Below are 52186 nucleotides of genomic sequence, written 5' to 3'. Positions count from 1 at the left end.
CCCGCCCCGGGGGCGTGGCGGGGGGGCGCCCCCCCGCGGGGGCCCCGCCGGGGGGGGGGGCGGGGGGCCGCCGCCCGCCCCCCCCCCCCCCGCACCGCTCCGGCGTCCGACCGGGGCGTCCGGGTGGGGCGTCAGTCCCAGGAGAGCCCGCCGCCGGTCTGGTACTCGATGACCCGGGTCTCGAAGAAGTTCTTCTCCTTGCCCAGGTCCATGACCTCGCTCATCCACGGGAACGGGTTGTCCACCGCGGGGTAGACGGGGGTGAGGCCCAGCTGGCCGCAGCGGCGGTTGGTGATGAAGTGCATGTACTGCTCGCACAGCTCGGCGTTGAGGCCGAGGAGCCCGCGCGGCATCGTCGAGCGGCCGTAGGCGACCTCGAGCTCGCACGCCTCGGTGAGCATCTGCCGCACCTCGGCCTGGAACTCCTCGCTCCACAGGTGAGGGTTCTCGGCCTTGATCTGGTTGATCGTGTCGATGCCGAAGTTCAGGTGGATCGACTCGTCGCGCAGGATGTACTGGTACTGCTCGGCGATGCCGACCATCTTGTTGCGCCGGCCGAGCGAGAGGATCTGCGCGAAGCCGGTGTAGAACCACATGCCCTCGAAGATGACGTAGAAGGCCACGAGGTCGCGCAGGAACTGGGTGTCGGCCTCCGGCGTCCCCGTGCGGAAGTCCGGGTCCTCCAGCGCCTGGGTGTACTGCAGCGCCCAGGCGTCCTTGTCGGCGATGGACGGCACCTCGCGGTACATGTTGAAGAGCTCGCCCTCGTCCAGGCCGAGGCTCTCGCAGATGTACTGGAAGGTGTGCGTGTGCACGGCCTCCTCGAAGGACTGCCGCAGCAGGTACTGGCGGCACTCCGGGTTGGTGAGGTGGCGGTAGACCGCGAGCACGATGTTGTTCGCCACGAGCGACTCGGCCGTCGCGAAGAAGCCGAGGTTGCGCTTGAGCATGAGCCGCTCGTCCTCGGTGAGGCCGCCGGGTGAGTTCCACAGCGCGATGTCGGCCTGCATGGAGACCTCGGTGGGCATCCAGTGGTTGCCGCACCCGGCGAGGTACTTGTCCCACGCCCACGTGTACTTCATGGGCAGCAGCTGGTTGACGTCGGCGCGGCCGTTGATCATCCGCTTCTCGGAGACCTCGACGCGGCCGCCGCTGCGGTCGAGGCTGCCGAGGCCCGTGCTCGAGGACTCCCCCCAGCCGGCGCCGTCCTGGGCCGGGGCGGTCGTCGGGGCCACGGCCGGCTGCGGGACGCCGGGCAGGTCGGCCGGGCGCGCCGTGACGTCGCCGGAGGTGCGGGCGCCCGGCACCTGCGGGCGCCCGGGAGCCGGTGCGGTCGTCGGGGCGGGAGCGTCGTCCCAGTCGAGAGTCACTGGCAGGCCTCGCACTCGGGGTCGTCGATGGAGCACGCCGCGGGCTGCGGCGCACGGGTGGGGATGTCGCTGTTCACGGGCAGAGAAGCCGCAGGGGCTGTGGGGGCGGCGGTGACGGGCGGCGTCGGGTCCGCGGGGACCGCCGGAACGGCGGCCGCGGGGGCGACGGCGACCGCGTTGAGGCGGCCGTCGGTGCCCTTGAGCGTCGACTTCTCGACGTGGGTGCGGCTCGAGCTGCGCAGGTAGTACGTCGTCTTGAGCCCCTGGCGCCAGGCGGCCCGGTAAAGCTCGTCGAGCGTGCGCCCGTTGGGCTCGAGGACGTAGAGGTTGAGCGACTGCGCCTGGTCGATCCACACCTGGCGGCGCGAGCCGGCCCGCACGAGCCAGTGCGGGTCCACCTCGAAGGCGGTGGCGTAGAGGGCCTTGAGGTCGGCGGGCACCCGGTCGACGGCGCCCAGGCTGCCGTCGTAGTACTTGAGGTCGCTGACCATGACGTCGTCCCACAGCCCGCGCTGCTTCAGGGCGCGCACGAGCGAGGTCGAGACGACCGTGAAGTCGCCGCTCATGTTCGCCTTGACGTAGAGGTTGCGGTACTGCGGCTCGATCGACTGGCTGACGCCCACGATGTTGCTGATGGTCGCCGTCGGCGCGATCGCCATGATGTTGGAGTTGCGGACGCCGGTGCGCTGCACGCGCTCCCGCAGCGACGCCCAGTCCTGGCGCTCGACGACGGGCTGGTCGAGGTCGCCGCCGCGGGCCTGCGCGACCAGGGCCACGGAGTCGTGCGGCATGACGCCCCGGCTCCACAGGGACCCGGGGAAGGACGCGTACGCGCCGCGCTCCTCGGCGAGGTCCGCCGACGCGCTGATCGCGGCGTGGCTGATGGCCTCCATGCTCCTGCCGGCGAACTCGACCGCCGCCTCGCTGGCGTACGGCAGGCCCAGGGTGAAGAGCGCGTCCTGGAAGCCCATGAGCCCGAGGCCCACCGGGCGGTGCTGGCGGTTCGAGTTCTCCGCCTGCGGGATCGTGTACAGGTTGATGTCGATGACGTCGTCGAGCATCCGCACCGCGGTGCGCACGGTGGCGCGCAGCTTCTCCTCGTCGAGCCCGTCGGGGCCGACGTGCTGGGCGAGGTTCACCGAGGCGAGGTTGCAGACGGCGACCTCGTCGCGGCTCGTGTTGAGCGTGATCTCCGTGCAGAGGTTCGAGGAGTGCACGACGCCGGCGTGCTGCTGCGGCGAGCGCAGGTTGCACGCGTCCTTGAAGGTGATCCACGGGTGCCCGGTCTCGAAGAGCATCGTCAGCATCCGGCGCCACAGGTCCTTGGCGCGCACGGTGCGGGAGACGGCGATGCGCCCCGCGGCGGCCTCGGCCTCGTAGTGCTCGTAGCGGTCCTTGAAGGCCGTGCCGTAGAGGTCGTGGAGGTCGGGGACCTCGTCGGGCGAGAAGAGCGTCCAGTCGCCGTCGGCCTCGACCCGCTGGAGGAAGAGGTCCGGCACCCAGTTGGCGGTGTTCATGTCGTGGGTGCGGCGGCGGTCGTCGCCGGTGTTCTTGCGCAGGTCGAGGAACTGCTCGACGTCGATGTGCCACGTCTCGAGGTAGGCGCAGACGGCGCCCTTGCGCTTGCCGCCCTGGTTGACGGCGATCGCCGTGTCGTTGGCCACCTTGAGGAACGGCACGATGCCGGAGCTCTCGCCGTTCGTGCCCTTGATGTAGGCGCCCGTGCCGCGCACCGGCGTCCAGTCGTTGCCGAGGCCGCCGGAGAACTTGGCGAGCAGCGCGTTGTCGCGGATGCCGGAGTAGATGGCGTCGAGGTCGTCGTCGACGGTCGTGAGGAAGCACGAGGACAGCTGCGGGCGCACCGTGCCGGCGTTGAAGAGCGTCGGCGTCGACGTCATGAGGTCGAAGCTCGACAGCGCCTCGTAGAACTGGACGGCGCGGGCCTCGCGGTCGTCCTCCTCGAGGGCCAGGCCCATGGCCACGCGCAGGAAGAAGGCCTGCGGCATCTCGAACCGCACGCCCTTCGTGTGGAGGAAGTAGCGGTCGTAGAGCGTCTGCAGGCCGAGGTAGGTGAAGTCGAGGTCGCGCTCGGGGCGGATGGCCGCGCCGAGCCGCTCGAGGTCGAAGTCGAGCAGGCGCGGGTCGAGGCGCTCGTCGGCGACGCCGTGGCGCACGTAGTCGGCGAAGTACGCGGGGTACCGCTCGGCCATCTGCGCCTGGCTGGCCTGCTGCGGCTCGCCGGCCAGCAGGGTGAGCACCTCGGTGCGCAGGACGTCGAGGAGCAGGCGGGCGCTGACCCGGCTGTAGTCGGGCTCGGCCTCGACCATCGAGCGCGCCGCGAGGACGGGCGCCTGGGCGAGCTCGGCGGCGGTGATGCCGTCGTAGAGGCTGCGGACGGTCTCGGCGAGGACGGCCGAGGCGTCGACGGCCGGGTCGAGGTCGGCGCAGGCCTCACCGATGACGAGGCGCAGACGGTCGACGTCGAGCGGGCTCTGGGTGCCGTCGGGACCCGTGACGCGCAGGTCGGGGATGCGGGCGCCCCCGGGCATCTGCGGGAGCTCGGCGCCGCGGCTGGCGTCGTCGGGCTCGGGCAGGGACGCCGCGGCCGCGCGCAGGCGGGCGTGCTCCTCGCGGTAGAGCACGTAGGAGCGGGCGATGCGGTGCTCGCCCGAGCGCATGAGGGCCAGCTCGACCTGGTCCTGGATCTCCTCGACGTCGACGGAGCGTCCGGCGCCGTAGCGGCGCTCGAGGGCGGCGACGACCTGGCCGGTGAGGACGTCGACGAGCTCGCGGACGCGGCTGCTGCCGCCGGCGCCCTGGCCCTCGACGGCGAGGAAGGCGGCGCGCATGGCGGCGGAGATCTTGGCGGGCTCGAACGCGGCGACGCCGCCGTCGCGCTTGAGGACGGCGATGCGGGCGCTCGGCCCCGCCGGGGCGGTGCCCGAGGGTGCGCCCGGTGCGGCGGCCGGCCGCTCGGTGGTCTGGGTCATCGGTGCTCTCTCCTCGCGAGCCGGGTGCCCGGCGCGCGCGAGGGAGGGGTGCCGACGAGGGCGCACGAGGGGTGCGCACGACGTCGCCACGAGCCCACCCGCGAGGCCCCGGACGGCGCGCACCGGCCGGCGCGCGCACCGGAGGCAGGTCTTCGGACTCGCGGGCGCGGGCGCTCGCGCGCCCTCCTACTGGCCGTCGCTTCCCGGGTTCGCACCCAGTGCTGCGACCGGCGCCCGGCTCTCGTCGGGCACCGGTGACGGCGGTCGTTCCCGCTCACCGCTGCGGGGCAGTCCCGGAGTCGCACCGGGTTCCCTCTTGCCCCGGCCACCCTCGCCGCGAGAGCGAGGAGAGCCGGACCTCCAGCGCCGCTGACACTACATCTCGGGCCGCCCCGCGCAAGGACCCCAACATCTCGTGCCGGCGTGTCGCGTGTCGTCCACAGGCGGTCCACCGCTCGTCCCCCGCCGGGCGCCCGTCGTCCCCCGCTCGTCCACGCGGTCGTCCCCAGGCGCCCCTCCCTCGCACCTGCACCGCACGTCGTCGACAGGGCGCCGTCCCGAGGTGCCCCTCACGCGCACTTCGTCGACACATCGCCCTCCTGAGGCACCTCCCAGCGCACTTCGTCGACACATCGCCGTCGCGGGGGCTCCTGGGTGGCGATGTGTCGACGACGTGCGGGCAGGAGGTGCCGGGACGAGGCCGCTCGCGGAGAGGGCGGCGGCGCGGGTCAGGCGACGGCGCCCGACGTCGAGCGGAAGCGGCGCAGGCGCAGGCTGTTCGTCACGACGAACACCGAGGACAGGGCCATGGCGGCGCCGGCGACCATCGGGGTCAGCAGCCCGGCCATGGCGAGGGGGATCGCGGCGACGTTGTAGGCGAAGGCCCACGCGAGGTTGCCGCGGATGGTCCGCAGGGTCACCCGCGAGAGGCGGACGGCGTCGGCCGCCGAGCGCAGGTCGCCCCGGACGAGCGTGAGGTCGGAGGCCTCGACGGCGACGTCGGTGCCCGTGCCGAGGGCGATGCCGAGGTCGGCCTGCGCGAGCGCCGCGGCGTCGTTGACGCCGTCCCCGACGACGGCGACGACGTGCCCCTCGGCCTGGAGTCGCTGCACCACCTCGACCTTGCCGGCCGGCAGGACGCCCGCGACGACCTCCTCCACCCCGACCTCGGCGGCGACGGCCCGGGCCGCGGCCTCGTGGTCGCCCGTGACGAGGACGGGCCGCAGCCCGAGGTCCCGCAGCTGGCGGACGGCGTCGGCCGACGTCGGCTTCACGGCGTCGGCGACGACGAGCAGCCCGCGCGCCGCGCCGTCCCAGCCGACCGCGACGACGGTGCGGCCGGTCGCCTCGGCGCGCCCCTGCGCCCCGGCGAGGTCGGCGGGCAGCGCGAGCCCGCGCTCGGCGAGCAGGCGCGGGCGCCCGACGACGACCTGGCGACCCTCGACCGAGCCCTCGACGCCGAGCCCGTCCCGCGAGGCGAAGCCCGAGACGTCCGGCAGCGCGCCCACCTCCGCGGCGGCCGCGGTGATGGCCCGGGCGATCGGGTGCTCCGAGGCGGCCTCGAGGGCGCCGGCCGAGCGCAGGACGTCGTCGCGGTCCTCGTCCGCGCCCGGCACGACGTCGACGAGGGACATCCGCCCCGTCGTCACCGTCCCCGTCTTGTCGAGGACGACGACGTCGGCGCGGCGGGTCTGCTCGAGCACCTCGGGCCCGCGGACGACGACGCCCATCCGCGCGCCCCGCCCCGTGCCGACCATGAGGGCCGTCGGCGTCGCCAGCCCCAGCGCGCAGGGGCAGGCGATGATGAGGACGGCGACGGCCGCCGTCAGCGCGGGCGCCCAGCCGGCCCCGGCGCCGAGCCAGAAGCCGAGCGTCGCCACGGCCAGCGCGATGACGACGGGCACGAAGACGGCGGAGACCCGGTCGGCCAGGCGCTGCACCTGCGCCTTGCCCTCCTGGGCGCGCTCGACGAGGGCCGCGGTCTGCGCGAGCTGGGTGTCGGCGCCGACGCGCTCTGCCCGCACGACGAGCCGCCCCGCGGCGTTGACGCCCCCGCCCGCGACGGCGTCCCCCGGTCCGACCTCGGCCGGCACGGGCTCGCCGGTGAGAGCCGAGACGTCGACCGCCGAGGTGCCGTCGAGGACGACGCCGTCGGCGGCCACCTTCTCCCCCGGCCGGACGACGAAGACGTCGCCGACGGCGAGCTCCTCGACGGGGACGCGGACCTCGGTCGTGCCGCCGGGGCCTTCGCGGCGCACCGCGACGTCCTTCGCGCCGCTGGCGAGGAGCTCGCGCAGCGCCGCTCCGGCACGGCGCTTGCTGCGGCCCTCGAGGTAGCGCCCGACGAGCACGAACGCCGTCACGCCGGCCGCGGCCTCGAGGTAGATCGACCCGCTGCCGTCGGCCTCGCCCGCCAGCCAGGTGACGCCGTGGCGCATGCCGATCTCACCGGCGTCGCCGAGCACGAGGGCGTAGAGGGACCAGGCGAGCGCGGCCAGGGTGCCGACCGAGACGAGCGTGTCCATCGTGGCCGCGCCGTGGCGGAGGTTCACCCAGGCCGCGCGGTGGAAGGGCCAGCCGGCCCAGAGCACCGCGGGGAGCGCGAGGGCCAGCGAGACCCACTGCCAGGCCGGGAACTGCACGGCCGGGACCATCGCCAGCACGACGACGGGCACGGCGAGCGCGACGGCGCCCACGACGCGGCGCCGCAGGGAGCGCAGGGGGTCGTCCTCGTCGACGACGACCTGCTGCCGCTCGGGAACGTGCTCCCGCGCGGTGTACCCGGCGGACTCGACGGCGGCGACGAGCACCGCCAGGTCGGTGCCGGCGGGCGCGGTGACGCGGGCGCGCTCGGTGGCGTAGTTGACCGTCGCGGTGACGCCGTCGAGCTTGCCGAGCTTGCGCTCCACCCGGTTCGCGCAGGAGGCGCAGGTCATGCCGCCGACCACCAGGTCGACGCTCGTCACGCCCGGCTCGGCCGGGGCCGCGCCGGGTCGGTCGTCGGTGGTCGAGCTCACGGGGACCTCCGGGAGGTGGTCAGCGGTGCGGGGCGTCGTGCGCGGGGGCCTGCACCTCGACGGGCTGCGTGTCGGAAGGCTGGGCGCCGAGGGGCTGGAGCGGCCCGACGGCGGCGCCGAGCCCGAGCCCCGCGGCGAGGACGCCGACGAGCAGCAGGCCGTAGGCCCCGAGGGCGCGGGCCGGCCGGTCGGCGGGGGCGCCGCTCCCCTGCCCGTCGGGGGCGGGCGCCGTCGGCTCGTTCACGGCGCGGCGGGCGCCAGGGCGTAGCCGGCCTCGGTGACGGCGTCGCCGATCATCCCGTCGGTGACGCCGTCGCCCGCGGTGACGACGAGACGTCCGGAGCCGAGGTCGACGTCGACGCCCGAGACGCCGGGGACCTCGCCGACCTCCTCGGTGACGGAGCGGACGCAGTGCTCGCAGGTCATGCCGGTGACGGTGTAGGTGGCGGTGCGCACGGTGTCCTCCTGGGTGGGGTGGTGCGGACGGGGACGGCGGGGTCAGCTGCGGACGAGCCGGGCGATGGCCTCGGACGCCTCGCGGACCTTGGCGTCGGCCTCCGGCCCGCCGGTCGCCACGGCGTCGGCGACGCAGTGGGCGAGGTGCTCCTCGACGAGACCGAGGGCCACGTTCTGCAGCGCCCGCGTCATGGCGGAGACCTGCGTGAGGATGTCGATGCAGTACGTCTCCTCGTCGACCATGCGCTGCAGGCCGCGGGCCTGGCCCTCGATGCGGCGCAGGCGCTTGAGGTAGTCGTCCTTGCGCTGCAGGTAGCCGGGCGGCGCCGGAGCCCCCTCGGGGCCGGCGCCGGGCTCGGCGGTGGCGCTCGCGTCGGTCATGCCGTCCCCTCTCGTCGAGCCCTCACGCTACCCCCCTGGGGTATTCGTCGGCCCAACGGCGACGACCCTCGCCGTCTTCCCGCCGGACCGAGGGCGACATGGCCCCACGTCGCCCCTGCAGCCCGCGTCGGAGGGCGACGTGGCCACACATCGCCGTCGCGGCTCTCAGCGGAGGGCGACATGGCCACACGACGCCCTCGTGACCTCATCCAGGGGCGACATGGGCACACATCGCCGTCCCGGAGCCCGGCGAAGGGCGACATGGCCACACGTCGCCGTCGAGGCCCACCCGGGGCGGCAAGACCGGAAGGCGGCACAGGCGCACCTCGCCCCCGAGGTGGCGCTTGAGACGACGACGGCCGCGCACCGCCGGGAGGGCGGTGCGCGGCCGTGGTCGACGTCGGGGCGCGGTCAGCGGTCGGTGAGGTCCCGCACCTGGGCGTAGCGCTCGCGGACGGCGCGGCCGGGCGCCGGGTCCTCGGGGGCGTCGTAGGCGACGCTCTCGCCGTCGCGCGCGCCCTCGCCCCAGGTCGGGGGCTCGTCGCCGCCGAGGGCGAGCCACGCGGCCTGGCGGGCGGCGCCGTCGGCGACGTACTCCGCGGGCGGCGGCACGAGCACGGGCCGGCCGAGGACGACCGGGGCGATCCGCCGCAGCGCCTCCGACTTGGCCCCGCCGCCGACGAGGACGGCGCGGTCGACCCGCGTGCCCTGCGCGACGAGCGCGTCGACGCCGTCCGCGAGGCCGCACAGCAGCCCCTCGACGGCCGCGCGCGCGAGGTGCGCCGGTGTCGACGTCGCGAGCGTGAGCCCGTGGACGGCGCCCGTGGCGCCGGGGCGGTCCGGCGTCCGCTCCCCCTCGAGGTAGGGCACGAGGACGAGGCCGCCCGAGCCCGACGGCGCCTCGAGCGCGAGCTCGGACAGGCGGCCGACGTCGACGCCGAGGATGCTCGCCGTCGCCGTCAGCACGCGGGCGGCGTTGAGCGTGCAGACGAGCGGCAGCTGGCGGCCGGTCGCGTCGGCGAACCCGGCGACGATGCCGCTCGGGTCGACGGGCGGGGTGTCGGACGGCGCGGACACGACGCCCGAGGTGCCGATGGACACGACGACGTCGCCGGGGCGGGCGTCGACGCCGAGCGAGGCGGCGGCGTTGTCGCCCGTGCCGGCGCCGAGCTGCGCGCCGGGGGCGAGGCCGCCCTCGGCGCCGCGGCCGGCGCTCTCCGCCGGCCCGAGGACGCGGGGCAGGTGCGGGAGGTCCGCGCCCTCGTCGCGGCGCAGCGCGCGGCGCAGGACGTCGGGGACGTACTCGCCCGTCGAGGCGTTCCAGTAGCCCGTGCCGCTAGCGTCGCCGCGGTCGGTGGCGAGCGCCTCGAGCCCGGCCTCGGGGCCGCCGGCGAGCATCCACGTGAGCCAGTCGTGCGGCAGCGCCACGGCCGCCGTGCGCGCCGCGTTCTCGGGCTCGTGGTCGGCGAGCCACCGCAGCTTGGTGACGGTGAAGCTCGGCACGGGCACGACGCCGACCTGCTCGGCCCAGGCGCGGCGGCCGGCCTCCTCGTCGCCGTCGCCGAGCTCGAGGATGAGGTCCTGCGCCGCCTGGGCGGACCGGGTGTCGTTCCACAGCAGCGCCGGTCGGACGACCTGGCCGTCGGCGTCGAGGCAGACCATGCCGTGCTGCTGGGCGCCGACGGCGACCGCCTCGACGTCCGCGAGGCCCCCGGCGTCCTCGACCGCCTCCTGCAGGGCGGTCCACCAGGCGGCGGGGTCGACCTCGGTGCCGTCGGGGTGCGACGCGCGGCCGGAGCGCACCAGGGCGCCGGTCTCGGCGTCGCGGACGACGACCTTGCAGGACTGCGTCGACGAGTCGATCCCTGCGACGAGCATGCTGAGAGCCTCCGGGCTGCACCGTCGTGGTGCGTCGGGTTCCTGGCCGTCGCTGCGGCCGGGGCGCCGTCAGCGGCGCCTCCTCCAGCCTGCCAGAACGCGGCGACCGCGACCGCTGCGCCCCGGCGGACCCGTCTCGGGTGCGCGCCGGGGCCCCGCCTCAGAGCCGCTCGACCCGGTCGGCCTGCGGCCCGCGGTCGCTCTGACGGACACCGAAGCGCACGCGGTCGCCCTCCTCGAGGGCGTCGGCCCCGCGCACCACCGAGATGTGGACGAAGAGGTCGTCACCGCCGGAGTCCGGCCGGATGAAGCCGAAGCCGCGCTCGACGTCGTAGCGCGCGACGACGCCCTCCCCGCCGCGGGCCGGGACCGCGCTGCGGGGGGCGGCGCCGCCGCGCGCGCCCCGCGCACCCGAGGCGGCGCCCCGCGCCCCGCGGTCGCGACCGGCCGGGCCGCGGCGCCCGGCGCCGCCGACCACGCGGACGTCCTGCGCCTGCGGACCGCGGTCGCCCGGGACGACCTCGTAGGTGACGCGGTCGCCCTCCTCGAGGGCCGCGAGCCCGTCGGCCAGCTGGCGGACGTGGACGAAGACGTCGGGCCCGCCGTCGTCGGGGGCGACAAAGCCGAAGCCCTTCTCCGCGTCGAACCACGACACCGTCCCGTCCGCCCCGTCCGCGGCAGCAGGGCCGGCCGGCGCCGCGGAGGCGGCCAGGGGCAGGACGTGCTCGGCCTGCGGCCCCTTCTCGCCCTCGCCGACGAGGTAGGCCACCCGCTGGCCCTCGACGAGCACGGCTCCGCCGACCACCGCGGAGCCGTGGACGAAGACCTGGGGGCCGCCGCCGTCGACCATGAGGAACCCGTAGCCCTTGGTGGGCTCGAACCAGGCGACGGTGCCGAGGACGCCGAGGGCGGCGTCGGGCGCGACGTCCCCGGTGACGCGGACCCGCAGCGCCTGCGGGCCCCGCGGCCCCTCCCCCAGCTCGAAGTCGACGGCCTGGCCCTCGCGCAGCGTCCTCACGCCGTCGCCGCCGAGCACCTCGGAGGCGTGGACGAAGACGTCGTCGGAGCCGTCCTCGGGCGCGAGGAAGCCGAAGCCCCGGTCGGTGTCGAACCAGCGGACGGTGGCGGCAGGCACGGGGAGCTCCTCGGTGGTGCGGTCGGTCGGCCCCCCAGTGTCGCCGACGACCGGAGGTCGGCGGACCGCCCGCGCGTGGCGGACGGGCAGGGGCGCGGACGGGCGGAGGGCGTGGGATTCGAACCCACGGGACGCAGGACGCCCAGCGGTTTTCAAGACCGCCGCCTTCGGCCGCTCGGCCAGCCCTCCTCGCCCCTCGCGGGGCGCCCCGCCAGTGTGCCGGACGCGACGACGGCCGCCGCCCCGTGCGGGGCGGCGGCCGTCGTCGGAGCGGCGCGCGGGTCAGGCCGCGGCGGCGGCGACCCGGCGGGGCGTGCGGTCGTCGAGCACCTTGGGCTGCACGACGACCATGAGCACGGTGACGGCGAGGGTGGCCGCACCGACCATGACGGCGACCATGCCCACGGCCCCGCCACCGACCAGGCCGACGATCGGCGCGGCGAGCGCGCCGATGCCGAACTGCGTGCAGCCGAGGACGGCGGCGGCGGTGCCGGCGGCCCGCCCGTGGCGCGTGAGCGCGAGCGCGGGCCCGTTCGGCAGGACGAAGCCGATGGAGCCGAGCGTGAGCCACAGCGGCACGAGGAGGCCGAAGAGGCCCCCGGTGCCCGTGGCGACGAGCACGAGCAGGGTCGTCGTGAGGACGAGCGCCGACGTGAGCCCGGCCTGCATGACCCGCACGGGGTGGAAGCGCTCGGCGAGCACGGGGTTGAGCTGCGTCGCCCCGATGAGCAGGACGGCGCCGCTGCCGAAGGCCAGCGCGTACTGCTGCTGCGAGAGGCCGTAGAGGTCCTGCAGCACGAAGGACGACCCGGAGATGTAGGCGAACATGATGGAGAAGGACAGCCCCGCGACGAGCACGAGCCCGACGAAGCGGCGGTCCTTGAGCAGCGAGCCGTAGGTGCGCACGACGGACGCGGCGCCGCCGTGGCGACGGCGCTCCGGCGGGAGCGTCTCGGGCAGCAGCTTGGCCGCCACCACGAGGAGCGCCACCGCGAAGCCCGCGAGGGTCACGAAGACCCCGCGCCAGCTGGTGTGGACCAGCAGGAAGCCGCCGAGGGTCGGCGCGACGATCGGCGCCGCGCCCATGACGAGCGTGAGCCGCGAGAGGGTGCGGGCCGCGGCGATCCCGCTGAAGAGGTCGCGCACGACGGCGAGCGCGACGACGGCGCTGGCCGCGCTGGCGACGCCCTGCAGGACGCGCGCCGCGGTGAGGAACTCGATGGTCGGCGCGAGCGAGCACAGCACCGACGCGACGGCGTGGGTCGCCACGCCCGACAGCAGGACCTTGCGCCGTCCGAAGCGGTCCGACAGGGGCCCGAGGACGAGCTGGCCGAGCGCGAGACCGCCGAGGAGCCCGGTGAGGGTGAGCTGGGCCTGCGCCTGCGTGGCGAGCAGCTGGTCGCCGATGTTCGGCAGCGCGGGCAGGTACATGTCGATCGTCAGCGGGCCGAGGGCCACGAGGACGCCGAGCGTGAGGATGAGGCGGACGCGCTGCGCCGTCGTCCAGGAGGCGCCGACGTCGGGCAGCACCTCGTCGGCGCCGGCGTCGTGGGCGCCGTCGTGGTGGGCAGGGGCCTGCGGCGGGAGCGCGTCGTGGACGTCCGGGCCCTGCGGCGGCGCGGTGCGGGCGGCGGGCACGCCCTGCCCGTCGAGCGGGCGGGTGGTGGTGCGGGGGGTGGCAGTCACGGTCTGCTTCCTGGGGCGGGGCGCGGACGCCGGCGGTCGGTCGGGCGGTCGGCGGCTGCGCTGCTCACCTGGGAGGTCGAAGCCCGTGCCAGCGGCATCTGTTCCCGGAGCCAGCATCGCACCCGGACCGCTCGTCCGCCATGCCCCTTTCGCGCGGGTGCCCACAGCGTCACCCGGCGAGGTGGCAGCCCCTCGTCGTGGAAGAGCGCGACGAGGCGCTGCCACCTCCCCCTCCGGCGCGCGTCACCCCTGACGGGCGCGGACGCGGTGCCGGACGCGCGTGGTCAGACGCGGGTGCGGTAGAAGCTCTGGGAGGAGCGGCTCGCCGTCGGGCCGCGCTGGCCCTGGTAGCGAGAGCCGTGCCGGTCGCTGCCGTAGGGGTGCTCCGCCGCCGAGGAGAGGCGGAAGAAGCAGAGCTGGCCGATCTTCATGCCCGGCCACAGCGTGATGGGGAGCGTCGCGACGTTGGAGAGCTCGAGCGTCACGTGCCCGGAGAAGCCCGGGTCGATGAAGCCGGCCGTGGAGTGCGTCAGCAGCCCGAGGCGCCCGAGCGAGGACTTGCCCTCCAGGCGCGCGGCGACGTCGTCGGGCAGCGTGACGACCTCGAAGGTCGAGGCCAGGACGAACTCGCCCGGGTGCAGGACGAAGGGCGCGTCGGGCTCGACCTCGACGAGGCGGGTGAGGTCGGGCTGCTCCTGCGCCGGGTCGATGACCGCGTACTTGTGGTTGTCGAAGAGGCGGAAGAAGCGGTCGAGGCGGACGTCGACGCTGGACGGCTGCACCATCGCCTCGTCCAGCGGCTCCAGGACGACGCGGCCGGAGGAGAGCTCGGCGCGGATGTCCCGGTCGGAGAGCAGCACGCCCGCACGGTAGCGGGCGGCGGCGGGGCCGCGGGCCGCCGTCCGCCCGGCAGCAGGACACCCGTCCGGCGGGCGTGCGGCGACGTCGCCCGCTCCGGGTACAGTGGCGCCCGCTCGCCGCAGGGCGGGCCGCACGCGGGTGTAGTTCAGTGGCAGAACTTCAGCTTCCCAAGCTGATAGCGCGGGTTCGATTCCCGTCACCCGCTCCGAGCACGAGGGCCCCGACCGCACGCGGTCGGGGCCCTCGGTCGTCCGGTGACCCCTGCGGCGCCGCCACGACCGCTCAGGCGGCGACGAGACGCCCGCCCACCCGCTCGCGGTAGCTCGCCGCGGCGTCGCGGAACGCCTTGAGCGCGTACGCCGGCACCCTCAGACCCTCCTCGTGGGCCCACAGCAGCTGGGTCTCGAGCCGGGAGACGTCCTCGGCGCAGCGCACGAGGTCCTCGTCCAGGCCGAGGTCGACGATGACGCCGCCGAAGCGGGTGCGCTGCTCGGCGCCCTTGGCCCCGACGAGGCTGTAGGCCTTCGAGCGCAGCACGCGCGCGAGGTGCATCTGCCACGGCGCGAGGGCCCCGGAGCGCACCATCTCCTCCGCGCTGAGGCGGTAGAAGGCGAAGTGGCCCGGCTCCTGGACCTTGATGGCGTCGACGACGGTGCGCTGGACGGCCGTCTCCCCCATCGCGGCGAGGCCGTCGCTCATGCGGCGGTAGGCGAGCATCGCGGCCTTCTCCGTCGCCGCGCCGGTCAGGTAGTAGAGGAGCCGGATGACCTCGTGCACCGGCGACAGGTGGGCGAGCGCGCCGAGGACGCGGACCCGCGCGGGCACGTCACCGGTGTTCGCCTCGACCGGAGGCATGCCGAGGCGCTGGGCGAGGGTGTCGAGCAGGACGCCGTGGCGCTCCTCCTGCGGGCTCCAGACGTCGGCGTAGAAGCGGCGGTCCGTCTCGCCGACGTCCGGCAGCATCACCGCGAGCTCGAGGACGTTGCGCTCGACCTCCATCTCGACGCGCGCCATGTAGTCGAGCGAGGCGCCGAAGCGCTCGCGGACGGCGCGCGGGTCGCGCACCGAGTAGTCGGCGGACGCGAGGTCGATGGGCGGGTGCTTGTCGGCGAGGCGGTCGACGTGCTCGGCGATGCGGGCGGCGTCGGTCCTGGGGGCGGACATGGCGGTCGGGCTCCTCGGGGGCTCTCTCGGCGCCGGACGGCCGGCGCTCCTCGTCCTCCCTTCGGCACCGCGGGCCCCGGGGTTCACCCCCGCGGCGCTTCCCAGCCGACTGGCAGCCTCCGGATGCGGCCTCCGACCAGCAGCCCCGACCGGGCGCCGGTGGGCCGTCGGCCCCGGCTGTCGGTCCCCTCTCCTAGCCTGCGCACGGCGCCGCCGGCCGTCCCGGCCCCGGCGCGAGCGAGCGGGAGGGGGACACGTGCTCGTCGTGCACCGCAGCGAGAGCGCCGACGCGCTCGTGCTCGGGCTCGCGGCCGTCCTCGCCGTGCCGCCCGCGGACCCCTTCGCGCGCGACGTCGTGGCCGTGCCCGCGCAGGGCGTCGAGCGGTGGATCGCCCAGCGCCTCTCCCACGCCCTGGGCGCCTCGCCCGGGGGCCCGCCGGACGGCGTCTGCGCGCGGGTCGACATGCCGCGCCCGGGGCGCGTGCTCGACGAGGCCGTGGCCGCCGTGTCGGAGGACCACGCCGCGGCGGTGGAGGCGTGGTCGGCCGGGCGGTCCGCGTGGCCGCTGCTCGCGGTGCTCGAGGAGGGCGGCACGCCGCTCGACCGCGCGCTCGCCGAGGACGGCCGGCGCATGGCCGCCGTCCAGCAGCTCGCCCGGCGCCTGGCCGCCTACGGCCGCGCACGGCCCGCGATGCTCGTCGACTGGGCCGCCGGCGGCTGCTCGGACGGCGCCGACGGCGAGGTTCCCGAGGACCTGCGCTGGCAGGTCGACGTGTGGCGGGCGCTGCGCGAGCGCCTCGGCCCCTCCCCCGCCGAGCTGCTCGAGGGCGCCTGCGCCCGGCTGCGCGCCGAGCCCGACCGGGTCGACCTGCCCGACCGCCTGTCCGTCTACGGCCCGACGCGCCTGTCCCCCGCCCGCCTCGCCGTCCTGGGCGCGCTGGCCGCCCACCGCGAGGTGCACCTGTGGCTGCACCACGCGAGCCCCGCGCTGTGGGACGCCGTGGCCGCCGCGCCCGCACCCCGCCGGCGCCGCGACGACGTCGTCCGCCGCTCCCTGCGCGAGCCGCTGCTCGGCTCGCTCGGCCGCGACCTCCTCGAGCTCCAGCAGCTGCTGCGCCTGCACGGGCTGGCCGCGCCGCCCCCGGGCGGCGCGGGCCCCGCTGCGCCCGCGCCTGCCGCGGTCGAGCACCGCGACGAGCACCTGCCGCCCGAGCGCGAGCTCCCGGGCGTCGGGCACGCCGACCGCACGCTGCTGCAGCGCCTGCAGCGCGCCCTCGCCCGCGACGAGGTGCCCGTGGACCCGCCGCCGCCGGCCCCGGGCGACCGGAGCGTGCGCCTGCACTCCTGCCACGGGCGGGTGCGGCAGGTCGAGGTGCTGCGCGAGGCGGTGCTCGGGCTGCTGGCCGACGACCCGACCCTCGAGCCGCGCGACGTCCTCGTGCTGTGCCCCGACGTCGAGGCCTTCGCCCCGCTGGTGGCCGCGGCCTTCGGGGCCGGCTCGGTCGAGGAGGGCGAGGACGGCACGCCCCGGCCCGGGGCCGCGGCCACGGGGCACCCCGTCCGGCACCTGCGGGTGCGCGTGGCCGACCGCGCCCCGCGCCGGGAGAACCCGCTGCTGCAGGTGCTCGCGCAGGTGCTCGACCTCGTCGGCTCGCGCGTGCCCGCCACCGCGGTGCTCGACCTGGCGGGCCACCCGGCCGTCCGCCGCCGCTTCCGCCTCGACGACGACGCGCTCGAGCGGCTGCGCGGGTGGGTCGTCGCCGCCGGCGTCCGCTGGGGCCTCGACGCCGACCACCGCGCCGGGTGGAGGCTCGGCGGGCTCCGGCAGGGCACGTGGCGCGCCGGTCTCGACCGGCTCCTGCTCGGGGTGGCCGTCGAGGGCCTGCCGGCGGCGGCCGACCCGGCCACCACCGCGGACGTCGGGGGCACCGGCGGCGCCGACCTCGTGCTGGGCGGCGCCGTCCCCCTCGACGACGTCGACAGCTCCGACGTCGCGCTCGCCGGGTCGTTGGCCGAGCTCGTCGACCGGCTGGACGCCGTCGTGCACCTGCTCGCGGGACGCCGCGACGCGGCCTCCTGGGCCGCCGCGCTGGAGGACGCGGTGCTCGGCCTCGCCGCCCCCGAGCCCGACGGCCCGTGGCAGGCCGCGCAGCTGCACCGGGAGCTGGCCGGCGCGGCCGAGGGCGCCTCCGACGCGGTCCTCGGGGCCGCCGACGTCCGCGTCCTCCTCGCCGACCTCCTCGTGGGGCGGCCCACGCGCGCCGGCTTCCGCACGGGCGCGATGACGGTCTGCACCCTCGTGCCGATGCGCTCGGTCCCCAGCCGGGTGGTCGTCCTCCTGGGGCTCGACGACGGGGCCTTCCCCCGGCGCAGCGCCGTCGACGGCGACGACCTGCTGGTGCGCGATCCGTGGACGGGCGAGCACGACCCGCGCAGCGAGGACCGCCAGCTGCTGCTCGACGCCGTCGCCGCCGCCGGTGACCACCTGCTCGTCCTCGTCACGGGCGCCGACGAGCGCACCGGCGCCGACGTCCCCCCGGCCGTGCCGGTCGACGAGCTGCTCGACGCGCTCGACCGCACCGCCACGGTGCCGGGAGGCCGCGTGCGGGACGTCATCAGGACGACCCACCCGCTGCAGCCCTTCGACGCCCGGGCCTTCCGCACCCCGGCCGCGGGCCGTGCCCCCGGGGACCCGGACGACGCGTCGTCGTCCGGGTCCCCGGCGCCGCGTCCCTTCAGCTTCGACACCGGCGCGCTGGCGGCGGCCCGTGCCGCGGCCGGGCCCCGCCGACCCCCGCGCCCCGTGCTGGCCGCGCCGCTGCCCGCGCGCCCGCCCGTCGCGGAGGTCTCCCTGGCCGACCTGCGCTCCTTCCTGCTGCACCCGGTGCGGGCCTTCTGGCGCCAGCGCCTCGAGGTCTCCGTCGTGCGCCCCGACGAGGAGCCCGACGACGCCCTGCCGCTGGACCCCGACGGCCTCGAGCGGTGGGCGCTCGCGCAGCGGCTGCTCGACCGGCGGGTCGCGGGCGACGACGTCGCCGACCTCCTCGCCGTCGAGCTGCACCGCGGCGACCTCCCCCCGGGCCCGCTCGGCGAGCGCTACCTGCGCGGCGTCGGCGGCGAGGTCGAGGCGGTCGTGCGGGCCTCCGAGGCGGAGCGCGCGCTGCCGCCGGGTGCGGTCGACGTCGACGCCGACCTCGGCCCGCTGCCCGGCGGGGGCCCGCCGGTGCGCGTCGTCGGCACGGTGGGCGGCGTGCGGGGCGACGTGGCGCTGCACCTCACCGCCTCGCGGCTCGGGCCCAAGCACCGCCTCCTGGCGTGGCTCGACCTCCTCGCCCTGACGGCCGGGGCCGCCGGTGGCTCGGACGTCGGGGGCTCGGGCGCTGCGGGCTCTGGGGCTGCGGGCTCGGGCTCGGGCTCGGGCTCAGGCGGCTCGGGCGGCGGCGCGACGTCCTCGTGGCGCGCCGTCGCGGTCGGGCGCGCCGGCGGCGACGGCGGGGCCGCGCGCAGCGTCCTCGGCCCCCTGGGCGTCGACGACGCGCGGACGGCCCTCGCCGAGCTCGTCGCCCTGCACCGCGCGGGCCTCGACGAGCCGCTGCCGCTCCCGCTCAAGACCGCCGAGGCCTACGCGTCGCGCCGCCGCGGGGGCGGCAGCGTGCTCGCCGCCCAGGACGCCGCCGCCCGGAGGTGGGACTCCGACCGCTTCCCGGGCGAGGCGGCCGACCCCGAGCACCTGCTGCTCCACGGCCGCGAGCTGCCGTCGGCCGAGCTGTGGTTCCCGCCGACGGACGCCGAGCGCGGGCCGGGCTGGGCGCCCGACGAGCCGACGCGCCTCGGCGCGCTGGCGCGCCGCGTGTGGGACCGGCTGCTCGACGCCGAGGCCGGCGGGACGGGGGCCGCGGCGTGAGCGCACCGTCGCCGGACGCCGCGGGCGACGGGCCCGCCGTGCCCCCGGTCGACGACGCCCCTCTCGACGTGGCCCCTTTGGACGTGGCCCCTCTCGACGTGGCCTCGGTCGCCGACACCCCGGAGGACGACGCCCCGGGCGACGAGCCCCGCGCCTTCCGGCTCGAGGACCCGCTGCCCCGCGGCACGACCCTGCTGGAGGCGAGCGCGGGCACGGGCAAGACCTGGACCATCGCCGCGCTCGTCGCCCGCTACGTCGCCGAGGCGGGCCTGCCGGTCGAGCAGCTGCTCGTCATGACCTTCAGCCGCGAGTCCACCCGCGAGCTGCGCGAGCGGGTGCGCGCCCGCCTCGTCGAGGCCCGCGACGCCCTGGCCCGCGACGTCCCGCCGGAGGAGGAGCCCGACGAGCTGCTCGCGCTGCTGCGCCGCGGGGGCGCCGACGACGTGGCGCTCCGCCGTCGACGGCTGGCCGACGCCCTGGCGTCGTTCGACGCAGCCACCGTGACGACGACGCACGGCTTCTGCCAGCGCGTCCTCCTCACGCTCGGCGCGGGCGCCGACCACGACGCGCGCACCCAGCTCGTCGAGGACGTGCGCGACGTCGTCGACGAGGTGGCGCACGACCTCTACCTGCGGCGGTGGGCCGTGCCGGGCGCCGAGGAGCCGGCGCTCTCCCCCGCGGACTTCCGCGACCTCGCCCGGGTCAGCGCGCTCGACCCGGCCACCGACCTGCTGCCGCGGGACGGCGACCACGACGTCCCCGCGCTGCCCGCGCTGCGCGCCCGCGTGGGCCGCGCCGTCCGCACGGAGGTGCAGCGCCGGCTCCGCGCGGCCGGGCAGATGGGCTACGACGACCTGCTGCTGCGCCTGGCACGCGTCCTGGAGGACCCGGCCAGCGGCCCGCGCGCCCGAGAGCGCCTGCGGGCGCTGCACCGCGTCGTCCTCGTCGACGAGTTCCAGGACACCGACCCGGTGCAGTGGAGCGTCCTGCGCTCGGCCTTCCACGACGCGCCGGCGGCGGTCGCCGCGGGGGCGGCGGGCGGAGGCGTCGTCCGGGCCCTCGTCCTCGTCGGCGACCCGAAGCAGGCGGTGTACGGCTTCCGCGGGGCGGACGTGCGCGCCTATCTGGACGCCCGCGACGCGGCCGCGGACCTGCGGACCCTCGCCACCAACCAGCGCAGCGACGAGCCGGTGCTGCGGGGGCTCGACGCCGTCCTCGCCGGCGCCGCCCTCGGTGACGCCCGCATCCGCGTGCGCCCGCTCGCGGCGCGCTTCACCGGACGCCGCGTCGCGGGCGTGCCGCCGGTGCGGCTGCGCGTCGTTCCGCGCGACGCGCTGCCGCTCACCCGCGACGGGCTGGCCCGGGTCCCGGGTATGCGGCGGCGGGTGGTCGACGACGTCGCCGCGCAGGTCGTCGCGCTCGTCGGCGGCGCGGTCACGACGACGGCGCCCGAGCGGCGCCGCCGCGCGGACCACCCCTCGGCCGCTCCCGACGGCCCTGCCCGCGCCGGGGACGTCGGTGAGGAGCGGCCGCTCGCGCCGGGCGACGTCGCGGTGCTCGTGCGGACCAACGCGCAGGCCCAGATGGTCCGCGAGGCGCTGGAGCGGGTCCGCGTGCCCGTCGTCGTCGGCGGGCGCACCAGCGTCTTCACGACGCCGGCGGCCTCGGACTGGACCGTGCTCCTCGAGGCCCTCGAGCAGCCGCAGCGGGGCGCCCGCGTGCGGCTGCTCGCGCTCGGCGCCTTCGGCGGCCACGACGCCGCGTCCCTCGACGCCGGCGGTGACGCGCTCGTCGACGACCTCGGGCTGCGCGTGCGCGCGTGGGCCCGCCTCCTCGACGCCCGCGGGGTCGGCGCCCTGCTCGAGGCGGTGCAGCGGCCGCGGCCCGACGCCGCCGGCCTCGCCGAGCGGCTGCTCGGGACGGTGGGCGGCGAGCGCCGGCTCACCGACCTGCGGCACGTCGGGCAGGTGCTGCACGAGGCCGCCGTGCGCGACGGCCTCGGCGTCTCGGCCCTGCTGGCGTGGCTGCGCGAGCAGGTGGAGGAGGCCGGGCGCGACGGGGTCGTCGAGCGCAGCCGCCGGCTGGAGTCCGACGCGGCGGCGGTGCAAGTCCTCACCGTGCACACGAGCAAGGGCCTGGAGTTCCCCGCCGTCCTCGTGCCCTTCGCGTGGGACATGTGGCAGAACACCAAGCCCTCCACGGCCCTCGTCCACGACGCCGACGGGCGCCGGTGCCGCGACGTCGGGGGCCCCGGCGCGCCGGGGTGGGCCGAGCACGTGCGCGAGCACCACCGCTCCGAGTCCGACGAGGAGCTGCGCCTCGCGTACGTGGCGCTGACCCGGGCCGCGAGCCACCTCACGGCCTGGTGGGCGGGGACGACCAACACCGGTCGCGGCCCCCTGCACCGGCTGCTGCTGCACCGCCCCGCGGGCGTCGGGGCGCCCGACCTCCCCGGGGCGCCCGACGACGGCGTCCCCCCGGCCGTCGTGCCGGTGCCCTCCGACGACGACGCCCTGGCCACCCTGGCCGCGCGGGCCGCCGCGAGCGACGGCTCCCTCGTCGTCGAGCGCGTCGCCGGCCCGCCCGACGGCCGGCCGTGGCGCGCGCCCGACCGGGTCGTCGACGGCCTGGCGGCGGCGCGGTGGAGCCGGACCCTCGACGCGTCCTGGCGCCGCACCTCCTACAGCGCCCTCACCGCCGCGGCGCACGACGCCGGGCCCACGCCCGCGGGCGGCGGCGGTGCGCTCGTCGAGCCGGAGGCGGCGGTCGAGGATGACGAGCGCCTGCCCGCGGACAGCAGCCCTGCCCGCGCCGGGGCGTCGGGCGGTGCGGGCCCGGCGCCCGCGGCGGTGCCCTCGGCGTGGGACGCCCTCGCCGGCAGCGCGCGCTTCGGCGTCCTCGTGCACGCCGTCCTCGAAGAGCTCGACCCCTCCGCCCTCGCGGTCACCGACGACGCACCCGGCGGCAGGTCCGATGGGACGCCCGACAGGGCGCTCCGAGACCTCGTCGCCGAGCAGGCCGCGGCGCAGGGGCTCGCGCTCGACGTGGACGTGCTCACCGGAGCCCTCGACCTCGCCCTGCGGACCCCGCTCGGCCCTCTCGCGGGCGGGCGCCGCCTCGTCGACGTCCCCGCGCGAGACCGCCTGCCGGAGATGGACTTCGAGCTGCCCCTCGCCGGGGGCGACGACGCCGGGGCGGCCGCGCTGCGCCCCTCCCTCGCCGGGCTCGTGCCGCTGTGGCGGCGGCACTGCCCCGACGGACCGCTGGCCTCCTACGCCGACGCGCTGGAGCACCTCACCGCGGACGGCGGGCACGACGACGCGGCGGGGCCCGACGGCGGGCTGCGCGGCTACCTCACCGGCAGCGTCGACGCGGTGCTCCGGCTCTCCGCGGCCGACGGGGGCGACGCGCGCTACGTCGTCGTGGACTACAAGACGAACCGCCTCGGCGTCCCCGAGCGACCGCTGACGTCCTGGGACTACCGCCCGGCGGCGATGGAGGAGGCCATGGTGGCCGCGCACTACCCGCTGCAGGCGCTGCTGTACCAGGTGGCCCTGCACCGCTTCCTGCGCTGGCGGCTGCCCGGGTACGCGCCGGAGCGCCACCTCGGCGGAGCGCTGTACCTGTTCGTGCGCGGGATGGTCGGGCCGTCGGCGGCGCCCGCGGAGGACGGCGCGGTGCCCGGCGTCATGGCGTGGGCGACGCCGCCCGCGCTCGTGGTCGCGGCGTCCGACCACCTCGCCGGCCGCGGGACGGCGCCGTGAGCGGCGACCCGCGCGCCGGGGACCTGGCGCTGCGCGCCAGCGGGCTGCTGCGCGACTTCAACCGGGCGGGCCTGCTGCACGCCGCGGACGTCCACGTCGCCCGCCGCCTGGGCGCGCTGGCCGGGGAGGAGGACGAGGCCGTCCTGCTCGCCGCGGCGCTCGTGGTCCGCTCGACCCGGCAGGGCTCGGTCGTCGTCGACCTCGCGACGGCCCGGGACACGACCGCCGCCGACGACGTCGACGACGAGGCCGACGACGGTGCCCCGTCCACGGCGGAGGGGGCGGCTGACGGGGGCGCGGCAGGAGGGGGTGCGGCCGACGCCGTGGTGTGGCCGGGTGAGGACTGGGCCGCCCGCGTGGCCGCCAGCCCCCTCGCCGACGGGCCCCTCCGCGTCGAGGGCGGTCGCGTCTGGCTCGGCCGCTACCGCGACCAGGAGGAGCTGGTCGCGCGCGAGCTCGCGACCCGCGCCGCCGACGTGCCCGACGACCTCGACGCGGGCGTCCTGCGGCGCGCCCTCGACCGCCTCTTCGACCGGGCGGACGCCGACCAGCGGGAGGCCGCCGCCGGCTGCGCACTGGCCCGCGTGTCCGTGCTCGCCGGGGGCCCGGGCACGGGCAAGACGACGACGGTGTCGAAGGTCGTCGCGCTGCTGCGCGAGCAGCACCCGACGTGGCGGGTGGCGCTGGCCGCCCCCACCGGGCGCGCGGCCGCGCGGCTGGCCGAGGCCGTCCGCGACTCCTCGGCGAAGCTGCCGGAGGAGGACCGCGAGCGGCTCGGCGACCTGCCCTCGACGACGCTGCACCGCCTCCTCGGCTGGCGGCCGGACGCGCGGCACCGCTTCCGCCACGGCCGCTCCGACCGGCTGGCCCTCGAGGTCCTCGTCGTCGACGAGAGCTCGATGGTCTCGCTCACCCTCATGGCGCGGCTGCTCGAGGCGCTGCGCCCGCACACGCGGCTCGTGCTCGTCGGGGACCCCGACCAGCTGGCCTCGGTCGAGGCGGGCACGGTGCTGGGCGACCTCGTCGACGCACGAGCCGGCGGCGCGCGCCACCCCCGCCTCGCCGACGCCCTCGCGGAGGTGGGCGCCCTCCCCGCCGACCCCGGTCGGCACGAGCCGTCGGACGCCGACGGCCGGACGGCGAGGCCGGTCACCGTGCGCGACGGGGTCAGCCTGCTGCGCACCACCCGCCGCTACGCGGGCGGCGGGGTGGTGGACCGCCTCGCGGCCGCCGTCCGCGACGGGCGCGGCAAGGACGCCCTCGCCGTGTTGCTCTCCGGCGACCCGGGGGCCGTCCTGCTGCCGACCACAGCCGACGCGGTGCCGGAGGCCGATCTCGACGACGTCCGCGACGACGTCGTCGCCGCCGCGACGGCGCTCGGTGCGGCGGCGCGGGCCGGCGACGCCGCGGGCGCCCTCGCCGCGCTCGACCGGCACCGCCTGCTGACGGCGCACCGCGCGGGCCCCCGCGGGCTGCGCCGCTGGGGCGAGCTGGCCGAGCGCTGGACCCGGGCGGCCGAGGCGGCCGCGGGCGTCCCCCGCGTGCGCCGCGCGGACGGCCACCACGTCGGCGAGCCCCTGCTCGTCACCGTCAACGACCCCGCCACCGGTCTGTCCAACGGGGACGTCGCCGTCCTCGTCGACGACGGAGCGGGCGCCCTGGCCGCCGCCGTCGGGGCGCGGGAGGACCCGAGGCTGCTGCCGCTGGGCCGCCTCCCCAGCACCCGGGCCCTGCACGCGATGACCGTGCACCGCAGCCAGGGCAGCCAGTTCGACGCCGTGACGCTCGTCCTGCCGCCCTCGGCTTCCCCGCTGCTGACGCGGGAGACGCTCTACACGGCGCTCACCCGCGCGCGCGAGCGCGTGCGGGTCGTCGGCGACGCCGAGGCGCTGCTCGCCGCCGTCGCGCGCCCGGCTGCCCGGGCTTCCGGCCTGCGGGAGCGGCTGCGGCCCGCAGTCGAGGTCGAGGATCTGCGATAGGCCGTCGACCGACCCGGTGCAGGCGCCTTACGCGTCAGGCGCGGGGCAAGCACGGGTCGGCGCGTCGCGCGAAGCAGCGTGGCCGCCGGCCGCAAGAACGTCTCGCCCCGACGCGAGGTGCCTCGGAGGGGACGGCCTCTGCTCTTTAGGACGCAGCGCGCCGGTCACCTTCGCGCGACTCGGGCGTCTCGCGCACGACTTTGCCGTCCACGACCACCCACCTACCGCGTGAGGACGAACCCGACTCACCGCGCTGCTCGATGCGTTGCTCAGAACGAAGCCGAACGGCGTCGACGCGCTGGCGCAGACGAGGGTTGGTCACACCCCTCCAGCCGATCCTCGTGCTCGGTCCACCGTCACTCGCACTCACGATGTCTCCTCCTCGACCACCGCGTCGGTCGGCTGGAGCCGTTCGCTCAGCACGACCAGGAAGCTGTCCTGCTCGCCAGTGTGCGCCTTCTCTTCCAGCGCCTCCAGTGCCAGGGTGGCCCCCTTCTCGCCCATACCGGGAGCATCCTCGTAAACCAACCGGTACATGCTCCACCACCTGTCGTCCTCGCGGTCGTCGAGCGCGTTGTTGCGGTCGGCCTCGGCCTGGGCTTTGGCGTTCGCACGCGTCTTGGCAGCCGCCCGGTACGCCAGGGCGGCCGCCAGCACTGCTGCGGCCCCGCCGAAACCGGGGGAGACGAGGAAGGTGCCAATGACGCGCCCCAGATGAGAGATCGACGCGTCGGTCAAGGCGGCGTGAGGAGTAGCCAGGTCGATCACGAGGAGCGTGACGACCACTCCGGCCGCGGCAGCGGATAGGTAGGCGCACGCCATCCACCATCTCGCCCTGGCGGACTTCATCCCGAGCGGTCCTTGAGCATCCGCAGCCCGTCTCGCCGTACCGGCGGCATCTCTCAGGGGCGGGGCGGCGGGTAGTCGCGCGGGCGGCGCTCGTCGACGTACTCGACGCGATCCGTCCGGTGCTGTCGCTGGGTCGTCTGCACGATGCCGAGCAGCAGCGCCAGGGCGCCGGCCGCGAGGCAGACGAAGCCGACGACGTTGAGGTTGACGCCGCTCACGGCGTCCGCGTCGACGGCGAAGCCGAGGATGCCGCCGACGACGAGCAGGAAGATGCCGAGTCCGATGCCCATGCCAGCTCCGTCCGGCCGCCGGGGCGGCGCTGTCGGGAGCCCGCCGGCCGGCGGGCTCGCTGGACGCCGATGATCGTCGCGGCTCCGGCGACGCGCCACCCGGCGCTCACCCGTCCGGAGGTCCCCGTCCGTGCGGCGCTGCACCTCGTCCTGTCGCCACGGCGTCCGCACAGCGGCGTCACAGCGGTCGCGCCGACGGTCCTCCTGCCGGGGCGCTCGCCCCGCCGGGCCTCCGCCCGCACCAGCGACGACAGGACGAGCACCATGAGCCGGACCACGCCCGACCCCGCCCCCCGGGTCGCGGACGACGCACCCGACGCGCACACGAGCACGCCGGCCCCCGCGCCTCACGTCGCTGGGCGGCGCTCCCGCCGACGTCCTCGCGCCGCGACGGTGCTGGCGGTCACGGGCGCCCTCCTCGTCGGCCTGCTGGGCGGCGCCGGGGCGGCCGCCGCCGCACCGTCGCCACGGACGGACGTCGCGGGGACGAGCGCGGCCGCCACCGCAGCCGCCGGCGCGGGCGTCGCCGCGTCCTCGACCGGGGAGGAGGTCGACGTCCGGCCCGGGCCGCCGCCCCCGCCGCCCGCCGCCCGGGTCGCCGAGCAGGTGGCCGTCCTCACCACCCGCGACGACCGCGTCGGCGCCTGAGGGCCGGCGCGCAGCCCGCGGCGGGGGCGGGCGCCGGGCCCGTCAGCGCATCCACACCGAGGTGCCGGGCGCCAGGACCCCGCGGCCCTGCGCCACGTCGGACGCGTCGGGCGCCGCGTCGCTCGCGAGCAGCAGCTCGCCCGCCGGCAGGGCCACGTCGACCTCGGAGAGGTTGGTGACCGACCGCCAGCCGCCCGGCCGCTCGAGGTGCAGCACGCCGGGCGCGTCGTCCACCCACGTGAGGGCGTCGTCGTCCGTCGTCAGCTCCCGCCGCCGCCGCAGGGCGGCGCGGTAGAGCTCGAGCGTCGAGCCGGGCACGCCGTCCTGGGCGGCCGCCGACACGGCGCCGAACCACGCGGGCTGCCGCATGCCCGGCAGCGCGCCGTCCTCGGGGCCGAAGCCGAAGGTCGGCCCGTCCTGCGTCCACGGCAGCGCGACGCGGCAGCCGTCGCGCCCCTTCTCCTCGCCGCCGGAGCGCACGGCGATGGGGTCCTCGACGGCGTCCCAGGGGATGTCGGCGACCTCGTGGAGCCCCAGCTCCTCGCCCTGGTACAGGTACACGGCACCGGGCAGCGCCAGCTCGAGCAGCAGCGCTGCCCGCGCGCGGCGCAGCCCGAGGTCGAGGTCGACCGGGTCGCGGCCGTCGCTCGTCACCCACGCCTTCGCCGCCTCCTGCGAGCCGACGCCCTCGCGCGGGGGCACGCCGAAGCGGGTGGCGTGCCGCACGGCGTCGTGGTTGGACAGCGTCCACGTCGCCGAGGAGCCCCCGGCCAGCTGGGCGAGCCCGCCGTCGATGGCCGCGCGCATCTCCGCGGCGTCCCAGCCGCAGGTGAAGAGGTCGAAGTTGAAGGCCTGGCCGAGGCCGAGCGGGTCGGCGTAGCGCGCCCGGCGGTCCGGGTGCACCGACGCCTCGGCGACGGCGGAGCGGGGCGGGTCGTAGGCGTCGAGGACGTCGCGGCGCCACTGCGCGTAGACCTCCTGCACCTCGTCGCGGTCCCAGAGCGGGTGGTTGCCGCCCTCGATCCCCGTGTCGAGGATCTCGACGTGGACGTCCAGGTGGCCGTCGACGTCCTTGACGAGGCCGTGCGCCACGTCCACGCGGAAGCCGTCCACGCCGCGGTCGGCCCAGAAGCGCAGCGTCTCGAGCATGTCCTCGCGCACCTCGGGGTCCGACCAGTCGAGGTCCGGCTGCTCCGGCGCGAAGACGTGGAGGTACCACTGCCCCGGCGTCCCGTCGGCCTCGACGACCCGCTCCCACGCGGGGCCGCCGAAGATCGACCGCCACGAGCTCGGCGGCTCGTCGCCGTCGGGCCCGCGGCCGTCGCGGAAGACGTAGCGCCCGCGAGCGCGCGAGCCCGGCGGCGAGGCGAGGGCCTCGCGGAACCAGGCGTGCCGATCGGAGGTGTGGTTCGGCACGACGTCGACGACGACGCGGATGCCGGCCGCGTGCAGCGCCCGGACCATCGCGTCGAAGTCCTCGAGCGTGCCCAGGCGCGGGTCGACGGCGCGGTGGTCGTCGACGTCGTAGCCGCCGTCGGCGAGCGCCGAGGGGTAGAAGGGGCTGAGCCACACGGCGTCCACGCCGAGCGCGGCGAGGTGGCCCACGCGGGAGGTGATGCCGCGCAGGTCGCCCAGGCCGTCGCCGTCCGCGTCCGCGAAGCTGCGCGGGTACACCTGGTAGACGACGGCGCGCCGCCACCAGTCACGGGCCTGCGGGGCGGCGGGCGTGGGCGCGGTCACCGGGGCGCTCGCGGGGACGCGGCGGGCCGGGGTGGTCGTGGTGCTCACGGGGGTCTCCTGGTGGTCGTTCCGAACGGGTGCGGTGCCGCGGCGGTCCCCCGGGACGCCGTGTCGGGTCGGGTCGGGGTGGGTCGGGTCGGGGTGGGTCGGGCCGTCAGCCCTCGAGCACCCAGGCCGAGGCCGAGGGGCCGTGGCCCGGGAGGACGACGGTGCCGTCGCCGCCGCCCTCGGCCGGGCCGCCGACGAGCGGCACGAGCTGGGACGCCGACCGGAGCCCGAGCGCCGCCAGCGGCAGCCGGACGGGCTCGTGGTCGGCCCGGGCGACGGCGACGAGCACGCGCTGCTCGGCGTGCTCGCGCAGGTGGACGAGGACGTCGTCCCGGGCGGCGACCCAGCGCAGCCCGCCGCGGCGCAGCGCGACGGAGTCCCGCCGCAGCCGGCCCCAGGTGCGCACGGCGTCGAGCGTCGGCGCGTCCCACGCCCCGGGGCGGTCCCACGGCATGGGCGTGCGCGCGTGCTCGCCGTCGAGGCCGGTGAACCCGACCTCGTCGCCGGCGAAGAGGGTCGGCACGCCGGGCAGCGTCATCTGCAGCGCGAGGCCGGCGACGTGCCGGTCGCGCCCGCGGCCGGCGAGGTCGGCGAGGCCGCTGCGGCCGCCGCCCACCACCGTTCGGAAGCGCGGCGTGTCGTGGGTGTCGAGGTGCGAGGTCGAGGCCGCCCACGACCGCCAGGGCATCGCCGCGTGCACCGCGCGCATCGTCGCGACGACGTCACCGCCCGGCTGCACCGGCACGGGCACGGGCCAGCCGAGGAAGCGCAGGCCGTGCTCCTCCCCCGGGCCGCCGGGGTAGCCGGCGTTGAGCCACGCCCACACCGGCCGGGTGAAGCCGGCGTAGTCCATGGCGCCGTGCCAGCCGTCACCGACGAGGTCTGAGGAGGCGTCGTGGCAGTGCTCGGCGAGCATCCACGCGCCCGGGCTCGTCGCCTGCGCCGTCGCGCGCGCCAGGCGGGCCACCTCGACGGCGAGGTCGTCGGCGCCGAGGCGCCCGGTCATGTTGGCGACGTCGATGCGCCACCCGTCGAGCCCGCGCCGCAGGTGCTCGGCGACGACGGACCCCGGCCCGTCGACCAGCCGCCGGCGCAGGGACGCCGACGTGTGGTCGAGCTTCGGCAGGGTGTCGACGCCGAGCCACGTCTCGTAACCGATCGGGTCGTCGTCGAGGAAGCGGTAGTAGTCCGCCTCCTCGGAGGTGGCGTCGGCGAGGGCGGCGCGGAACCAGGGGTGCTCGACGCCGGTGTGGTTGGTCGTGAGGTCGCCCATGACCCGCATCCCGCGGGCGTGCGCGGCGTCGACGAGCCGGCGCATCGCCGCGTCACCGCCGAGCGCCGGGTCCACGTGGTCGAAGGTCACCGCGTCGTAGCGGTGGTTGGAGCGGGCCTCGAAGAAGGGCGTCAGGTAGAGCAGCGAGGCGCCCAGCGACGCGACGTGGTCGAGGTGGGCGGCGACGCCGTCGAGGTCGCCGCCGAACCACTGCCGCCCCACGCCCGGCCCGCGGTGCACCACCGGGTCGTCCCACGCGGCGCGGTCGGCCCACGACGGCGTCTCCCGCTCCGCACCGGAGCGGGCGAAGCGGTCGGGGAAGACCTGGTAGGCCACCTGGTCGGCCACCCAGGCCGCCGGGCCCTCGGAGGCCAGGAGGCGGAAGTCGGCGGCGTCCGTGACGTCGCGCGAGGTCACGCCCTCGCCGGTGAGCCACCGGTGCGCGGGCCGGCCCACGCCGTCGCGCCCCTCGAGGAGGAAGCGGTAGGAGGTCACGGGGTTGCGCGCCTCCACCTCGGCGTGGAACCACGTGCCGCCCGGGCCGCGGCCGTCCGGCACGGCGGCCCGCAGGACGGGCTCGCCGTCGCGCAGCTGGCGCACGTGCACAGCGCCGCCCCACGGCGAGCCGTCGGCCGCGTCAGGCACGAGGACCCGGACGGGCACGCGCTCGCCGAGGGCGGGCGACGCCGTCCCCGTGCACCAGGCGGAGCCGTCGTGGTGGGGCGCGCGGAGCTCGTGGTCCCGGGGCGCCGGGCTCACCCCTTCACCCCGCCCGCGGTGATGCCGCCGACGATGAAGCGCTGGAGGTACTGGAAGAGCAGGACGACGGGGATCGCCGTGAGCAGCGCACCGGCCGCGAAGAGCCCCAGGTTGTTCGAGCGGTCGTTCTCGATGACGGACCACAGGCCGACGGCGACGGTCCGCACGCCCGCCTCGCGCAGGAAGATCGAGGCGATGAGGAACTCGCTGATGACGCCGACGAAGGCGAGCAGGCTCGTGACGGCGAGGATCGGCACGAGCAGCGGCAGGAGGATCCGGAAGAAGATCGTCGCGTGCCCGGCGCCGTCGACCGTCGCGGCCTCGTCGAGGGAGGCCGGGATCGAGTCGAAGAAGCCCTTGATGAGCCACACCTGCGCGAAGGCGTTGCCGCACATGACGAGGACGTAGCCGGCCAGCGTGTTGAGGCCGATGGCCGGGATGACCTCGCCGAGGTCGGTGAAGAGCAGGAACAGCGCGATGGTGGCGAGGATCTGCGGGAACATCTGGATGAGCAGGAGGGCCAGCAGGCCCCCGCGCCGCCCGCGGAACCGGAAGCGGCTGAAGGCGTAGGCGGCGAAGGCGCTGCAGGTGACCTGGATGAGCGTCACCGAGGTGCACACGACGAGCGTGTTGAGCATCCACCGGCCGAAGGGGCGCGAGGGGTCGGTGAAGAGCGCCTGGAAGTTCACGAGGCTCAGCTGGCGCGGGACGAGGTCGGTCGAGACGACGCTGCCCAGCGGGTTGAAGGCCGCCGAGACGATGTAGAGCACGGGGAAGACGGCGAAGGCGACGGCGGCGAGGCCGACGACGTGCCGCCAGCCCACCTCGCGCCACCAGCGCCCCCGGCTCATCCGGTAGGCGGTCGGCGGGGCGGACGGCGCGGGCGGGCCGTCGCCACCGGGCGCGGCGAGGTGGCCGGGGGCGGTCGGGGTGCCCGCGCGCAGCTCCTGGCTGGTCATGTCAGATCACGTCCTCGAGGCGGCGGGTCAGGCGGAACTGCAGGGCGGCGACGACGCCGGTGAGGATGAAGAGCAGCACCGCGATGGCGGAGGCGAAGCCGAACTGCGCCCCGCTGGCGCCGAAGGCGAGGCGGATCGTGTAGCTGATGAGCAGGTCCGTGCCGCCGGCGGTCGGGTTGTCCGGCGTGAAGGGCCCGCCGCCGGTGAGCAGGAAGATCGTGTTGAAGTTGTTGAAGTTGAAGGCGAAGGAGGCCACGAGCAGCGGCGCCGTGGGGATGAGCAGCAGGGGGAAGGTGATGGTGCGGAAGCCCGTGAAGCCGCCCGCGCCGTCGAGGCCCGCCGCCTCCTTGAGGTCCTCGGGGATCGCCTGCAGCGCTCCGGTGACGACGAGGAACATGTAGGGGAACCCGAGCCAGAGGTTCGTGAGGATGACGGCGACCTTCGCCGTCGTCTCGCCGCCGAACCAGTTGACGCTCAGGCCGGTGAGGTCGTTGATGAGCCCGAAGTCGGTGTTCCAGAAGCCCGACCACAGCAGCAGCGAGATGAAGCTCGGGATGGCGTAGGGCAGCAGCAGCACCGAGCGGTACACCTTCTGGCCCCGGACGCGGCGGTCGTTGAGGACGATGGCGAGCACGGTCCCGAGCGCGAAGGTGGTCGCCACCGAGAGCGTGGCGAAGACGAGGGTCCAGCCGAAGGTGCCGAGGAAGTCCGAGAGGATCCGCGCGTCCGTGAAGGCCCGCACGTAGTTGGCGAGGCCGACGTCGGCGGCCCAGGACTGGTCCGAGAGGCGCTGGCCGTCGGCGCTGACGTAGTACTCGCGGTCGCCCTGCAGCGTCGGCGCGTAGACGGCGCCCGTGTCGGTGTTCGTGATCGTCTCGGCGTCCTCGTCGTAGACGAGGGGCGTGGAGCCGAGGAAGGCCTGCCGGATGCCCAGCTGGCGGATGGCCCCGCCGTCGACGGGCACCGTGAGGTCGGCCAGCTGGGCGCTCGCGTCGTTGACCTGCACCGGCGTCAGGAGCTCGTAGCCGTCGGCCGCGGTGACGAAGCCGTCGGTGACGGTCGCGTCGGGCAGCGGCTCGAGCCCCTCGTCCGTGCCGACGGAGGCCTCGCCCGTCGCCGGGTCGACGAGGAGGAAGGCGTAGGGCCCGGCCGACGGCGACCCGGTCGTGGCGACGCTGAGGTTGTAGCGCGGCGCGTCGGGCGCCTGGACGACGGACGCCCCGAGGATCTGCGCCGTCGCCTCCTCGCGGGTGGCCCGCGTGCCGTCGCCGAGGTTGGTCAGCGACACCTGGAAGGTCGAGATGACCGGGTAGACGACGAAGCTGAAGAGCAGCACCGCCCCGGGCAGCAGGTACTTGAGCGGGATCGCGCGCCGGGTCGCGTAGACGGCGACGACGAGCAGCACGAGCACCCAGAAGAAGACGAGGAAGCCCCACCGCTCCGCGGCGACGAGCGCCGGCGTCAGCGCCACCACGGTGCTGATGACCACCGCGAGCACGAGGACCTTGAGCAGGAGGACGGGGACCGAGCGGGAGCCGCGGGGCGCGGCGTGCGACGCCGGGCTCTCCTGCGGGGCGGGGCGGAGCTGCTGCGAGACCACGTCGCCTCCTGGGCGGGGTCGGTCGGGACGGTGGGCGCGACGGTGCGCCGCGCGGCCCGGGAGCGGCGCGCGGAGGAGGTGCGGGTCGGAGGGCCGGGCCGGCTGCCGTGAGGGCTGGCCGAGGGCCGTGAGGGCCGGCCGGGGCGCCGGGGCGGGAGGGCCCGCCCCGGCGCCGGGGGCTCAGCTGATCGCGGCGCGGATGGTGTCGCCGGTCTGGACCATCGTCTCGGCGCCGTCGGCGCCGCCGATGATGGCGGAGTAGGCCTGCCCGAGGGGCTCGAAGACCGCGCCCATCTGCGGGATGGACGGCATCGGCTCACCGGCGTTCGCGGCGTCGAGGTAGGCCTGCAGCTGCGGGTCGGCGGCCACCTCGGACTCCTGGAGCGAGACGAGGCTCGGCGGGATGTTGGCCCCGTCGTACATCGTCTGCATGGCCTCCTCGGTGTTCATCGTCCCGGTGACGAACTCCTGCGCGAACGCCTTGTTCGTGCCGTTGGAGGCGACGTAGAACGCCTGCACGCCGGTGAAGGGCTGCGCCGGCTCGGCGCCGGCGAAGCCCGGCACGGCCTGGACGTCCCAGCCGAAGCCCGCGGCCTCGACGTCGGCGCGGGCCCACGGGCCCGACAGCAGGTACGGCGCCTGGCCGTCCGCGAAGAGGGCGATGGAGTTGTCGCCGCTCACCGAGCGCGTGAGCACGCCGGAGCCGCCCTCGCCGAGCTCCTGGATGCGGGCGCCGGCCGCCTGCGAGGCCTCGTCCCCCACCCCCAGGTCGGTCGGGTCGTAGGCGCCCGAGGCGTCGCGCCCGAAGACGTAGCCGCCGAGCGAGGTGTAGAGGGGCTGCATGTGGTAGGCGTCGCCCAGCTCGCCGACGGGGAGGTTGAAGGCCGACTCGACCGTGCCCGCCTCCTTGAGCTGCAGACCGGTGGCGAAGGCGTCGTCCAGGGTCGCCGGCGCCTCGGGCGCCAGGTCGGTGTTGCGGTAGAGCACCAGCGCCTCGACGCCGTAGGGCAGGCCGTAGAGCTGGTCGTCGTAGGTGACGGCGTCGACGGCGACCTCGGAGTACTGCCCGAGCTGGTCGGCGGTGATCTGCAGGGGGTCGATCGCCCCGTTTTGGACCATGTTGCCGATCCAGTCGTGGGCGCCGACGACGACGTCGGGGCCGTTGCTGGCCGCGTTCGCGGTGATGAAGTTGGCCTGCAGGTCGGTGACGGCCTGGACGGCCACCGAGATGCCGTTCTCCTCGCCGAACTGCTCGGCGATCTGCGTCACCGGGTCGATCTTGAGCTCGTCGGTCCAGATGACGAGGTCGGCGTCGTCGCGCGCCGGCGCGCCGGTCTCCTCGGCGCTCGCGCCGCCCTCGGGCGCGGTCGTCCCGGCGGGGGCGGCGCCGTCGCCGCTCCCTCCGCTGCAGCCGGCGGTCAGCGCGGCGATGCCGACGGCCGCGACGGCCGCCCTCAGGGGGATGCGCATGGTGCTCCTCGTCAGTCGAGCGGGCAGGGCCGTGGTCGGCCCTCAGGGGGTGGCGGGGGTCGAGCGGGGGCGCAGCCGCGCCCTGGGTGCTCCGGTGCACCAGGGCCGTCGGCGGGGTTCGGGCCGGCGGCTCGCGCCGCGCTGCGTGGCGGGACAATAGCAAGAATCTTGCAGACGATGGAAGTGTCTTGCGTCACAGAAGTCGGGTCGTCTGCGCGAGTAGGTTGCACGGATGCGCATGAGGCTCGCGGATGTCGCCGTCCGGGCGGGGGTGAGCGAGGCCACGGTCAGCCGCGTCCTCAACGACAAGCCCGGCGTCTCCCAGGCGACGCGCGACAAGGTGCGGTCCGTCCTCGACGTGCTCGGGTACGACGACCGCTTCCTGCCCGCGCCGGTGGCGGGGCTCGTCGGCATCGTCGTGCCCGAGCTGACGAACCCCGTCTTCCCCGCCCTGTCCCTCGTCGTGCAGACCCACCTGGCGCGGGCCGGCTACACGCCGGTCGTCTGCTCGCTCGTGCCCGGCGGGGTGCACGAGGCCGACTTCGTCCGGGTCCTGCTGCAGCAGCGCGCCTCCGGCGTCGTCTTCCTCTCGGGCGTGCACGCCAACACCGACGCCGACGCCGGCCCCTACGAGCACCTGCGGCGCAGGGGGCTCGCCGCCGTCTTCGTCAACGGCTGGATGGACGGGATCGACGCCCCCTTCGTCTCCACCGACGACGCCTCCGCCGTCGAGCAGTCCGTGGCCCACCTCGTGGGGCTGGGCCACGAGCGGGTCGGGCTCGCCATGGGGCCCGCGCGCTACGTGCCCTCGATCCGCAAGACGGCCGCCTTCCACGACGCCGTCCGGCGCCACCTCGCCGGCTCCGTGCGCCCGGGCGAGGTGGACTCCCTCGTCGTCCACACCCAGTTCCGCCTCGAGGGCGGCGAGGCCGCGGCGCACGCGCTGCTCGACCGCGGGGTCACGGGCATCGTCTGCGGGTCCGACCTCATGGCGCTGGGCGCGGTGCGGGCGGCCCGGGCCCGGGGGCTGGCGGTCCCCGGGCAGGTGTCCGTCGTGGGCTGCGACGACGGGCCCCTCCTGGACTTCACCGACCCGCCCCTGACCACCGTGCACCAGGACGTCGACGCCGTCGGCACGGCCGCGGCGCGCGCCCTGCTGGCCGAGCTCCGCGGCGAGCAGGGCGTGCGCGGGGAGCTGCTCGTGCGCCCCCGGCTCGTCGTGCGGGCCTCCACGGCCCCGCCCGCGGCGCGGACCCCGCGACCCCGGCGGCGCCCGGTGACCACCGGATCGTGACCCGCACCGGGTGCCCGCGGCACCCGATCGCTGCTACTCCTGGGCGATGAGCGAGAGCAGGACCCTGGTCGCCGGCGTCGACGTCGGCGGCACCAACATCCAGGTCGGCATGGTGTCCGGCGACCACGAGGTCCAGGACCGCGGCAAGGTCCCGACGCCGACGAGCGGGCCGGACGCCGTCTTCGACGCCGTGGCCGGGCTCGTCGCCGACCTCGACGGGGACCCGGTGGCCGTCGGGGTCGGCATCCCCGGCGTCGTCCACGCCGGCCAGGTCCTCACGGTGCCCAACCTCGAGGGCTGGGACGCCGACGTCGACCTCGTCGGCGGTCTCACCTCGCGACTGGACGCCCCGGTCACCCTCGGCAACGACGCCAACGTCGGCCTGCTCGGCGAGTGGGTGGCGGGAGCGGCGCAGGGCGCCCGCGACGTCCTCGGCCTCTGGCTCGGCACCGGCGTCGGCGGCGCCCTCGTCCTCGACGGCCGCCCCTACGAGGGCTCGCGCGGCTCCTCGGGCGAGATCGGGCACGTCCAGGTCCAGCCGGGCGGCGCGATGTGCGGGTGCGGGCGCCGCGGCTGCGTGGAGGCGTACGCCGGGCGGCGGATGATGGCCGGCGCCGCGCACGCGCTCGTGGGCGCCGGGCGGGAGACGCGCCTCTTCGCCATCCAGGACGAGGAGGGCAAGCCGCGCCCGACCTCCAGCGTCTGGGCGAGGGCCCTCGACGAGGGCGACGAGATGGCGACCCAGTTGGTCGACTCCGCGGTCGAGCACCTCGGGGTGGCGGTCGGCTCCGCGGTCAACCTCCTCGACGTCGAGCTGGTCGTCGTGGGCGGCGGCCTGCCCGAGAAGCTCGGCCAGGACCTCGTCGACCGGGTCGCGGCGGCCGCGGGCCCGTGGATGCTGCGCCCGAGCCCCGAGCTGCGCTTCGTCGTCTCCTCCCTCGGCGACGACGCCGGCGTCGTCGGCGCGGCGGCCCTGGCGCGCGCCGCCGTCATCGCCGGCTGACCCGCTCGGCACGCAGCAGGGCCCCCGCAGCGCGCGCTGCGGGGGCCCTGCCGTCGTGCGGGTGGGTGCTGGGCGTCAGCGCACGACCGTGAAGTCGAGCGTGGCGCGGCTGCCCGCGCTGCCCGTCACGACCGCCGTGTAGTCGCCCGGCTGCGCCTCGCGGGGGATGGTGACGCGCATGGAGCCGTCGCCGTCCGCGCTGACGCGGGCCGTGCCGTAGACCCGGCCGAGCACCGACACGGTGAGGACCTCGCGGGGCGCGAAGCCCGAGGCCGACGCGGTGACCGACTGGCCCGCGCGGACGGTGGTCGTCGAGGCGCTGACCTCGGCGGCCGGCTCGGGCTGCTCGGTCGCGTCGCCGACGGTGACGCGGCCGGTGTAGTCCTCCGGCGACAGCGGGCTGCTCTCCCGCAGGTACGCCTCGAAGGCGTCGAAGTCGATCAGCCCGGTGAGCTCGATCGCGCCCTCGGCGAAGGTGGTGAAGTTGTCGCCACCGGAGGCGAGGAACGAGTTCGTCGCCACCCGGTAGGTGGCGTCCAGGTCGATCGGCTGCCCGGAGATCCGGATGCTGTCGACGAGGACGTGCTCGCCGCGGGGGGCCTCCGGGTCGTAGGACCAGGTGAGCTCCCGCGAGGTGCCGAGCGCCAGGAACGGCCGCGAGGCGGTGGCGGGCTGCCACTGCTGCTCGAGCACCTCGACCAGCTGGGCGCCGGTGAGGGGCACGACGACGAGGTCGTTGGCGAACGGCGTCACGGCGTTGGCCTCGGCGAGGGTGATGACGCCGTCCTCGCCGTAGAGGAGGTCGGCGCGCAGGCCGCCCGGGTTCACGAGGCCCAGGTCGGCGTCGTCCACCGGGCGCAGGGTCGTCCCGTAGACGTAGGTGTCGGCCACGAGGCCGCCGAGGGACGAGTAGCCCCCCCGGTCCTCGACGCCCGCGCCGGTGAAGGCGCGCGTGATGTCGCCGGTCACCGAGCCGATGACCTCGCTGCCGACCTCGTCGGCGAAGGCCTCGGCCGCCGCGACGGTCTCCGCGACCTCCGCGGTGCGGGGGTAGGCGGCCGCGAGCTCCTCCTCGGGAGCGTCGGTGAGGGGCACCTCCTCGACGGTCGAGCTCGTCACCTCGCCCGTCGTGCGGTCGAAGTCGAGGACGATGCGACCCAGGTTGGCGGCGTAGGAGCCGGTCTGGATGACCGGGCGCGTGCCGCCGCCGGCGACGGGGGCCTCCCAGGCGTACACGCGGTGCGTGTGGCCCGTGAAGATCGCGTCGACCTCGGGGCTGACCCCGTTGACGATGCGGGCGAACGCGGTGTCGGCCGCGAGGGCCTCCTCCAGCGTCTGCTCGTCCTCGCCGAGGGGGTTGCCCTCGTGCGCGGACAGGACGATGACGTCGGCCTCGTCGCCCACGCCGTCGGTCAGCTCGCCGACGACGCGGTTGGTCGCCTCGACCGGGTCGCCGAAGACGACGCCGCGGATGCCGGCCGGCGAGACGAGCGAGCCCGTCTCCTGCGTGACGACGCCGATGACGCCGACGCTCACGCCGTCGACGTCCTGGATCGAGTACTCGGGCAGCAGCGGCTCTCCGGCCTCGTCGTAGACGTTGGCGCCGAGGATCGGGAAGTCGGCCAGGCCGGACTCGCCGTCGACGCCCACGCGGCCGAGGAGGTCGTCGATGCCGCGGTCGAACTCGTGGTTGCCCACGGCGCTGACCTGCAGCCCCATCTCGTTCAGCGCCTCGATCGTCGGCTCGTCGGCCTGGACCGCCGAGACGAACGGGGAGGCGCCGATGTTGTCGCCGGCCGAGAGCACGAGCGTGCCGTCGACGTCCTCGCGCTCGCGCTGCTGCTCGATGGTGCCCGACAGCGCCACCGCCTCGCCGAGGCGGCCGTGGAAGTCGTTGATGTCGAGCAGCTGCAGCGACGCGACGTCGTCGACCGGGGCGTCCGCCACGTCGACGCCGACGACGACCGGGTCGTGGTCGGAGGCCCGGTAGGCGTCCGGCGCGTACCAGGGCAGGTAGCCGTCGTACTGGTAGGCGTACGACTCGTCCGCGTTGATGTCCCAGACGTCCGCGCCGGTCACGACGTCCGCCATCGCCGGGGAGGCGAAGACGTGGTCGAGCGAGCCGCTGCGGCCGCTGAAGACGTAGGTGTCCCCCGCGTCGTAGGCGGTGCCGAGGTCGACGTAGCCGGCCTCGCGGAGGACGTCGAGCGGGTCCTCCTGCGTGTAGGAGTTGAAGTCGCCGAGGAGCACGACCGCCTCGGGCGCCCCCTCGATGCCCTCGACGAACTCGACGAGGCGCTGGGCCTCGGCCACGCGGGTGGCGTTGCCGTTGCCCTGGCCGTCGCCGGTGTCCTCGTCACCCGGGCGCGCCGGCTGCGGGACCGAGCCCTTGGACTTGAAGTGGTTGACGACGGCGAGGAACTGCGTGCCGCCGGCCTGGAAGACCTGCGCCAGGGGCTGGCGCGCGCGGCCGACCCACTCCGGGTCGTCGTCGACGACCGACTCGCCCACCGGCTGCACGGCCGCGGGCTGGTAGATGAAGGCCGTCCGGATGACGTCCTGGTCCCCGGTCGGCGGCAGGTCGGCCGGCGAGGGGACGTACGCCCAGCGCTCCTCCCCCGCCGCCGCGTTGAGGGCGCCGGTCAGCCGGGCGAGGGCCTCGTCGCGGTCCTCGCCGAGGGCCGCGGCGTTCTCGATCTCCTCGAGGCCGACGACCTCGGCGCCGAGGGCGTTGATCGCCGTGACGATCTTCGCCTCCTGGCGCTCCAGGCCGGCCTCGTCGTCGGCGCCGCGGGCCTCGCCGCCGAAGGTGGTGAAGTAGTTGAGGACGTTGAAGGTGGCGACCTGGACGTCGCCGCCGACCTCCTCGGGCGCGGCCGTCCGCGGGCTGGCGTCGTCGAAGGTCGCCTTGCCCGTCGTCTCCGCCGTCACCGGCGCGGTGGGCTGGTAGCGCCACGCGTCGTAGCGGTAGTCGAGGACGTAGGAGACGTCCCCGAAGCTGCTCACGCGGTCGCCGACGCGGATCGGGTCGTCCGCCGCGCCGTAGGACGGCGCCTGCCCCGCGTTCGCGAGGTTAGTGCTGCGCCCGTCGTCGAGCAGCACCTGCTTGCGGGCGTTGCGCGCCTCGTACTGCTGCGCCGCCCGGCCGGGGGCCACGACGTCGGTCGCCTGGAGGAGCACGTCCGGGCCGGCCGCCAGGGCGATCTCGCCGAAGCGGTTGGCGTTGTAGACCTCGGTGACCGTGTACGTGCCCTGCGGGCGGACGAGCATGCCCTCGAGCTGCTCGCGCTCGGCGTCGGACGCCGACGCGCGCGTGATCACGTACGGGGCCGGCAGGGCGACGTCGGTGGCGCAGACGGCGACCTGGTCGGCGCTGATCTGCGTCAGGCCCTGGTACTCGTCCACCTCGCCGGTGACCTGGACGCGGTCGCCGATCTCCAGGCTCCGCACGGGGCTGCCGGAGGGGCCGAAGACGTTGACGGCCGTGGACGCGCGGCCCGGGCGGGCTGTGGAGTCCTGCACGAAGACGCTGCCGAAGCCGTCGGGCGACGAGGTGACGACGCCCTCGACGACGACGTCGGAGCCCACGAGCGGGCTGGTCGCGCCGGTGCCCTGCACCGCGGTGATGGCCGTGAGGCCGTCCTCGACGCACTGCGCGGGCTCCGGCTCGGGCTCCGGCTCCACGGCCTCGCCGTTCCGGGCGCCGAAGCTGTTGGAGTCCTCCGAGACGACCCAGGCGCCGTCGAGCAGCTGGATCGAGCCGTCGGCCGTGCCGCTGCCCGTCTCCGCCACGCCGATGTCGGTCGAGTCGACGACCGCGCCGCCGAGGGTCGCGCTGAAGGCGCCCTCGTAGGAGAGGAACTGGACGAGCGCACCGCTCGCGTCGAGCAGCGCGAGCCCGTCGGGCGCGCCGTTCTGCAGGTTCGGGAAGTCGACGACGAGGACGCCGGACTCCCCCACGACGCCCGAGAGCGCCTTCGGCGAGTAGGTCTCGCCGTTGGCCCCGTTGACGCCGACGAGGGTCCACCCCGTCATGTCGGTGCCGGGCTCCGCCTGGAGCTCGACGCGCTCGTTCGCGTCGGCCCCCGCGTTGTCGTAGTGCAGCTCGCTGATGAAGGGGCTGCCCGGGGGGGCGGGGACGGCGGCCGCGGGGGCGGCCAGCAGGGCGCCGCCCACGAGGGCGGCGGTGGCAGCGGCGGCGACGCGCGCTGCCTGGTGTGGTGCTCGTGGCACGGAGGTCCTCCGGTGTCGACGGCGTGGGCGTGCAGCCCGCCGGGCGGCGGGCGACCGGCTCCGCCGGACCACCGGCGCGGGGCCGGTGGGATGGCGGGGTCACGGGGCGCGGTGGAGACTGCCCCGGCCGGGTGAACAGCATGTGACGAGAGCGCACGATCCGGAAGGCTCCGGCACGTCCCGGTCGCGACGGATGCGCCGTCGTGGCCCGATTCGTTGACGTCGAGTGACGACCGGCACGGACCGTGCCCGTCCGGCCGGAGGTCGGAGCCAGGAGGAGACGCCCGTGGCTGCGAAGGCCCCCGCCGAGGAGCTCGACGTCGACGGCACCGCGGTGCGCCTCACGAGCCCCGACCGCGTGCTCTTCCCGGCGCTCGGCGCCGACGGCGGCACGAAGCGCCACCTCGTCGACTACCACCTGGCCGTCGCGAGCTCGTCCGCCGACGGCGCCGTCGACGGGCTCGGCCCCCTGGTCCGGGCCCTGCGCGACCGGCCGACCTACCTCCAGCGCTTCCCCGACGGGGTCGACGGCGAGGAGGTGTACCAGAAGCGGGTGCCGGAGCGGGCCCCCGACTACCTGCGCCGGGTGCGCGTGACCTTCCCCTCGGGCCGGCACGCCGACGCCCTGCGGGTGGACGCCGCGGCCCCCGTGCTCTGGGCCGTCCAGATGTCCGCGATCACGTTCCACCCCTGGCCGACCCGGGCCGACCACGTCGAGCTCCCCGACGAGCTGCGCGTCGACCTCGACCCCCAGCCCGGCACCGGCTTCGACGAGGCGCGCCGCGTCGCCCTCGACGTCCTCCACCCGCTGCTCGACGAGCTCGGCCTGGCCGGCTACCCCAAGACCTCCGGCGGCCGTGGCGTCCACGTCTACGTGCGCATCGAGCCGCGCTGGGAGATCCGCGAGGTCCGCCGCGCCGCCGTCGCCCTGGCCCGCGAGGTCGAGCGCCGCGCCCCCGACCTCGTCACCACCGCGTGGTGGAAGGAGCAGCGGACGTCGGCGATCTTCGTCGACTACAACCAGAACGCCCGCGACCACACCATCGCCAGCGCCTACTCCGTGCGCCGCACCCCCCGCGCCACCGTCTCCACCCCCGTCACCTGGGCCGAGCTCGAGGACGTCCAGCCGGACGACTGCACCATCGCCGAGGTCCCCGGCCTGCTCGCCCGACGCGGAGACCCCATGGCGGCCCTCGACGACGTCCACCACTCCCTCGAGCCCCTGCTCGAGATGGCCGACCGCGACGAGGCGCGCGGCGAGGGCGAGCTGCCCTACCCGCCCAACCACCCCAAGATGCCCGGCGAGCCCAAGCGCGTGCAGCCGTCCCGCGACCGCGACCGCCGCGGCGACGGCTGACCACCGGCGGCCGGCTCTCCTTCGCGCACCGGGCGCACCGCGCGCCGCCGCTGCAGGGTGGGCGCATGGCTGAGAAGACCACCACGCACGACTTCACCGGCAGCGTCGTCCTCGTCACCGGCGCCGGCTCGGGCATCGGGGCCGCCGTCGCGCGCGCCTTCCTCGACGCCGGTGCGACGGTCGCCGTCACGGGGCGCCGCCGCGAGCCGCTCGAGGAGGTCGTCGCGGGGCGCCCCGGCGAGCGGACGGCCGTGCTGACGGCCGACGTCTCCGACGGCGCGCAGGTGCGCGACCTCGTCGCGGGCGTCGTCGAGCGGTTCGGGCGCGTCGACGTCGTCGTCAGCAACGCAGCCGCCTACGCGGGCGGGGAGGTCACCGACGTCGCCGACGAGGACTGGGAGCACCTGCGCGCCACGAACGTGGACGGCTTCTTCCACCTCGCGAAGGCGGCGCTCCCCCACCTGGAGGCCTCGGGCGGCACCCTCGTCGCCGTCTCCTCGGTGTCCGGCGACCGCGGCGACTGGGGGCAGGCGACGTACAACGCCACCAAGGCGGCGATCACGAACTTCGTCCGCTCGCTCGCCCTGGACTGGGGCCCGCGCGGGGTGCGGCTCAACGCCGTCGCCCCGGCCTTCACGCGCACACCGCTGACGCAGGGCGTGTGGAGCGACGAGGACGCGCTGGCGACGATGGTCGAGCGCGTGGCCGTCGGCCGCCCCGGCGAGCCGGAGGACGTCGCCCCCGCGGTGCTGTGGCTCGCCAGCGACGCGGCCCGCTACGTCACCGGGGTCGTGCTGCCGGTCGACGGCGGCACGAGCGCGTCCACGGGGCAGGGCCGCGGCTGACGCCCCGCGCGCGGAGGCCCCCGAGCACCTGGTGCTCGGGGGCTCCGTGCGTCCGGGCCGTGCGTCCGGCGCGGTTACCGGCACGGGGACCGGCCGGGGCGTCAGCGCGCCGGGACCGCCGCGGCGAAGAGCGGGACGGCGTTCTCGACGGCGTAGGTGATGCCCGGGGCGCTGCCGCTGGAGAAGGCGTTGAGGAGGGTCTCGTCCTCCAGGACGACCGAGCGCCCGTCCTGGACGGACGGCAGCGCCTGGAACAGCGGGTCGTCGGTGATCTCCGACGCCTCGACGAAGATGGGGAACACGACCGTGAGGTCGGCGTCGAGGAGCTCCAGCTGCTCGCTCGAGACCGGCACGGAGAAGCCGTCGCCGGCCAGCTCCTGGACCCGCTCGGACTGCTCGAAGCCGAGCGACTCCATGAGGTCCACGCGGGTGTCGCCCTCGGTGTAGGCGCTGTACCCCTCGGACGTGCGGGCGCCGACGGCGACGGTGGTGCCGTCGAACTGCCGGTTCGCCGCCGCGGCGTCCTCGATCGTCTGCTCCACCTCGTCCTCGAGGGCGTCCGCCTCGTCCTCGCGGCCGAGCGCCTCGCCGACGAGCTCGAGCTGGTCCTCCCACGTCGTCGTGTAGGCGCCCGCCCCCTCGGGGATGCCGACCGTCGTCGCGATCTGGCTCAGGGCGTCGTAGCGCTCCTGCGTGCCGTCGGAGCGCGTATCGAGGATGAGGTCCGGCTGCAGCGCGGCGATGGCCTCGAGCTCCGGCTCGAGCGTCCCGATGATCTCCGGCGACGTCGTGTAGCCCTCCGACCACGGGCCCACGCCGTCGCCGCCGAAGCCCAGCCAGTCGCTGGCGCCGACGGGCTCGACGCCGAGCGCGAGCGCCGTCTCGGCGTCCGACCATCCGAGGGCGACGACGCGCTGCGGCTCCTCGGGGATCTCGACCTCGCCGAAGGCGGTGTCGACCGTGACGGGGAAGGCCCCCGACGAGGAGGACGTGGCGGCGCTGCTGCCGCCGCCGCTCGTCGGCTCGGCGTCCGGCGTCCCGCCCTGGGGGGCGTCGGAGCCGCACGCCGCGGCCAGGAGGGCGACCGACAGCAGCGCGGCCGCGGCTGCGGCCCGGGAGGTGTGGCGGGGGGACGTGTGCACGGGGGACCTCACGATCGACGGGCGGGCAGGCAACCCTAACCAGTCCGGCGAGGCGGGGAGCACGCCCGCCGGTCGGCGGCGGTCCCCGCGCCGGGCGGACCCTCGTCGTCACCCCCTCCCGGCCCGTCGGCGCCCTAGCCTCCGCAGCATGCCGACGACGCCCGCCCCGCACCTGCCCCTCGGCACGTGGCCCACCCCCGTCGAGCCGGCGCCCCGGCTCGCGGAGCACCTCGGGCTCGGCCCGGACGACCTGGTGCTCAAGCGCGACGACCTCTCCGGGCTCGGCGGCGGCGGCAACAAGGTGCGCAAGCTCGAGCGGACGGTCGGGCGGGCGCTCGCCGAGGGCGCCGACGTCCTCGTGACGACGGGCGCGGGGCAGAGCAACCACGCGCGCGCCACCGCCGCGGCCGCCCGGCGGGCCGGCCTCGGCTGCGTCCTCGTGCTCGTCGGCGCCGCGCCGGAGCGCCCCGCGGGCAACCTCGTGCTCGACGAGCTCCTCGGCGCGCGGGTGGAGTGGGCGGGCGACGTCGACAGCGCCGGCCTCGACGCCGCGGCCGACGCCGTCGTCGAGCGGCTGCGCGGAGAGGGCGCGCGCCCGTCGCGCATCCCCTACGGCGGGTCCGACGCCCTCGGCGTCCTCGGCTACGTCGACGCCGCCGCGGAGGTGGCGGCGCAGGTGCCCGACGCCGCGCACGTCGTCACGGCCGTCGGCTCGGGCGGGACGATGGCCGGCCTCGTCGCCGGGCTGGGCGCGGGCCGCGTGCTCGGCGTCGACGTCGGCGCGGTGCCCGACCCGGTCGAGCGGGTCGTCGGCCTCGTCCGAGGTGTCGCCGCGGCCTTCGGCGACCACCTGCCCGACGGCGCCGCCGCCGCGCTGGCGGGCGTGGGGCCCGACCACCTGCGGCTGCCGCGGGACGAGGTCGGCGACGGCTACGGGCTGCCCACGCGTGCGAGCACCGCCGCCCTCTCGGCCGCGGCGCTCACGGAGGGCGTCGTCCTCGACCCCGTCTACACGGCCAAGGCGCTCGCGGGCCTGGCCTCCGCCGTCCGCCGCGGCGAGGTGCGGCCCGGCGAGCGCACCGTCCTCGTCCACACCGGCGGCCTGCCGGGGCTCTTCGGGCACCGGACCGTGACCGGCGTCTGACCGGGACGACGCGCGGAGCGCCGGCCGCGCCCGCCCGCCGTACCGTCGGGGCATGAGCGCGCAGACCGGTGGCGGCACCGTCGTGCCCGACGTCCCGAGCCCGCTGGGCTGGTGCTCGCCCTGCCTGGCCGGGCGCGCCCGCACGCCCGCCGCGGTGCTCCTCGAGGGCACCGGCGTCTGCGAGCAGCACCACGAGCGCCTCGTCGCCGACCGCGCGCAGCAGGGCGACCAGATGGCCGCCATGGCCGCGCAGGCGCAGGAGCAGCTGCGGGGCCTCATGGGCGGGGCCGGCGGGGCCGGCGGCGACCCGGGCGGCCCGCGCCGCGCGGGCTTCTAGCCGACGAGGGTCCTCACACGCCGCGCAGGTCGAGCACGAGCTCACCGGGGCCGTCACCCAGCACGACGGGGATGCCCCAGTCCTGCTGGTAGAGGTGGCACGCCGCGTGCTCGGGCACATCGCCGTCCTCCCCGGCGTCGCAGGCGGCGGCCTGCGCGGACACGTGGAGGACGCCGTGCGCACCGGCCTCCCCGCGCAGGACGAGCGGGCGGTCGAGCGCCGTCGTCGTCCCCGCGCCGTCGGCGAGCAGGTCGGGCGGGCTCGCGGAGACGACGACCCGGACGGGCGAGCCCCACCGGTCGTCGAGGTGCTGCCCGGCGGGCGGGACGAAGCGCACCCGCAGGTCCACGGGCCCGGCGGCCAGCGGCGTCGGCGGGCGCTCGACCCGGCCGGCCGCGGCGCCGACGGCGCGACCGGCGGCCAGGGGCAGGCGGAGCAGCCGGTGGGCGCGGGACTCGACGACGAGCAGCTCGGCGTCCTCCCCCTCCTCCGTCGTGGTGGGGGGGACGGCGACGCCCGTCGGCTCCGCGAGGTCGGCCGCGAGCGTCGTCACCGCGGGCTCGCCGGGGGCGGCCGCGGGGTCGTAGCGGCGCAGGGCGCCGTTGTAGGTGTCGGCGACGACGACCGACCCGTCGGGCAGCACGGCCGCTCCCAGCGGGTGCTGCAGCAGCGCCTCCCCCGCGCCGCCGTCGCGGTCGCCGAAGTCGAACAGGCCCGAGCCGACGAGGGTCTCGACGGCGTAGCCGGGCGCGGCGACGGGGGCGGCGTTCGCCAGGCGCGCGTCCTCGACGACGGGGACGGAGCGGTCGGGCGCGTCGCCCGTGCGCACGAGGCGCCGCAGCGCCGAGGTCTCCGAGTCGACGACCCAGAGCGCCGCGCCGTCGGCGGACGGCACGAGGCGGGAGGTCTGCGCGAACCACGCCTGCTCGGCGTCGCCGTCGCGCAGGCCCTCGGCGGACGTGCCGGCGAGCACGCGGACGACGCCGTCGGCGGGGTCGGGCGCCTCCCCGACGCCGGGCTCGAGCGCCCACAGCTGGTGCAGCCCCGCCATGGCGACGACGAGCTGGCCGTCCCACCACGCGACGTCCCACGGGGTCGAGAGGTCCTGCGCCAGCGCCGGTCCCCCGCCCTCGCGGCGTCGCAGCTGCTCGCCCGTGCCGGCGAGGGTGATGACCCGGTCAGGCTCGTCCCCGGGCTCACCCCCGGGCTCTCCGTCGCGCGCGAGGCGCACGCCGCGGACGGCGTGGTTCGCGCTGTCGGCGACGACGACGTCGACGCCGAGGCGCTCCGCGACGTCCTCCGGCAGCAGGCACAGGCCCTGGGGCTCGGCGAAGCGGGCGGTCGCGCCGTCGCCGTCCCGCAGGCCGCGCGCCCCCTCGCCGACGGCCCGCACCACGGCGAGGTCGTCGTCGAGGACGGCGAGACGGTGGTGGCCGGTGTCGGTGACGAGCACGCCGCCGCCCAGACGCTCCGGCAGCACGAGGGCGCTGCTGGGGAAGCGCAGGCCGTCGGCCGGGGCCTCCTCGGGCAGCGGGGCGAAGAGCCGCTCGCCGCGCACGAGGGTGCCCCGCTCGTCGTGCTCGGGCACGAGCTCGGTGAGCAGCGCGTCGAGGCCGTGCGCGTGCCCCTCCCCCGACAGCGACGCGACGACGTACCCCGTCGGGTCGACGAGCACGAGCGTCGGCCAGGCGCGGGCGGCGAAGGCCCGCCACGTCGTCATGTCGGCGTCGTCGAGGACGGGGTGGTGCACCTCGTAGCGGCGCACCGCGTCGTCGAGCACGCCGGGCTCGGCCTCGTGGGGGAACTTCGGCGAGTGGACGCCGACGACGACGAGCTCGGCGGCCCACCGCTCCTCGAGGTCGCGCAGCTCGTCGAGGACGTGGAGGCAGTTGACGCAGCAGCTCGTCCAGAAGTCGAGGAGGACGAAGCGGCCGCGCAGGTCCGCCATCCGCAGCGCCCGCCCGTCGGTGCCGACCCAGCGGCGGCCCACGAGCTCGGGGGCGCGGGTCCGGGGGGTCCTGGCCGTGCGGGAGGTGCTGGCCGTGCGGGAGGTGCTCGTGCTCACGGGTCGATGGTCGCACCGGCGGGGCGGTGCCCCGGGAGCCGTCCACGAGCGTGACCGTGCACGGTCACGCTCGTGGACGCCTTCGACCGCTCCCCCGCGTCAGCGCAGCGTCACCGCAGGTAGCCGGCCCGTCTCAGCGCCGGGAGGGTGCGGTCACGGACGCGACGCGAGCGCTCCAGGGCCTCGTCGATGCGCTGGAGCTCCGCCTTCGCGCTGGCGATGGCCTCGCGGCCGCTGGCCACCTGCCGACGGATCCGGTCGCGCTGGTCGTCGGTCATCGTCGTCACGGCTGCTCCTCCTCGCCCGGCGGACCGCTCCCGCTCGGAGTATCAGCCACCTGGTCGAGCAGGTCCACCGCTGCCGCCAGCTCGCCCGTCAAGCGGGTCACCTCGGCCTCGGCCCGGGCCAGGTCGGCTCGCAGCGCCTCGGAGTCCGACGCCAGGTCGACCACCTCCGCGCTCGCGTCCACCGGCCCCACCCGCCGGACCCACGACCCGCTCGCAGCCCGTGCGACGGCGGACGCGACGAGGAACAGGGCGAGGACCACGACGAGCGTGCGGAGGGCGCCGACCACGACCGGGTGGCGGACGACGAGGTCGACCGCGGATGCCTCGCCCGCCCCTGCCGTCGGTGACAGCAGGGCCGTGCCGGCCACCATCGCGCCCACCGCGATTAGGACGACGGCGAGCGGGCGCCAGGCGCCGGATCCTGCCGCGCTCGTCGTCGTCGCTGGCTCGTCCGGCACTGCGTCACCGTGCCAGGTGGGGGACCGGCGCGCGGACCGCTGTCCCCAGCCCCTACCCCAGGTGGTCGGGCTGCACCCACGCCCGCCCGAGCACGTAGTGGTCGAGGAAGCCCAGCACGGTCTGGTACCAGGCGACCGCGCCGCCGGGCGAGAGCACCCAGTGGTTCTCCTCGGGGAAGTAGAGGAAGCGGTGCGGCGTCGAGCCGTCCTCGGCGGTGCTCCGCGAGACGAGGTCCCACCACAGCCGCAGGCCCTCGCCGATCGGCACGCGGTAGTCCTTGTCGCCGTGGATGACGAGGGTCGGCGTCGTGATGGCGTCGGCGCTGTGGTGCGGGCTGTTCTCCCGCGCCATCTCGGCCGTCATCTCACGGCCCCAGAAGTACGCCGCGTCCGTCGTCGGGCCGAACTGGTCGAGCGCCCAGAGGCCGGCGTGCGTGACGACGGCGTCGAAGCGGTCGGTGTGCCCGGCGATCCAGTTGGCCATGTACCCGCCGAAAGACCCGCCCATCGCCGCGGTGCGGGTGGCGTCGACGTCGTCCCGGGCCTCGGCGGCGTCGGTGGCGGCCATGAGGTCGGTGAAGGGCGCGGCGCCCCACGCGCCCCAGCCGCGCTGCACGAAGTCCTGCCCGTACCCGGTCGACAGCGCGGGGTCGGGCAGGAGGACGGCGTACCCGCGCGAGACGGCCAGCCACGGGTTCCAGCGCCACGACCAGGCGTTCCACGAGCCGAGCGGCCCGCCGTGGACCCACAGGAGCAGCGGGGCCGGCGCGTCGGCGCTCGCGCCGTCCGGCAGGCACAGCCAGCTGCGGACCTCGGTGCCGTCCGCGGCGGTCGTGCGGACGTCCTCGAGACGGCCGGGCAGGGCCAGCGGCGCGACGGGCGAGGGCAGGTCCTCGACGGCGCCGTCCTCCAGGCGCACCCGGACGGGCGCGGGGGCGGCGTCGTACGCCGAGCGCAGCGCGTAGGCCCAGCCGTCGGGCGCCACCTGCGCGCCGGCGTAGGCGCCGTGGTCCGCGGTGAGGCGGCGCACGTCGCCGGACGCCGCGTCGACGAGGAAGAGCGGGGCGGCCCCGGCCTCGTCGGCCTCCACGACGAGGGCCGCGCCGTCACGCGTCCAGGCGAGGGCGTGCGGCCAGCGGTCCCACCCCTCGGTGAGGTCGCGCCGCGCCTCCGCGCCGACGACGGCACCGGCGTCGTCGTGCTCGAGGTCGACGAGCGCGAGCCACGAGCGGGGGGCGCGCTCCGGCGTGCTGACGCGGGTGGCGACGAAGGCGGCGGTGCGGCCGTCGGGCGACAGGACGGCGCCCTCGTGCTCGACCTCCGGGTCGTCGAGGAGGACGGTGCGCCGCCCCGTGGCGACGTCCACGGCGACGAGCTGGAGCGACTGCTCGCCGTGCGCGCGCAGGACCGTCCACGTGCCGACGGCGGTGCGCCCGTCGTCCGAGAGGTCCCAGGCCGCCTCGTGCAGCGCCGGGCCGACGTGGCCGGTGAGGTCGCGCAGCGCGAACCGAGGGTCGGGGGCGCCCGCGGTGCTCGTCGGGCCCGCCAGGGCGTCCGCGGCGAGGAGGCGGTCGCGGTCGGGCCCGAGGTCGTGGTCCCAGAAGCGCACGGGGTAGCCGGTGTGGAGGACCGCGCCGACGCCCGCCTCGGTGCGCGCCGTGCGGGCCGCGGCGTCGTCGCCGCCCTGGGCGGTGCTCGGCATCGTCGGCGAGGTGGCGAGCAGCGCGCCGCTGGTGCGGGCGACGGCGACCACGGACAGGCCGCCGGGTCGCGCGGCGACGGGCCGCGGCTCGCCCGTCCCGGCGGGCAGGCACCACAGCGCCGGCGGAACGTCGTCGCCGGACCTCCCGCCGCCGCCCGGCTGGCCGGGCTCGGCCGGGGACCCGGGCTGGGGGTCGGGCTGCGGCTTCGCCCCCGCGCGACCGGGCGCCGACGGCTCGGGGCGCTTGGCCGTGAAGAGCAGGTCCCCCTGCGGCGTCCACACCGGCGCGGCCTCGCCGGTGGTCCCACGGGTCAGGCGGCGGCAGGGGCCGCCGTCGAGCGGCGACTCCCACAGGCTCGTCACGTAGCCGGTGCCGTCGCCGTCGAGGCCCGCGACGGCGAGCGCCAGGCGGCGTCCGTCCGGGCTCAGGGCGAGGCCGCTGACGCGCGGCTGCGCGACGTAGGCGGAGAGGTCGGCGAGCGGGTCCGCGGCGGGGCGGTCGTCGGTCGCGCGGTCGTGAGGCGGCGTCGTCACGGCCCTGTGCTACCACGCGGCGACCCCGCCGACCGGGCGAGCGTCGTCACCCCCGGAGCCGTCTGTCGCCGACGTGGCCCTCGGCGGGCCCCCCGCACGGCGAACTGACGACGAAGTGCCTCGAGAGACGCCCCCTGGCGGCGGGGTGACGACGAAGTGCCCGTGAGGGCGCCCCTGGACGGCGATGTGTCGACGAAGTGCGTGGGGGGGGGACGACCGGGTCAGCGGCGCGGGGCGTCCTGGCGGTCGCGCTCGGCGAGCATCGCGTTGTAGGCCACCAGCTCGGCGTCGCCGGTGCGGTCGGCGGTGCGGTCGCGGCGGCGCTGCTCGCGCTCGTCGCTGCGGGCCCACTGCACGGCGACGACGACGACGAGCAGCAGGGTCGGGAACTCACCGACGCCCCAGGCGATGCCACCGCCGGTGCGCTGGTCGGCGAGCGCGTCGATCCCCCAGCCCGTCGAGGAGAACCAGCTGCCCGCGAGCAGCGTCTCGCTCGAGATGATGGCGATGCCGAAGAACGCGTGGAACGCCATCGTCGCGAAGAGCAGGACCACCCGGAGCGGGTAGCTCGGCCGGTTCGGACCAGGGTCGATGCCGACGAGGGCGTTGGCGAAGAGGTACCCCACGCCGAGGAAGTGGACCATCATCAGCTCGTGGCCCACGTGGGTCGACAGCGCCAGCTCGAAGAGCGGCGTGTAGTAGAAGACGATGAGGCTGCCCGCGAAGAGCACCGCCGCCACGACGGGGTGGGAGACGACCCGCAGCCAGCGCGACTCGGTGAGGACGACGAGCCACTCCCGGACCCCGCGCGAGCCGTCGCGGCGCTTGGGGATGGAGCGCAGCGCCAGCGTCATCGGCGCCCCGAGGACCAGCAGCACGGGGATGAGCATGCTCAGCACCATGTGCTGGACCATGTGGGCGCTGAAGACCGTGCGGCCGTAGGCGGCCGGGGCCCCGCTCGTCATGTAGACGAGGACGACCAGGCCGATCGCGAAGGCGACGGTGCGGCCGACCGACCAGCGGTCGCCGCGGCGGCGCAGGCGGGCGACGCCGCGCCCGTAGGCGACGGCGAGCGCCAGGGCGACGGCGACCCACAGCACGTCGGTCTGCCACTGCGTCACGACGCTGGAGGGGCGGAACGGCTCGGGCAGCGCCTCGCCGGTGAGCAGCTCCGCCGGCGTGGGCGCGGGCGGCAGCTCCTGCGGCACGGGCGGCGGGGTCAGCGACAGCGCCGCCGCGACGCCGGAGACGGCGCCCAGCAGCACGACCTCGCCGCCGACGAGCCGCCAGAAGGGCCCGCGCGCGCCCGCGCCGGCGGCCGTGCGCGTGTCGATGGCGGCGAGCAGCGAGCGCCGGTGGACCCACCCGGCGAAGCCGAGGAGGACGCCGGCCGTCGCCTTCGCGACGACGAGGAGCCCGTAGCCGGTGCCGAGGAGGTCGGCGAGCCCGGCGACGCGCAGCGAGGCGTTGGCCACGCCCGAGGCCACGACGAGGACGAAGCCCACGAGCGCGAGCGCGGAGTAGCGGCGCGCGACCACGGGGAGCTCGGCGCCGGTGCTGCGGG

At 76.6% G+C, this 52186-nt stretch carries 35 protein-coding genes, 2 tRNA genes and 1 riboswitch (1 of these 38 running past the window's edge); of the genes, 11 read left to right on the top strand and 26 right to left on the bottom strand.

Going from position 1 to position 52186, the window contains the following annotated elements; genetic code table 11:
* Nucleotides 1-131 precede the first annotated feature (131 nt).
* From Q0789_RS05080 to dcd, 11 genes are all read right to left on the bottom strand, one after another.
* Nucleotides 132-1235 carry a ribonucleotide-diphosphate reductase subunit beta gene (locus tag Q0789_RS05080; protein ID WP_366917645.1) on the bottom strand — a complete coding sequence of 368 codons (1104 nt, stop codon included), beginning with the start codon at nucleotides 1233-1235 and terminating at the stop codon, nucleotides 132-134.
* A 131-nt stretch (nucleotides 1236-1366) separates the two neighbouring features.
* Nucleotides 1367-4360, bottom strand: coding sequence for a ribonucleoside-diphosphate reductase subunit alpha (locus tag Q0789_RS05075; RefSeq protein WP_298802762.1), 2994 nt, complete (start codon nucleotides 4358-4360; stop codon nucleotides 1367-1369).
* Nucleotides 4361-4502: 142 nt separating this feature from the next.
* A riboswitch (cobalamin riboswitch) is annotated at nucleotides 4503-4691 on the bottom strand.
* A gap of 397 nt (nucleotides 4692-5088) precedes the next feature.
* Nucleotides 5089-7296 (bottom strand): heavy metal translocating P-type ATPase, encoded by a 2208-nt coding sequence (locus Q0789_RS05070; RefSeq protein ID WP_366917644.1) that lies wholly within the window; start codon nucleotides 7294-7296, stop codon nucleotides 5089-5091.
* Between the two features lie 100 nt (nucleotides 7297-7396).
* A complete protein-coding gene (locus tag Q0789_RS05065) occupies nucleotides 7397-7621 on the bottom strand; it encodes a hypothetical protein (protein ID WP_298802759.1) in 225 nt (74 codons plus the stop codon).
* The gene (locus Q0789_RS05060) at nucleotides 7618-7833 is read right to left on the bottom strand and encodes a heavy-metal-associated domain-containing protein (RefSeq protein ID WP_298802757.1); all 216 of its coding nucleotides are present in this window, start codon (nucleotides 7831-7833) and stop codon (nucleotides 7618-7620) included. The genes Q0789_RS05065 and Q0789_RS05060 overlap by 4 nt, the downstream gene beginning before the upstream one ends.
* 42 nt (nucleotides 7834-7875) lie before the next feature.
* Entirely contained in the window at nucleotides 7876-8214 is a 339-nt protein-coding gene (locus Q0789_RS05055) for a metal-sensitive transcriptional regulator (RefSeq protein WP_363325904.1), read from the bottom strand.
* 411 nt (nucleotides 8215-8625) lie between these two features.
* Nucleotides 8626-10092 carry a xylulokinase gene (xylB, locus tag Q0789_RS05050; protein ID WP_298802755.1) on the bottom strand — a complete coding sequence of 489 codons (1467 nt, stop codon included), beginning with the start codon at nucleotides 10090-10092 and terminating at the stop codon, nucleotides 8626-8628.
* A gap of 160 nt (nucleotides 10093-10252) precedes the next feature.
* Nucleotides 10253-11227, bottom strand: coding sequence for a cold shock domain-containing protein (locus Q0789_RS16705; protein ID WP_366917633.1), 975 nt, complete (start codon nucleotides 11225-11227; stop codon nucleotides 10253-10255).
* A 103-nt stretch (nucleotides 11228-11330) separates the two neighbouring features.
* A tRNA-Ser gene (locus tag Q0789_RS05025) sits at nucleotides 11331-11416 on the bottom strand.
* Nucleotides 11417-11509: 93 nt separating this feature from the next.
* Nucleotides 11510-12913 (bottom strand): multidrug effflux MFS transporter, encoded by a 1404-nt coding sequence (locus tag Q0789_RS05020; RefSeq protein ID WP_298802753.1) that lies wholly within the window; start codon nucleotides 12911-12913, stop codon nucleotides 11510-11512.
* A gap of 284 nt (nucleotides 12914-13197) precedes the next feature.
* Entirely contained in the window at nucleotides 13198-13773 is a 576-nt protein-coding gene (gene dcd / locus Q0789_RS05015) for a dCTP deaminase (RefSeq protein ID WP_298802751.1), read from the bottom strand.
* A 135-nt stretch (nucleotides 13774-13908) separates the two neighbouring features.
* Between dcd and Q0789_RS05010 the strand changes: the two genes are divergently transcribed.
* Nucleotides 13909-13979 (top strand) — tRNA-Gly (locus tag Q0789_RS05010).
* A gap of 77 nt (nucleotides 13980-14056) precedes the next feature.
* On the opposite strand, the gene Q0789_RS05005 is transcribed toward Q0789_RS05010, so the two are convergent.
* Nucleotides 14057-14938, bottom strand: a complete 882-nt coding sequence (locus Q0789_RS05005; RefSeq protein ID WP_298802750.1) for a GTP-binding protein LepA — start codon at nucleotides 14936-14938, stop codon at nucleotides 14057-14059.
* Nucleotides 14939-15194: 256 nt separating this feature from the next.
* Here Q0789_RS05005 and recC point away from each other — a divergent pair, with 256 nt between their 5' ends.
* From recC to recD, 3 genes are read left to right on the top strand one after another with little or no spacing between them, the layout of a single operon-like run.
* Complete coding sequence (recC, locus tag Q0789_RS05000; RefSeq protein WP_298802747.1) at nucleotides 15195-18842, top strand: exodeoxyribonuclease V subunit gamma; 3648 nt, start codon at nucleotides 15195-15197, stop codon at nucleotides 18840-18842.
* A complete protein-coding gene (locus Q0789_RS04995; RefSeq protein WP_298802745.1) occupies nucleotides 18839-22606 on the top strand; it encodes a UvrD-helicase domain-containing protein in 3768 nt (1255 codons plus the stop codon). The genes recC and Q0789_RS04995 overlap by 4 nt, the downstream gene beginning before the upstream one ends.
* Nucleotides 22603-24585, top strand: coding sequence for an exodeoxyribonuclease V subunit alpha (recD, locus tag Q0789_RS04990; protein ID WP_298802743.1), 1983 nt, complete (start codon nucleotides 22603-22605; stop codon nucleotides 24583-24585). Before Q0789_RS04995 ends, recD begins: the two co-directional genes overlap by 4 nt.
* Before the next feature lie 366 nt (nucleotides 24586-24951).
* Here the strand turns inward: recD and Q0789_RS04985 are convergent, their stop codons facing one another.
* Both Q0789_RS04985 and Q0789_RS04980 read right to left on the bottom strand, forming a co-directional pair.
* Nucleotides 24952-25353, bottom strand: coding sequence for a hypothetical protein (locus tag Q0789_RS04985; RefSeq protein ID WP_298802741.1), 402 nt, complete (start codon nucleotides 25351-25353; stop codon nucleotides 24952-24954).
* 134 nt (nucleotides 25354-25487) lie between these two features.
* Nucleotides 25488-25724, bottom strand: a complete 237-nt coding sequence (locus tag Q0789_RS04980) for a DUF6458 family protein (protein WP_298802739.1) — start codon at nucleotides 25722-25724, stop codon at nucleotides 25488-25490.
* 264 nt (nucleotides 25725-25988) lie between these two features.
* Between Q0789_RS04980 and Q0789_RS04975 the strand changes: the two genes are divergently transcribed.
* Entirely contained in the window at nucleotides 25989-26372 is a 384-nt protein-coding gene (locus Q0789_RS04975) for a hypothetical protein (RefSeq protein WP_298802737.1), read from the top strand.
* Between the two features lie 42 nt (nucleotides 26373-26414).
* Here the strand turns inward: Q0789_RS04975 and Q0789_RS04970 are convergent, their stop codons facing one another.
* The 5 genes from Q0789_RS04970 to Q0789_RS04950 form a co-directional block, all read right to left on the bottom strand.
* On the bottom strand, nucleotides 26415-28112 hold the full coding sequence (locus Q0789_RS04970) for a glycoside hydrolase family 13 protein (RefSeq protein WP_363325921.1): 1698 nt from the start codon (nucleotides 28110-28112) through the stop codon (nucleotides 26415-26417).
* A gap of 154 nt (nucleotides 28113-28266) precedes the next feature.
* Nucleotides 28267-30192 (bottom strand): glycoside hydrolase family 13 protein, encoded by a 1926-nt coding sequence (locus Q0789_RS04965; protein ID WP_298802733.1) that lies wholly within the window; start codon nucleotides 30190-30192, stop codon nucleotides 28267-28269.
* Nucleotides 30189-31043 (bottom strand): ABC transporter permease subunit, encoded by an 855-nt coding sequence (locus Q0789_RS04960; protein WP_171203867.1) that lies wholly within the window; start codon nucleotides 31041-31043, stop codon nucleotides 30189-30191. Before Q0789_RS04960 ends, Q0789_RS04965 begins: the two co-directional genes overlap by 4 nt.
* 109 nt (nucleotides 31044-31152) lie before the next feature.
* Complete coding sequence (locus Q0789_RS04955; protein WP_298802729.1) at nucleotides 31153-32751, bottom strand: ABC transporter permease subunit; 1599 nt, start codon at nucleotides 32749-32751, stop codon at nucleotides 31153-31155.
* A 180-nt stretch (nucleotides 32752-32931) separates the two neighbouring features.
* Complete coding sequence (locus tag Q0789_RS04950; RefSeq protein WP_298802727.1) at nucleotides 32932-34221, bottom strand: extracellular solute-binding protein; 1290 nt, start codon at nucleotides 34219-34221, stop codon at nucleotides 32932-32934.
* Between the two features lie 238 nt (nucleotides 34222-34459).
* Between Q0789_RS04950 and Q0789_RS04945 the strand changes: the two genes are divergently transcribed.
* Both Q0789_RS04945 and Q0789_RS04940 read left to right on the top strand, forming a co-directional pair.
* On the top strand, nucleotides 34460-35515 hold the full coding sequence (locus Q0789_RS04945) for a LacI family DNA-binding transcriptional regulator (RefSeq protein ID WP_298802725.1): 1056 nt from the start codon (nucleotides 34460-34462) through the stop codon (nucleotides 35513-35515).
* A 46-nt stretch (nucleotides 35516-35561) separates the two neighbouring features.
* Nucleotides 35562-36518: an ROK family protein gene (locus Q0789_RS04940; protein ID WP_298802723.1), complete on the top strand. Its 957-nt coding sequence runs from the start codon at nucleotides 35562-35564 to the stop codon at nucleotides 36516-36518.
* Between the two features lie 75 nt (nucleotides 36519-36593).
* Here Q0789_RS04940 and Q0789_RS04935 read toward each other — a convergent pair whose 3' ends face one another.
* The gene (locus Q0789_RS04935; RefSeq protein WP_298802721.1) at nucleotides 36594-40751 is read right to left on the bottom strand and encodes an ExeM/NucH family extracellular endonuclease; all 4158 of its coding nucleotides are present in this window, start codon (nucleotides 40749-40751) and stop codon (nucleotides 36594-36596) included.
* Between the two features lie 286 nt (nucleotides 40752-41037).
* Here Q0789_RS04935 and Q0789_RS04930 point away from each other — a divergent pair, with 286 nt between their 5' ends.
* Both Q0789_RS04930 and Q0789_RS04925 read left to right on the top strand, forming a co-directional pair.
* Nucleotides 41038-42108 (top strand): DNA polymerase domain-containing protein, encoded by a 1071-nt coding sequence (locus tag Q0789_RS04930; RefSeq protein WP_298802719.1) that lies wholly within the window; start codon nucleotides 41038-41040, stop codon nucleotides 42106-42108.
* Between the two features lie 65 nt (nucleotides 42109-42173).
* On the top strand, nucleotides 42174-42953 hold the full coding sequence (locus Q0789_RS04925; RefSeq protein WP_298802717.1) for an SDR family NAD(P)-dependent oxidoreductase: 780 nt from the start codon (nucleotides 42174-42176) through the stop codon (nucleotides 42951-42953).
* A gap of 101 nt (nucleotides 42954-43054) precedes the next feature.
* Here Q0789_RS04925 and Q0789_RS04920 read toward each other — a convergent pair whose 3' ends face one another.
* The gene (locus Q0789_RS04920; RefSeq protein ID WP_298802715.1) at nucleotides 43055-44095 is read right to left on the bottom strand and encodes an iron-siderophore ABC transporter substrate-binding protein; all 1041 of its coding nucleotides are present in this window, start codon (nucleotides 44093-44095) and stop codon (nucleotides 43055-43057) included.
* A 148-nt stretch (nucleotides 44096-44243) separates the two neighbouring features.
* Here Q0789_RS04920 and Q0789_RS04915 point away from each other — a divergent pair, with 148 nt between their 5' ends.
* Together Q0789_RS04915 and Q0789_RS04910 are read left to right on the top strand one after the other, a co-directional pair.
* Nucleotides 44244-45239 (top strand): pyridoxal-phosphate dependent enzyme, encoded by a 996-nt coding sequence (locus Q0789_RS04915; RefSeq protein ID WP_298802713.1) that lies wholly within the window; start codon nucleotides 44244-44246, stop codon nucleotides 45237-45239.
* Nucleotides 45240-45291: 52 nt separating this feature from the next.
* Nucleotides 45292-45576 carry a hypothetical protein gene (locus tag Q0789_RS04910; RefSeq protein ID WP_298802711.1) on the top strand — a complete coding sequence of 95 codons (285 nt, stop codon included), beginning with the start codon at nucleotides 45292-45294 and terminating at the stop codon, nucleotides 45574-45576.
* Nucleotides 45577-45589: 13 nt separating this feature from the next.
* On the opposite strand, the gene Q0789_RS04905 is transcribed toward Q0789_RS04910, so the two are convergent.
* From Q0789_RS04905 to Q0789_RS04885, 5 genes are all read right to left on the bottom strand, one after another.
* Nucleotides 45590-47641, bottom strand: coding sequence for an NHL domain-containing thioredoxin family protein (locus Q0789_RS04905; protein WP_298802709.1), 2052 nt, complete (start codon nucleotides 47639-47641; stop codon nucleotides 45590-45592).
* A gap of 110 nt (nucleotides 47642-47751) precedes the next feature.
* Nucleotides 47752-47928: a hypothetical protein gene (locus Q0789_RS04900; RefSeq protein WP_298802707.1), complete on the bottom strand. Its 177-nt coding sequence runs from the start codon at nucleotides 47926-47928 to the stop codon at nucleotides 47752-47754.
* Nucleotides 47925-48386, bottom strand: a complete 462-nt coding sequence (locus Q0789_RS04895) for a hypothetical protein (protein ID WP_298802705.1) — start codon at nucleotides 48384-48386, stop codon at nucleotides 47925-47927. Before Q0789_RS04895 ends, Q0789_RS04900 begins: the two co-directional genes overlap by 4 nt.
* A 52-nt stretch (nucleotides 48387-48438) precedes the next feature.
* Nucleotides 48439-50622: an alpha/beta fold hydrolase gene (locus Q0789_RS04890; RefSeq protein WP_298802703.1), complete on the bottom strand. Its 2184-nt coding sequence runs from the start codon at nucleotides 50620-50622 to the stop codon at nucleotides 48439-48441.
* A gap of 221 nt (nucleotides 50623-50843) precedes the next feature.
* Nucleotides 50844-52186: the 3' portion of a cytochrome c oxidase assembly protein gene (locus tag Q0789_RS04885; RefSeq protein ID WP_298802701.1), read on the bottom strand. Its footprint extends 721 nt past the window's final position; 1343 of the gene's 2064 nt are visible here — the last part of the coding sequence; its start codon lies beyond the right edge, outside the window; its stop codon occupies nucleotides 50844-50846.

Source organism: uncultured Pseudokineococcus sp. (assembly GCF_947499845.1).
In the GTDB taxonomy this organism is placed as follows: Bacteria; Actinomycetota; Actinomycetes; order Actinomycetales; family Quadrisphaeraceae; genus Pseudokineococcus.
Note: the sequence above shows the minus strand (reverse complement) of the source record. Positions and strands in the feature narration are given on the sequence as shown.

Coding starts and splice junctions, on each gene's coding strand:
- Q0789_RS04980 (WP_298802739.1), bottom strand. CDS start 25,724: ATGGGCATCGGACTCGGCATCTTCCTGCTCGTCGTCGGCGGCATCCTC.
- Q0789_RS05070 (WP_366917644.1), bottom strand. CDS start 7,296: ATGACCTGCGCCTCCTGCGCGAACCGGGTGGAGCGCAAGCTCGGCAAG.
- Q0789_RS05005 (WP_298802750.1), bottom strand. CDS start 14,938: ATGTCCGCCCCCAGGACCGACGCCGCCCGCATCGCCGAGCACGTCGAC.
- Q0789_RS04910 (WP_298802711.1), top strand. CDS start 45,292: ATGAGCGCGCAGACCGGTGGCGGCACCGTCGTGCCCGACGTCCCGAGC.
- Q0789_RS04975 (WP_298802737.1), top strand. CDS start 25,989: ATGAGCCGGACCACGCCCGACCCCGCCCCCCGGGTCGCGGACGACGCA.
- Q0789_RS05075 (WP_298802762.1), bottom strand. CDS start 4,360: ATGACCCAGACCACCGAGCGGCCGGCCGCCGCACCGGGCGCACCCTCG.
- Q0789_RS04950 (WP_298802727.1), bottom strand. CDS start 34,221: ATGCGCATCCCCCTGAGGGCGGCCGTCGCGGCCGTCGGCATCGCCGCG.
- Q0789_RS04925 (WP_298802717.1), top strand. CDS start 42,174: ATGGCTGAGAAGACCACCACGCACGACTTCACCGGCAGCGTCGTCCTC.
- Q0789_RS04915 (WP_298802713.1), top strand. CDS start 44,244: ATGCCGACGACGCCCGCCCCGCACCTGCCCCTCGGCACGTGGCCCACC.
- Q0789_RS04945 (WP_298802725.1), top strand. CDS start 34,460: ATGAGGCTCGCGGATGTCGCCGTCCGGGCGGGGGTGAGCGAGGCCACG.
- Q0789_RS04940 (WP_298802723.1), top strand. CDS start 35,562: ATGAGCGAGAGCAGGACCCTGGTCGCCGGCGTCGACGTCGGCGGCACC.
- Q0789_RS04960 (WP_171203867.1), bottom strand. CDS start 31,043: ATGAGCCGGGGGCGCTGGTGGCGCGAGGTGGGCTGGCGGCACGTCGTC.
- Q0789_RS05055 (WP_363325904.1), bottom strand. CDS start 8,214: ATGACCGACGCGAGCGCCACCGCCGAGCCCGGCGCCGGCCCCGAGGGG.
- xylB (WP_298802755.1), bottom strand. CDS start 10,092: ATGCTCGTCGCAGGGATCGACTCGTCGACGCAGTCCTGCAAGGTCGTC.